Genomic DNA, 55031 nt, shown 5'->3' on the forward strand with positions numbered 1-55031 from the left:
GTACAGCGCGTCGGCGGAGTCCGCGGCGGTGAGGCGGTCGACGAACCGGCGTTCACCGGTGCCCTCGCCGGCCCCCTCGGGGAGCCGCGCCGGGAGGACGAGTCGGCCGTCGGGCGCGAGCGGATTCCGGTCGCCCAAGGCGACGTACGTCGCCGCCCGCGAGGCCTGGTAGAGGTTGGTCGCCTTCGACGGTGGGACGCCGGCGACGACGGCGTCGTAGTCGCCGTCGACGGAGACGGACAGCGCCTCGCGGGCCTGGCCGGCCAGTTCGCGCACGACGGCGCGGGGCCGGCCGGCGGCGACGCCGAGGACGCCCGCGGGGCCGTGGGTCACGTCGAGCGCGAACGTCGGGCCGGCGAGGTCGCCCGCGCGGTCGAGGAACGACCGGAACGGGTTCCCGTCGAGCCGGCCGAGCCGGACGCCCGGCTCCGAGAGGAGTTCGGGACCGTGGGTGTGCCGGATAAGCGGCTCGTCGCCGGCACCGACGACGACCGTCTTCGCGCCGCCGGAGAAGCCGGCGTACTGGTGTGGCTCGACGGTGCCGGTGGCGAGGACGGCGTCGGCGGCCGCGACCGTCTCGTGGACGCGGACGGGGACGCCGTCGACGCGGCCGACCTCGACGGTCGCGTCCGGGTCGTGGTTGACGGCCAACGGGGCGAACTCACCGAACGCCGCCGACAGCTCCTCGTCGGTCATCGGGCGGTGGAGCCCCAGCCCGACGACGACGGTGACGGCCGAGCGCTCGACCGGCAGCCGGTCGAGCAACGCCGCGAGCAACGTCTCGTCGGGTGTCGCCCGCGTGCCGTCCGTGACGACGATCGCCACCTCGTCGTCTGAGTCGACGACTCGCTCGACGGGCGGGCCGTGCGGGTCCGCCAGCGCGCGCTCGCTCGCCTCGCGGACGTCGACCGGGTCGCCGCCCGGCGGCTCCGCGACCGTCGTGGTCCAGTTCGTCGGCCGGAGTCGGAGCCGCCCGTCGCCCAACGGCACCGTTGTCTCTGTCACTCCCCGACGTTCGGCCGGTTCCGTGTAAAATCCCGGTGAGACATCCCGGCATTCTATTTACAGAGGCACGGTTGTCGAATCGTGTAGTTACCGGAAATGAAAACTGTCCCCGGTCATTTTTTGTGCGAGTAGTCGAACGCTCCGACGACAGATGTCCGAGAGCACGGCACCGGGCGCAGTCGGTCGGGAGGTCGATGAGTCACCACGCCCGCGTTCGGAGCACGCCGATTCGTTGTACAGTGTCGAAGGGGCCGTCGAACGAACGGAGACGGAGCGACTCCCGGAGGTGGTCGCCGCGCTGTCCGGCGGGAGCCACGGGCTCGGGGGTGGCGACGACCGTGCGCTCGCGTCGGCGGTCGTCTCCCCGTACGCGACGACAGAGCCGGCGTACGACGACGCCTGGGAGCGGGTTCGAGAGTCCGGTGGCTCTGTCGTCGACTACCTAGAGCTCCACGCGGCCGTCCTGGAGGGTGTCGTCGCCGAGACGCTGTCGGCGGCGGACGTGGACGAGGAGACGGCGACGGAGCTGGAGTCACAGCTCCGCGCGAGCGTTCGGACGACCCGCGAGAGCCTCAAGCGGCCGCTCGTCGCCCAGGGCCGGACGGACGGCGCCGCCGAAGAGGCGACCGACCTCCAGGAGACGGACGGCGAGACCCCGGGCGCGGACGAGGCCGCCGACGGGGAGCCGGCAGACGAGACCGACGCCGAGCCGGAAGGAGAAGCGGAGGAAGACGACTTCGACTTCGACTTCGAGGCACTGGGTGACTCTATCGAGGATCTCCAGATGTCGGCCACGGACATGTCCGACCGGATCGGCACCGTGAACGACATCCTCGCGGATCAGTCGGACGCCATCGGCACGGTACGCGGCGAGGTCGACTCGTTGTCCGCGACGACGGAGGAGATCGCCTCCTCCACGAGTCGGGTGAACCAACAGGCCGACAGGGCAGAGCAGTTGGCAGTCGAGGGGGTGGAGGCGGCCGAAGACACCGTCGACCGCATCGAGACGGTCGGGGAGAAACACGAGTCCGTCGTCGACGACGTGGACGAACTGGAGAACCAGGTGGACGAGATCGACGGTGTCGTCGACGTGATCAACGACATCGCCGACCAGACGAACATCATCGCGCTCAACGCCTCCATCGAGGCGGCCCGCGCGGGCGAGGCCGGCGACGGGTTCGCGGTCGTCGCAGACGAGGTGAAGGAACTCGCGGAGTCGACGAAGGCCCGGACGACGGACATCGAGGAGACGGTCACCTCGATCAAGTCCGACACGGAGACGACGGTGGAGAACCTCCAACAGGCCAGCGAGGAGATCCGCGACGCCACCGAACGGGTCGACGAGATGATCGACACGCTCGAAGAGATCGCACAGGCGACTCAGGAGGCGTCCGACGGCGTCGAGGAGGTGTCTCGCGCCACGGACGAACAGGCCGCCTCCGCCGAGGAGGTCGCCTCGATGGTCGCCGACTCCGCCGACAACATCGCGGAGATCTCCGACGAGATGGACACGATCAGCGCATCCAACGAGATGTTCGAGATGGTGATCGACGACGCGCTCGACACCGTCCGCGAGGCACAGGACGCGACCGCCGACGCCGACTGACGCCGCTCAGTCGCTCGCTCGTTCTCCCGTCTCTGTCGGCTCCAACAACGACGGGTCGTCGTTCGCGGGGCTGTTGACCGCAGTCGACACGGGGTAGGCGTGCATCCCCGTGTCGTCGTACGGCTCGAACAACGTCGACTCGTCGGCGCCGGACAGCCAGTCGGCCTCTCGCTCGGGGGGCAGGATCACGGCCATCCGGTGGTGGAGGTCTGCGACGAGGTCGTTCGGCTCCGTCGTCACGACGGCGAAGGTCTCGATCGGGTCGTCGTCCACGTCGGTCCCGTCTGCGCCGAAGTCGGCCAGTCCCGCCTGTCGCGTCGGCGGCTGCCACCGTTCGTAGATCCCCGCCATGGCGAACGGGCGGTCGTCCTCGAAGGCGACGCGGTGGGGCTGCTTGCCGGCTCCCGTCTCCGTCCACTCGTAGAAGCCGGTCGCGGGGACGAGACAGCGTCGGGACTCGTAGGCGTCGGCGAACGACCGTTTCTCGGCGACCGTCTCCGCCCGGGCGTTGATGAGGTCGAACGACTCGTCGGCCCACGACGGGGTGAACCCCCACTCCATTCGGCGACACTCCCCGCCGTCCGTGACGACCGGGAGCTCCTGACCGGGAGCGCAGTTGTACCGGGGCTCGAACTCGCCGAAGTCGACGCCGAATCGGTCCGTCAGTCTCGCCGGCTCCGTGTGGAGTGAGTACCGTCCGCACATCGGTGTCGTCTCCTCTCGGGGCCAGCGAGGCAAGTAGGTGTGGGTCTCGTGGGCCGGGTCCTCGCCGCGTCGCCGGCCGGACGTGGACCCACAACCCTCACGGCGGCCACGGACGGACGGAGAGATATGCCCGCGGAACTGGCGGAGAAGACGGACCGGTACGGGGAGATGCTCGCAGACGCGCTGGCGGCCGCAGAGATCGCGGTGCCGGCGGACACGCCCGCCCACGACGCCGCCCGGGAGGTGCGGGAGATGGCCGTCGCGTACCTGGACGACGGGGAACACTTCCGGGCGGCGGACGACCCGGTGAACGCGCTGGCGTCGTTCTCGTACGGCTACGGCTGGCTGGACTGTGGCGTTCGGCTGGGACTGTTCGACGTGCCGGAGGAGACGGAGCTGTTCACGGTCTGAGCGGCACGCGACTCGGGGCCGACGAGTGTCGTGGCCGTCACCGCCGACCGCGGACGTGGTCGCTCGTGTCCACCTCGATGTCCAGCTTCTCCGTGCCGCGGATCCACGAGAGGTAGCCCGACAGCCGGTCGGCGTCGCGGAGCGCGTCGATCGTGTCGAAGTCCGCTCGGAGTTCCTCGTTGGTGAACGTGGCGTGGATCTGGTCGTGACAGGGGCGACACAGTGTCACGGTGGGACTCGTCTCCCGTTCCTCCGGCCGGAGGTGGTGTTCCTGGATCGCCTGGGAGTCGCGCCGGACGGCGTTCGGGAACACGCGCCGACAGAGCGCACAGGTGACCGACATCGACGGGACAGAGGGGTCGCAGACGGTTGAACGGTACGGCGGGCTACAGGTCCAACGAGAGGAGGGCGTTGGCGGCGAGGACGACCAGACACGCGAGCAACACGACGACGACGCTGCCGAAGGCGACGACCCAGCCGGCCCGCTCCGCGAGCGTGCCGACGACGACGCTCCCGGGGGCCGCGGCGAACATGTAGACGGTGCGGACGAGCCCGAAGCCGTAGCCGCGTTCCTCCGCCGACAGCTGGTCCATGAACCGAGCCTGGACGGGGCCGGGCCAGGAGATACCCACTCCGAGAACCCCGGCGCCGACGAACAACGCCGGACGGCCGGGGGCCAACAGGAGGACGGACAGCCCGGCCGCGGTCAGGGTGACGCTGGCGGCGATGGCGAAGTCACGCGAGATCCGGTCGGACAGCCGGCCGGCGACGGGCTGTGCCAGCGAGGAGAGCCCGAACACGCCGCCGAACACGAGACCGGCGGCGGTGGGGTCGATCCCGGTGCGGTGTTGGACGAGAAACGTCGGGAACAACGAGGAGAACGCCTGGAACGTGAAGCTGACCGCGATCGCGACGACAGTCGTGTAGGCGACGCTCGGTCGGGTCACGAGCGTCCGCAGTTGCTCGAGGTCGACGGCGGCACGCAGCGACCGGTCGGGGTTGGCCGGCGGGACCCGTGGGAGCAGGGCGACGGAGGCGGCGAGCACGGGCAGCGTGACGAGCGTGCCGGCGGCGACGGCGACCCGCCAGCCGAACGTCTCGCCGAGGAACCCCCCGACGGCGGGGTAGACGACACCCGCGAGCGCCCCGCCGGCCGTCAGCGCCCCCAAGGCTCCGCCGGCGTCGTCGAACAACCGAGACAGGAGTGAGGAGGCGGGCGAGAAGAACAGCCCGGCGCCGGCGCCGAGCACGACGGTGAACAGTGCGTACACGGGCAGCGAGGGGGCCAGCGCGACGAGGGTCGTCCCGAGGGCGGCGCCGCCGAGACCGACGAACAGGAGCCGACGCTCGCCGAACCGGTCCGCGAGCACGCCGCTGGGGAACTGGAACAGAGCGTACGTCGCCCACATCAGCGTGAGCGCGAGCCCGACGGTGGACTCGCTCGCGTCCAGGTCGGCGATGACGAACGGGACGACCGGACTCAGGAGGAACCGTGCGCCCAACTGTGTGAAGTTCCCGCCGGAGACGACAGCGAGGACTGTGCGACGCGACTCGACGCCCGACGACTGGGACACGCTTCCCCGGAGGAGACGGATGGGCCTGAACCGTCCCCCCTGGGCAACACTGACCGCCACCGCAGCCCGAGACCGACGGCTGTGTGCGTCGTGTGAACGTCTCAGAGACGGGTGGGGTCCGTGGCTCGACCACACTGCTGCAGGCGCCGACCCGTGTCACTCCCGGTCGGAGCGGTCTCGTGTCTGTATCACACGACCACACCAGGAAAGAACTCTGGCGCCTCCGGCCGTTCGACCGTTCATCCCCCCAGAAAAAGTTCCGAGACACAGGAACAGAAACCATTATCAATTTCAACCGTTTCGGCTTGAAAATCCGATAGTATTAAATTCTCTCGGCCCTTCAGACCAATTTGGGAAGATGGTATCGAATTTACGAGGCGACGACAGACGCGCAGCCATCGAAGCTATCCTGGGGACAATCCACGGCGACGTGCTGCTGGTTGACCCGTCGATCGAGGCGTTCCGCGCACTCGTCGACTACGGGGTCGAGACGGACGACGAACTGCCGGCGATCAGCGTGCTCGCTCGCGAGGACGTGTTGAAGGACGTGCGCGACGACTTCCTCGTCGCGTCGGACGCGGCCGACCTCGTGGAGTCGGAGACGCTGGAGCTCCGGGTCCTGGAGGGTGTCGTCGAGAACACGTTGTTCGTCGGCGAGTCGGACCTGTACGCGCTCGTGCCGGCCTCCGACTCCGTCGCCGGGCTGACGGCCGACGACGAGGCGTTCATCGCGGACGCCTACGAGACGTTCCGCGACCGGTTCGACGCCGCCGAGGCGTTCGACCTCCGCACGCCGGGGCTCACTCGCGTCCGCCGGACGATGGAAGACTCCATCGGCCCGGACGCCCGGGCCGACTTCGACGCAGTGTTGGGCTCCCTGGAGGCCGCCCGCGGCAACGGTGACGGGCTAGACGAGGTGACCATCTCGTTGCTCGTCGCCGCGAAGAACGAGGCGCTGCTGTACGACATCTCCAAGTGGGGCGAGGACATCGGAATCGCCAGCAAGGCGACGTTCTCCCGCACGAAGACGGAGTTGGAGGACATGGGCATCATCGACACCGAGAAGGTGCCCATCGACGTCGGGCGGCCGCGGCTCCGCCTGAAGTTCGCCGACGGCCCGCTGGCGGAGGCGGACGGCAGCGAACTCGCCAGCGTCGCACAGAAGGTCCTCAACTGACGACGGCCCGAGGTCGCCCCGCCGTGGGAGCGGGTCCGACTTCGTCTGCCGTCGCTGGGAGCGGGACGTACCCACAAACGCCTTAAGAGCCGCCCGTGGAGTGGTGGGTATGGCCGACGGAACACTCCTCCAGTTCGCACTCGACCCACAGCAGTTGGGACTGGAACTCGGAACGGGCGCGGCTATCGGTGGGATCACCGGCTTCGCCGCCAAGAAGATCGCCAAACTGATCGCCGTGCTGGTCGGGTTGGAGGTCGCGTTGTTCAAATTCCTGGAATCGCGTGGGTTCGTCACCGTCAACTGGGAGAAGTTCGGCAGCTTCGCACAGGGGCTGGCGAAGGACGGCGGCGCCACCGGCGCGGAGAGCGTCCCGTTCCTCAACACCATCCTCTCTACGTTGTCCGTCTCCGCCGGCTTCACCGGCGGCTTCATGGTCGGCTTCCGGAAGGGATAGTCGCTACCGCGTGCTGATGTCGTCTTCGTCCTTGACGACCCGTGTCTCGGCTTCCCCGCTGGACACCTCGTTCACGAGGTCGTAGAAGTCGTCTTGGAGCCCGGCGGGGAACCGAACCACGCCCACCCAGGAGCCGTCCGACTGCCACTCCTCTCGTTCCAACTCGCCGAACTCCCGGATCTTCGCCTGGCCGCTGCCGGCGTACTCCGGCGGGAGCTGACACGCCATCGTCACCTCGTCGAACCGGATCGGGATGATCGGCCGCAACACGTCCAGCGCCTCGTCCACCTGGCTCTCGACGGGCTCCATCGGGTCGACGGTGAACCCACCCTCCTCTAACGCTCGCTCGATCCGCTCGGGCGGGTGCGGGGCGTCGTCCATCTGCGGGTTGACCGCGTTCCGGGTGATCGTGTTCACCAACTGCTTGTGCTTCTGTTCTTGCATCTCGCGGCGTTGCTCGGCCGTGATCTGGATCTCCCCGTCTTCGACCACCTGCGGGACGATCTCCAACGGCTCCGTCGTGCCGAACACCTCCTCCAGGTCGGACTCCGCCGGCCGGTCGCCACGAGAGGCGTTCTCGAAGACGTCCTCGGCGGCGATTACGTCCTCCAGCTCTCCGTCGAACTCTCCGCGCTGAATGGCGAGTGCCGCGTCCGGGTCGATCAACACCTCGAACCGTGCGCCGTGTGACTCCAGCCGTGCGGTGACGGCCTCGTCGAGTGAGATCATGTGCTGGCTATTGCGCCCCCGTATATAAAATACTGTTATGAGGTGGCACTCGGTGTCAGTCCGAAACACAAAAGAAAACTAATCATATAGTGATGTTATGAACGAACTGATTAACTTGGTTCGGCCAAGCGAACACCCACTGCTGTATTTTGTTTTCTTGACATCTGTCGTCTTCGGAACAGTCGCTTCCGATATGTTCTACGAAACTCCAGAGAGTGTGATTATCACGAAAGGAGAGTACGAGGCTGAAGTTCCGGGATATCTGGAGGCAATGCTCGTCTACCCGTTCTCGTATGTTTTTATAATCCCGTTCGTTTCACTGAGTGTAGTTCTATTCACTTCTGTCAACGCCGCTAGTGTTAAGGCTATCGTTGGGACTGATCCTGCACCTGTTGTGCTGGATCTCCTGATATATGTGCTGACTCCAATATTCGCTGTTACACTGTACTCAACTAGCAAGACTCTGTCAAACTTCTTTAGATGGATAAGTAGTAACATTCCAGTATCGTTCTACAGGGTAGATGATTCAGAGAGAATCTTGGCCTTCACCGTCACGTCGCTTTTTCTCTTCGCGACTCTCATCGTGTCTCTTGAACCTATTACAAATAAAAATCTGGATGCCAGTGTGTTATCGTACGTAGTGAGCTACATTCTCTCCATTGTGTTCATCTCTCATCTGCTTACACTGATTGCCACTTCCGCCAGCTCCCTATGGAAGAGGATCACCGAAACGGACCAACCTACCGAGTGAACTCAATACTGCTTCACCTTTTCCACAATCTCCACCCCACCAATCTCCGTGTCGTACCCACCGTCCACCCCTTTCTCGGCCGACTTCACCATGTCCAACACCGTCGCCAGCCCCGTCGTCACACCCTGGACGGCCTCCATCTCGCAGCCGGTCTGCCCGGTCGTCGCAACCGTCACTGCGAGCACGATCCGGTCGTCGTGGACCTCGAAGTCCGTCTCCACGTCGCCGATGGGAATCTGGTGACACATGGGGATCGTCTCCCAGGTGTGTTTCACCGCCCGGATCGCGGCGATCCGGGCCGTCGTCAACACGTCGCCTTTCCCCACCTCGTCGGCCCGCACCGCCGCGACGGTCGACTCCCGGAGTCTGATCTCCCCGCGGGCCGTCGCCCGACGGTCGCTGTCCGGCTTGGCCGTCACGTCCACCATCTGCGCGTCCCCGTCGGCGGTGTGGGTGAGCGTGGGGTCGTCGGAGTCCCCTTCGCTCTCGTCACCGTCGTCGCTCACGCGTCCACCTCCTCGTCGCGCAGCGCGGTCGGCAGTTCGTCGATCAGGTCCGTCGCCGCCAGCCCGTCGCCGGACGCCGCGTGAGCGGCGTCGCCGGCCCGGCCGTTCGCCCACGCGGCCAGCGCCGCCGCCCGCGTCGGCGCCAGCACGGCCGCGAGTGCGCCCGTCACCCCTGCGAGCACGTCCCCGGTGCCGCCGACGGTCATCCCGGGGTTCCCCGTCCGGGAGCGTCGTGTCGTCTCCCCGTCCGAGATCACGTCGACCGGCCCCTTCACCAGCAGCGTCGCCGCCGGGGACAGCCCCGCCGCGAACGCCTCGACTGCGGTCGCCCGCGCGTCTGCGTCCCCGTCCGGGTCGCCGCCCATCCGGGCGAACTCACCGCGGTGTGGCGTACAGATCAGCCGCGCGTCCGTCTCCAGGTCCGGGACGACCCGCAGCGCGTCCGCGTCGACGACGGCCGTCCCGTCGTACGCCCCGAGGAACGACTCGACGGCCGCGAGCGTCTCCTCGTCGGCACCCAGCCCCGGCCCGACGACGACCGTGTCGCTCCCGGCCGCCAGCTCGTGGAGTCGGTCGACGTGCTCCGGCCGGAGTCGGTCGCCCGACAGCGACCGGACGATCAGCGACTCGTCGAACCCCTGGACCGCTCCAGCGACGGCGGACGGCACCGCGACCCGGACGAGATCCCCGCCCGCCCGGATCGCCGCCCGCGCCGCGAGCGTCGGCGCGCCGGCGTACGGCCCGCCGCCGACGACGAGCACCTCCCCGTTGTCGCCTTTGTGGCTGTCCGAGGCTCGCGTTAGCGGCCGGAGGTCGCCCGGGCCGACGACCCGTTCTGCCGCCGGCGGGATGCCGATGTCCGCGACTGTCAGGTCGAACGCGCCGCGGTCCGCGAGTTCCGTCAGTCCGGGCTTCGCGTCGTGGAACGTCACCACGCTGTCGGCGTCGACGAACGCCGACCGAGTCGCCGTCGGATCACCGGCCACGACGGCCTCGGCGTCCGCGTCGCCGCCGGCGACACAGCCCGTGTCCGCGTCCACGCCCGAGGGCACGTCGACGGCAACGACCGGCGCGTCCGCCTCGGAGACCACCCGCGCGACCGTCGCCGCCGGCTCCCGGAGCGCGCCGGTCACGCCCGTCCCGAGCATCGCGTCCACGATCAGGTCCGGGTCCCCGAGTTCGAACCCACTGCTGTCTCGACAGGTCGTCGTCTCGACGCCGGTGGCTTCCAGGGCGGCCCAGTTGTCGCGGGCGATCTCCGTCCGGATCGTCGCCGGCCGTCCCAGAAGCTCGACGCTCACGTCGTACGCCGAGAGGAACCGCGCGGCGACGAGGGCGTCGCCGCCGTTGTTCCCCCGGCCACAGAGTAGTCGCACGCTCGCGCCCGGCTCGCACCGCTCGCGGACGGCCCGCGCGACGGCGTTGCCGCTGGACTCCATCAGCTTCGCTCGTGGGACGCCGAGCGCGGCCGCGTTCCGGTCGACCTCCGCCATCCTGGCTGCGGTGAGCATCGGGGCGACGTTCGGCCGCGGCGGGGTAAGGGGTTGCGGGAGTGACACACACCACGCCGCGTTCACAAGGCTTGAACCCGCCCGCCGACTCCTGTCTCACAGTGACCCGCCGTCTCTTCACCGCGCTGTGTGGGCTGGTGTTCCTCGTCAACTTCGGCCGCGTGGCGTTCGCCCCGCTCGTGCCGGAGTTCCAGCGCAGCCTCGGGCTGTCGCCGGCGGCGGTCGGCTCCGTCACCACGCTCGTGTGGGTCGGGACGGCGCTGCCGCGCATCCCCGTCGGCTACCTCCTCACGAGGGTGCGCCGCGAACGGGTCGTCCTCGCCACCGGGGTGTCGCTGACGCTCGCGGCGGCGTTCACCGCCCGGGCGGAGAGCCTCGTGGCGCTCCAGGCCGGCTCGCTCGCGGTGGGGCTGTCCACCGGCGGTTACTTCGTCGCCGCGATCCCGCTGATCGGGGCGTTGTACCCCGACCAGACGGGCCGGATGGTCGGGATCCACGGCACCGCCAGCCAGATCGCGCCGGTGGTCGCGCCGGCGGCGGTCGTGTTCGCGGTCGCACAGCTGGGCGACTGGCGGCTCGTGTTCTGGGCGCTCGCGGCGACCGCGACGGGGCTCACGGTCGCCCTGCTGTGGGTGTTCCGGGAGCAGTCGGAGCCAGTCGGCGGCGCGCCGGAGCGCGACTTCCGGACGGCGCTCGGCCGGTGGCGGGTGATCGCCGCCGGGCTGGCGTTCGTCGTCGCCGCGGGCTTCGTCTGGCAGGGGACGTTCAACTTCTACGTCAGCTACCTCACGGCGAAGGGGCTGAGCCAGGAGGCCGCGAACGGAGTACTGACGCTCACGTTCGCCGCCGGCGTGCCGGCGTTCTGGCTGGGCGGACGGCTCGCCGACCGACTGCCGAACGTGCCGTACCTCGTCGGCATCAACGCCGTGTTCGTCGCGTCGTTGCTGACGCTGACAGCCGTCGACTCCCTGCTCGTGATCGCGGCTGTCTCGGTCGTGCTCGGGCTGGCGGCCCACTCGTTGTTCCCCGCGGTCGACACGTACATGCTGTCGGCGCTGCCGCCGGCCGGCCGGGCGAGCGCGTACGCCGTGTTCAGCGGCGTCGCACTCCTGTTGGAGTCCGGCGGCAGCGGCGCCGTCGGCGCGCTCGTGGACGCCGGCGTCGCCTTCGAGACGGCCTACCGGGCGCTGGGCGGCGGCGTGGCCGTCGTCACCGTCTTCGTCGCCGTGCTGTACGCCGGCGGTCGGGTGCCGCTCCCGGGCTGGTGGTCGGACGCCGAGGCTGCCGCCGACGGCGGACACCGGGAGTGACCCGTCGTCACGAGCAGTCACCGCCGGGAGTGACCCGTCGTCGGAACCCTTTCGGCGACTCACCCGGAACGGTAACGAGATGGACACGGAACGAACGCGGGGGCTCGGCGCCGTCCGGCTGGCCGTCCTGACGGACGGCACTGTCGGCCCGGCCGTCCGTCGGGCGGCGAGCCGTGTCGCCGACGCCGACCCCGTTCCGCTCGCGTCGCTGGCCGACGGCGCGGCGTTGGCCGACTACGACGCCGTCTGGTGGCACCGGGAGGAGCCGTTGGCGACGGAGACGTGGTCGCTCCTGTCGCCGGCCGACGGGGAGCCGGACCCGAGCGCTCCGGACGACCCGGAGACGGCGGCCGCCTTCGAGGCCGTCTCCGACCGACTCCGCGGGTTCGTCGCCGACGGCGGCGGCCTCTTGTTGTCGGCACACGCCCTGACGGCGGTGCCGGCGCTGGGGTTCGACCCGGTCGGCCCGGACGCCGTCGGCACGGACGAACCGGAGCGACCGACCGGCTACCGCCCGACTGCCGTCGCGCACGACCACCCACTGTTCGACGGGCTGGGCGACCGGGTGACGGTCGCCGGCGCGGGCGTCCCGGCGCCGTTCGCCCGCTACGAGGCGGTGTTGCCCGAGCGGGGGGCAGTGTTGGCCTCTGCCCACTACGGCGACGAGGACGACTACCGCGGCAAGGTGGCCGTCGAGTGGCGACTGGGTGACGGCGCCGTCCTCGGCCTCGGGGGCTCCCTGTCGCCCGGGGCCGGCGACGGCCACGACCGCACCCGCCGACGACTCCTCGCCAACGCCGTCACGGCGCTCGCCCGCGACGACGCGCTGCCGCCAGCCGACCGCGCAGGAGACGACGTCGAGAGCGTCGACGGCGCGGACGGCGACGACACGACGACGACCGACACCGAGACCGTCCGCCCGCCCGGTCGCCCGGTGACACCCGCGGGGTTCCAGCGGCTCCGCGACCGGCTGGCCGACGACCACCACCGCCCCGCCTACCACTTCGCCCCGCCGGCGAACTGGCTCAACGACCCGAACGGGCTGATCCGGTGGAACGGGACGTACCACCTGTTCTACCAGTACAACCCCGCCGGACCGTTCCACGACACGATCCACTGGGGCCACGCCGTCAGCGACGACCTGCTCCGCTGGGAAGACCGGCCGGTCGCGCTGTCGCCGGACCCGGACGGCCCGGACCGGGACGGCTGTTGGTCCGGTTGTGCCGTCTCCGACGGCGGGACGGCGACGCTGTTGTACACCGGTGGCCGGGGACGCGAACAGCTCCCGTGTCTCGCCGTCGCCGCCGACGACGGACTGGACGGCTGGCGGAAGGACCCGGACAACCCGATCATCGACTCGGCGCCGGAGACGCTGGCGGTCACCCGCTCGCCCGACTGGGAGGCGGAGTTCCGCGACCACTGTGTCTGGCGGGCGGACGGGCGGTGGTACCAACTGATCGGCTCCGGCGTCGCCGACGGTCGCGGCGCAGCCCTGCTGTACGAGAGCGACGACCTCCGGGAGTGGGAGTACGTCGGCCCGTTGCTGGTGGGCGAGGGACCACGCGGCGCCCCGGTGTGGGAGTGTCCGGAGCTGTTGCGGTTCGGCGACGGCGGCTCGTTGTTGCACGTCTCCGACGAGGACCGCGTCGCCTTCTTCTTCGGACGGGCGGACCTGGAGACGCCCGCCTTCCGGGTGCGGGAGCGTGGCCTGCTGGACCACGGCGACTTCTACGCGCCACAGTCGCTGTGGGACGACGAGCACGACCGTTACCTCACCTGGGGGTGGATCCCGGAGACCCGCGACGAGCCCGCACAGTGGGACGCGGGCTGGTCCGGGCTGCTGTCGCTCCCGCGAGTGGTGACGCCTGCCGTCGATCACGTCCGACAGGAGCCGGCCGCGGAGGTGGAGCGGCTCCGGGCCGAGCGGCTGGCGGGCGTCGAGACGACGCTGACGGACGGCGACTACGAGCGACTCTGCCGGGGGGCTGCGGTGGAGGTGGCGGCGACGGTCGAACTGGACGGCGCCAACGAGGCCGGGCTCGTCGTCGCGGAGTCGGTCGCGGGCGCCGAACGGACGCCCGTCCGGTACACCGGCGACGAGGTCGTCGTCGACCGGACGGCGTCCGGCGACGACGGGGCGACGGAGTCGCTGTCGATGCCCGTCGACGACGGCCCGTTGGAGCTCCGGGCGTTCCTCGACGGCTCCGTGTTGGAGCTGTTCGCCGACCAACGGCGGTGTCTCACGGCGCGGCTCTACCCCAGCGCCGACAGCGACCGGCTGTCCGTGTTCGCCCGCGGCGGCGCGGCGACGGTGACGGCCGACGCCTGGCGGCTGACCGACGTGTGGCGGGAGTGACGACAGCCTACAACGCCGTCGATTCTCCCGCCAGCACCCGGTAGCTGTCCAACGTGCCCGCCATCGACGGGGCCGACTCGTCGTCGTGACGCTGCGTCCCGTAGTCCATCCACCGGCCGCCGGTGTAGCTGAACATCCGGAAGCCGACCGTCGTCTCGACGACCACGTCGATCACCGCGTCGTCCGGGTCGTCCGCGCCGACGGCCGCCGACCGAACGCCCGTCCCGTGGTCCATCACCCAGACGGCGACCGGGTCGTCGTCGGGCGAGAGCAGTTCTGTCGGGTCCAGCGCCTCTCGACGGTCGCTCGCGTCGGGTGCGTCGTCGCTCGCGTCGCTCGACTCGGGCGCGTCGCCCAGGAGCGCCGCCGCCTCCGTCTCCGACAACGGTCGGTCCGGCCACTCGGACGCGGGTTCTGGTTCGTCCACGCCGGAGCCACGGCCGCGAGGGGAATGTGGCTTGTGCCCCACCCCGTCACAACACCTCGGAGTGGCCAGAGAGCACGCGGTACGCCGACAGCGAGTCGCCGGCGACGACCTCGTGGACGGCCGCCGTCGTCCGCCAGCCGGAGTCGAGCCACCGACCGCCGGTGTAGGTGTACGCTCTGATCTCCGCGTCCGTCTCCAGCACCACGTCTACGACGGCCTCGTGGGGCGTGTCGTCCGGGACCAGCCGAACCCGGACACTGTCCTCGTAGTCCAACACCCAGACGCCTCTGGCGTCGGCCCGCTCGTACACCGCCTCCGCCTCCGCCGGCGTCACCGGCCGGTCCGGCCAGGCGCGTGCCGGCTGTGTCTCCGCCACGGGGGGCTTCTGTCCCGGACGAGTATCATTGCTCTCTATCCGAGAGAGTAAAACCGACACTGTGGTCGTCGATCACGCCGAGCTGGCGTCGACTCACGCAGCGACGGCGTCGGCCGTCACGCGGCGTCGTCGACCCACTCGGTCACGACGGCCGCGAGGTGCTCGTGGCCCGCCTCGTTCGGGTGGACCCCGTCCGTCGTGCGGTCGTGCCACGCCTCGACCGGCCGGGCGACGGCGCGGTGGTCGGCGACCGTCGCGTGGATCGCGTCGTCGTACAGCAACGACCGCCCCGGCTGGGCGTCGTCGAAGCCGACGCCGCCAGTGACGGACAGCAGTGGGACGACCCCGAGAAAGCCGTGCCAGCCGACTGCGTCGTGGTTCGCGAGCGTCCGGTCCAGCTCCGCGGCGGCGTGCCGAAACTCCCCTTCCGACACTCGGGGCGCGCCGTCCGACAGCTGTGCGTCGTTGTGTCCGGCGTGAACGACGACACACAGCCGCGGCTCGGCCGTGTCGACGGCCGCGACCGTCTCGGCCAGGTGCTCCTCGACCGTCTCCGCGTGCTCGGCAAGCGTCGTCGCGGTCGACCCGAACCGGTGCACCGAGGTGCCCGACAGCGCGTCACACTCGGAGAGCCGGCTCGGCCACCCCGTCGCGTCCGTGTAGCTGCCCGCCGCGACACTGTCACCGAGAACGGCCAGCGCGTCGAAGGAACTGCTCACGGTCTCCCGAGGCGGGCGAGCGGCTTGGCGCTTGCGTCGTGTGTCGGCTCAGACGACCTGGACGGGCACGTCCGTCCCGTCCGGTCGCCGGGGGAGTCGCCAGTCCACGTCGACGGCCCGATCCGGGAACGACGGGGTCGACACCACCTCGAACGTGCGGTCGGCGGCCGCGGGTGTGGTCGCCGCCGCCGCCAGCAGCCGAGCCACGTCCGCCCGCGACACCGTCCCCCACAGCTTCGCCCCGGGGTCGGCGACGGTGACATCGTCCGTCCGCGGACTGCCCGTGAGCACGCCCGGTCGGAGAATCGTGTGACGCACGTCCGCGTCCCGGAGCGCAGCCTCCGCGTCCGCCTTCGCGGCTTGGACCGGGCCGATGGCGGCCTCGAACACGGCCGCCAACGGACTCGCCGGCTCGTCGCCGACACCCAGCGCCGACTCCAGGACGACGGTGTCGACGTCGGTCGCCTCTGCGGCCGCGACGAGCGTCCGGTTCCCCTCCCCGTCGACGTACGGCCCGCCGGCGTGGACCTGCGTCGCGGCGGTGCCGACCGTGGAGAAGACGGCGTCGACGCCCGCCAGCGCCATCTCCAACCCGTCCGGGTCGAGTAGGTCGTCGACGAACACCTCGTCTGCGCCGAGCGCGTGCAACGACTCCCCGTTCGCCGAGTCGCGGGTGAGCGTGACCAGCGTCTCCACCCGGGGGGCGAGCAGTTCCGTCAGGGCGCGTCCGGTCGCCCCGGTCGCCCCGGCGACGAACGCGGTGTCGAGCCGTGTCGTCTGGTCTGTCACGGCCCCGTCTCGGGGGCCCGCGCCCGTGAAGGGTCCGGTCCGTCACGGGGGCTCGGGCACCGACGGTCACAAGCCCACCGCGCCCCTCGACGGAGTATGGTGCGACGGTCCGGGCGCTTCCGCGTCTACCGCGTCGTGGAGTCGGTGCCACACTACAACCTCCAACGGGTCGACGAGCCCCGGCTGTACACCGTCTACAGCTCCGGCTACGACCCGGACCGGCAGGCGGCCGTCGACGACCTCCGGACGGGAACGCTCGTGGACGCGACGCTGACGGGCGACCCGGACGACGAGACGGAGCCGTGGCGGCTGGCGGCCGTCGAGCACGACGAGGCGGCCAGCGTCGAGACGGCGTTCGCCGTCGACGTCGACCCACCGGCGGTCGCCGTCGACGCCTGGGGGTCCGAGCCCGGGGCGACTGAGCCGATCTGTCGGACGCTGACGGAGGACGGGGAGCCGGTCGGCGCCTGTTGTGTCCAGCCCCGCGAGCCGTTGCCCAACGACGCGTTCGTCCCGAACGTGCTGACGGGGCTGCTCCCGTTGGAGTCGGAGCTGACGGCCGTCCCCGGCGTCGACGAACCGGCCGCGGAGGCGGTGTTTCTCGACCCGGACCCGCCGTCGGCGACGAGCTACGACGCCCCGTTCGGGGTGCTGTTGTTGTTCACCGCGGCCGCGACGGAACTGCCCGACCGGTTCCGGGAACGGTACGACCTCCCGCGCGGGAGCGACACTCGGCCGGCGTTCGACCCGTACGCGCCCTGACCCGCGTTTCGACCGACTTATTCCCGCGACGACACACCCCAACGGCATGAGCATCACGACGACGGTCGCGTACGCGCTCCACACGGTGTTCGCAGGGGTGTGGACCGGCGCGGTCGTGTTCACGACGTGGAAGCTCCTGCCGTTGGCGGCCGACAGCGACCTCTCGCCGGCCGTGCTCCGAGGAGCCGCCGGCGGGCTGTCGGTGTTCTCGCGGACGAGCGCGGTGGTGTTGCCGGCGACGGGGTTGTGGATGATCTGGACGCAGTACGGCGGGCTCTCCGGGCTGACCGTCCCGCCGCGGGGCCACGCCGTCCTGACGATGGTCGTCCTCTGGCTCCTGATGACCGGGATGACGGAGGCGGGCGCGGCGCGCATCCGCGAGGCGGCGGACGCGGGGAAGGTGCGGACCGCGGCCCGCGAGTCCGGGCGGTTCCTGAAGGCCGCGAGCGCAGCCGGCGTCGTCACCCTCCTCCTCGGCGGCTACCTCGCGGCGCCGCCGCTGTAACTCGTCGCCACGTTCACCACGGGGGGGCGCGAACGCCCGGCCGTGATCGACGGCGACCAGACGGTAGACGAGAGTCTGGTGCGGTTCGTGCGGGCGACCGGACCGGACCACACGGACGTGCAAGCCGAGATGGCGGCCCACGCCGAGGCGGAGTCGTTCCCGAACGTCGGCCGCGGAGCGGGGGCCGTGTTGCAGTTACTGGCCCGGCTCGCGGACGCCGAGACCGTCTTCGAGTTCGGCTCCGGCTTCGGCTACTCCGCCTCCTGGTTCCTCCGGGGCGGCGCGGGCCGGGTCGTCCTGACGGAGTTCGACGAGGACGAACTCGCGCTCGGTCGGGAGTTCCTGACGGACGCCGGCCTGGCCGAGCGGTGTGTGTTCGAGTCGGGCGACGCGATGGAGACGGTGGAACGCTACGGCGGGCCGTTCGACGTCGTGCTCGTCGACCACCAGAAGTCGCGGTACCCCGAGGCGTTCGAGGCGGTGCGGCGGAAGCTGTCGCCCGGCGGCGTGATCGTCGCCGACAACGTCACCCGCGGCCCGGCGTCGTTCTCGGCCGTGCTCGACCACCTGGAGTCGGGCGAGCCGCTACCGGCCGACGACGACCAGACGGCCGGGACCGCCGAGTACCTCGACCGCGTGCGGACGGCCGACGAGTTCGACACGGCCGTGCTCCCGGTCGGCTCCGGGCTGTCCGTCTCCGTGAAACGGCGGTGACGGCGGTCGATTTCGACACACACTTTCCAGGGGTTCCCGGAGTCACGGTGTGACAGACGAGGAGACGCGATCTGACGAGGGGTCGCCGGGTCGGAGCCAGTTTTGGGCGCTGTACCTCGCTCGCTTCTCCGCGGGCTACGGGCTCGTCACGCTCCTGACGCTCCTGCCGAAGTTCGCAAACACGCTGGACGCCGGCGGCGAGACGATCGGACTGTTCTACACCGGGTTCACCGTCGCCCAGACGCTGGCGGTCGTGCCCCTGGCGTGGGCCGGCGACCGCGGCGACAAGCGGACGATCCTGTTGGGCTGTCTCGGGCTCGGCGTCGCCACGTACGCGCTGTTCGGGTTCGTCGGCTCGGCCGCGGGGCTGATCGCCGTCCGAGCGCTCCAGGGCGTCGTCGCAACCGGAATGGGGCTCATGACGTTGTCGCTCGTCGGCGAGCTTGCGACCGCCGACACGCGAGCGAATCGGATCGGGCGAGCGAACGCGGCGCGGTTCCTGGCGTCCATCGGCGGCGGGCTGTCGGCCGGCTGGCTGTACGACACCTTCGACGGGTTCGAGGCCGTGTTCGGGGTGACGACCGCCCTGTTCGTCGTGACGCTCGTCGCGGTCGCGGCGGTGTTGTCCCGAGACGAGACGACGATTCCGGGGTTCCCGTTCCGCGACCTGGCGGTCAACCGCCGGATCGTCACCCTGACGAGCTTCCGGGCGCAGTACGCCGTCGCGGTGACGCTCGTCCGGTCGTGGGTGCCGTTGTTCGCGGGCGTCGTCGCCGCCAAGGGTGGACTGGGCTACCCCGCCTTCGCCGTCTCCGTGATCGTCGTCTCGGAGAAGTTCACGAACATGCTGTGTCAGCCGCTGACCGGCCGGCTGTCGGACCGCAACGGCCGGTCGTTGTTCGTGTTCGCCGGCGGCGGCGCCTACGGACTGGTCGCGCTCGCGGTGCCGTTCACGCCGGCGCTGGGCCAGGTCCTGGGAGCACCCGCGAGCCTGCCGGGCGTCGGCGAGGTGTCGGCCGCGTTCCTCCCGCTCGTCGGGCTGAACGCGACGCTCGGCGTCGCAGACAGCTTCCGCGAGCCGGCGAGCATGGCGTTGTTCGCCGACGAGGGGTCCGACGGCGACGGCGTCGCCTCCAGTTTCGGGATCAGAGAACTCGTCTGGCGCCCGGGGTCCGTGCTCGCGCCGGTCGCTGGCGGGTGGCTGATGGGCAACGTCGGGATGGACGTGGTCTTCTTCCTCGGCGGGGCGGCAGCGGTCGCGGGTGCGGTGACGTTCGCCGTCGTCCTCCGGCGGTTCCACGGCGCCGGCGCCCTCCGGGAGTGGTAGCTACCACTCAGTCCGGAACACCTGGGTCTGGATCGTCCGACGGTCGTCCGTGTGGTGCTCGAACTGCCGGGCGACCGGGAACGCGACGGCGTACGCGTCCGTCACGGTCGCACCGGCGTCGGCGGCGAACGACTCCACGAACCCGCGGCTGCCGTCGTTGTGGACGGTGTAGGAGACGACCGGAACCCGTTCGGCCAGGGCGGCGACGGCCGAGAGGAACCGCCGGTCGGCGTGTTCGTTGGTCGTCTGCGCGCCGAACGGAGGGTTCGACACGACGGTGACGGGGCCGCGGGGGCGGACTGGGGGCCGAGTCGCGTCCCCGCGGACCCACGCGACGGGGACGGGTGGCTCGACACGACGCTCGTTGTGCCGAGCAGTCACGAGCGGCGCGGGGTCGCGCTCGACGGCGACGACCCGGGCGGGTTCGTAGAGAGCGGCCGCGAGCGCGAGACTGCCCGTGCCGGCGCCCAAGTCGACGACGGTCGCGTCCGCGAGATCACCCCGGACGGCCGCGACGTGGAGGAGGTGGGCGGCGACGTCGGCTGGTGTCGGGTACTGTTCGAGGGCCGGATCGGGGTCGCGGAACCCCTCGACGGCCGCGAGTCGGTGCTCGACGGCCCGCTTGTGCACGTCAGAGGCTCACGGGACCGTCGAGGGTGAGCGTTACGCCTTCGCGTTCCGCGCGTTCCGCCAGCGCCGCCAGCGCCCGCCGGGCGGCGGACTCGTCGGCGACCGTCGTCACCTCGACCGCGAGCCGGCCGGCACCCAGGAACGACGCTGCCCGGACGAACTCTCGGAGCCGGTCCGTCTCCCGCTGGGCCGGCAGCGTGCCGGTCTCCTCGAAGCTCGCCTCCGCCCGCAGCGTCGCCGGCTGGGAGCCCGAGGCCGCGAGTTCCGTCTTCAGCTCCCGGAGGTACTCCGGGGCCGTCGACTCCAGCGTCGCTGCCGTCAGCTCCACCGACTCCACGTCTGCCGGCCGACTCGCCGCCACCGCCCGGTCCACGTCGGACCGCACCGCGCCCGTGCTCGTACTCATGCTACCCACACATACAAACTGGTAATACAAAAACCTTCTTCAATGCATAGCAGTAATCTCTGTTGCCCCGGACCCATCGTTGCCTAGCGGAGGACACGAAACCACGAGGTGGTACGACGGACCGGGAGAACCCGCAGAAAACGGGCAGTAACGCCACAATTAAACCGAAAATCGGTTCGTTATCGTATCTAATACTAACGGAGCGTGGCCGGGGGAGACGACGGGGAATCGCAAGACGACGGCCGTCTCTCTCGGGTGACCCCGCCGAATGGCCGACAGGCTTATATATGGGCGTGTCCAGAAACCTTAATAATGGAAGGCCCGAGCCGACAGCGGACGCGAGAGGCCGAGACGGAAGAAGAGGAGTCCGACGAGGCCGTCGAGTGCCCGGAGTGTGGGTCGGACGACGTGGTCATGGACGCAGACCAAGGGGAGCTAGTCTGTGACGACTGCGGGCTGGTGTTGGACGAACGGCAGATCGACCGCGGGCCGGAGTGGCGGGCGTTCAACCACTCCGAGCGGCAGTCGAAGTCTCGGGTCGGAGCGCCGGTGACGGAGACGATGCACGACAAGGGGCTGACGACCACCATCGACTGGAAGGACAAAGACGCCTACGGGCGGTCGCTCTCCTCCGAGAAACGCTCCCAGATGCACCGTCTCCGGAAGTGGCAGGAACGCATTCGGACGAAGGACGCCGGCGAACGCAACCTCCAGTTCGCACTGTCGGAGGTCGACCGGATGGCCTCCGCGCTCGGCGTCCCCCGGTCCGTCCGCGAGGTCGCCTCGGTGATCTACCGTCGAGCGCTCAAGGAGGACCTCATCCGCGGTCGCTCCATCGAGGGTGTCGCCACCGCGGCGCTGTACGCCGCCTGCCGACAGGAGGGTATCCCCCGCTCGCTCGACGAGGTGGCGGAGGTATCACGCGTCGAACAGAAGGAGATCGGCCGAACGTACCGGTACATCTCCCAGGAACTGGGCTTGGAGCTGAAGCCGGTCGACCCCAAGCAGTTCGTCCCACGGTTCGCCTCCGCGCTCGGACTCTCCGAGGAGACACAGGCGAAGGCAACGGAGATCATCGACGTGTCCGCAGAGCAGGGCCTGCTGTCCGGGAAGTCACCCACCGGCTTCGCGGCCGCGGCCATCTACGCCGCGTCGCTGCTGTGCAACGAGAAGAAGACCCAACGCGAGGTCGCCGAGGTAGCCCAGGTGACGGAAGTCACCATCCGAAACCGGTACCAGGAGCAGATCGAGGCGATGGGGTTCCGTTAGCGCCTGACGAACACGGTCACTTTTCTGGAGTGGAGCCCCAGTCGGAGCTCCCGTCGCTCGTAGTCGCCCGACAGCCGATTGCGGACGGCGCCGGCGTACCGCGGTGTCGTCACCACGACCGGGACGGTCCCGGCGTCGCGTGGCACGTACGAGACGTTGAACGCGGAGCCCGTCTCGGCGTCTGCCCGTTCGAAGTACCACTGGAGCGGGAGTCGGTTCCCCCACCGTATCCGGTCGAACCCGGTGATCGGCGGCCGGTCGTACTCCTCGCGGGTGTCGAACCGTGGGGCGACGTACAACACGTCCAGCCCGGTGTCGTTCTCCGTCGCCCGCTCGACGGCCGGCAGCAGTTCCCCGGGGTCGTCTGCCGGCTGGGCGTACTGTGCGAACGGCGAGCCGCGCTCCGGCGCGGCGTAGGCCCCGGCGACGGGCGCCCCGCCGGCCGCGACGGCCGCGAGCACGACCGCCGTCGCCAGCGCCACCCGGGCGGGTGTGTCCCCGCTCGTCCGCCGACGCAGGAGGCTCCAGCCCCGCGCGACGCCGACGGCCGCCGGCAGCGCGGCCAACGGCAGCAGGTGGACGATCACCCAGGGGTGTGGCTCGGGGGCGGCGATCGCCAGGACGAACACACCCCACAGCGTCGCGTAGCCGCCGAACGCGACGAGCGACCGGCTGTCCGCGCGGTAGCGCTCCGAGAAGAACCCGACGAGTCCGGCCACGAGCGTCGCCGGAGCGACGCGCACGGCCGTCTCCACGAGCGGGAACGCGTACTCCAGCAGCCCGTGGCGCCCGGCGGTGCGGGGTTGGAGTCGGTAGACGACACGGTAGCTCCAGAACTCCCGGAGCGCGCCCTCAAAGGCGGCGTCCGCGACCGCGAACACCCGGGTCGGGTCGTACAGCCCGGGCGCCAACCCGGGTGTCCGCGGCGCGAACAGAAAGAACCACACGCCCAAGAAGACGAACGTGGCGCGCGCCAGCGGGGTGGCGTGGGGCGCCAGCCGTTCGTGCGGCGCCGGTCGGTCGTCGCCGCCGAGCAACGCCGCTCGGGCACGCCCCGGCACGCCACGGATCCGCGCCTCGTCGACGGTGAACAGGGCGGCGACGAGCCAGACGATCGGGTAGGCGAACGCGAACCCGGAGGCGCCCACGGCAGCCGCCAGCGCTCCCGCGGCGACGTACAGACCACGGCGGTCGCCGTGGTGGCGGTACCGGGTCACGCCGCCGAGCACGGCCAGTCCGAAGACGGCCGCCGGCACGTCACCTCGGAGGAACCGGGAGTAGTAGAGTCCCAGCGGCTGGACGGCGAGTAGCCCGGCCAGCGCGACCGTCTCGCGGTCGTCGAACGGGCCACGGAACGACAGCGCCACCAGCGGAGCGAGTCCGCCGACGAGCGCCACCGGCGCCCGGGCGACGGCGTCGGAGACGCCCGCCAGCTCGAACGCCCACCGGGCGGCGACGTAGACGAACGGGCCGCCCGCGACGGGTCGGTAGTCGTACGCTCCGGTCTCGAAGAATCGCAGCGCCCAGTAGCCGACCCGCCCCTCCGACCAGTGGAACGGGCGACCACCGAGCGCGACGAACCGCGCGACGAGCGCCAGGAGTGTCACCCCGAAGACGGCGACGACGACGCGGTCGCGTCGCTGTGACATACCCTGGCGTGTCGTGGCCGCGAGTATGTGTCTTCCGGGTTCGTCACGGGCGAGGACGGGCCGACGGTCGGCTTCCGAACCCTCTTGAAGTCGGCTCCCGAGAGGCACGACGTGACAGCGTTCACACTCCCATCACCCGGACTGGGAACGTCCGGCAACGACGAGTTCGAGCGGTGTGCCGAGACGGTTGCGACGGCGCTCGACGCCGGCTACCGCCACGTCGACACGGCACAGATGTACGACAACGAGGCGGCCGTCGGTGCCGGGATCGAGCGTGCGGACGTTCCGCGCGAGGAGGTGGTCGTCGCCACGAAGATCCACCCGGACAACCTCTCGTACGAGGCGACGAGACGCACCGCGCGGGAGTCGTTGGACCGACTCGGGCTCGACCGCGTCGACCTCCTGTACGTCCACTGGCCCATCTCCGCGTACGACCCCGCGGAGACGCTCCCGGCGTTCCAGGAGCTGGTAGACGAGGGGGTGACGGACCACGTCGCCGTCTCCAACTTCGATCGGGAGCTGTTCGAGACTGCCGCCGACCGGCTGGACGCCCCGATCGTCGCCAATCAGGTGGAGTGTCACCCGTTGCTCCCACAGGACGACCTCCGGGCGCTGGCCCGCGACCACGGTCACCACCTCGTCGCCTACTCCCCGTTGGCGGGCGGAGAGATCCTGGACGATCCGTTGCTGTCGGAGATTGCGACCGAACACGACACGACGACCGCCGCCGTCTGTCTCGCCTGGGCGGCGTCGAAAGACAGCGTCGTACCGATCCCGAAGGGGGAGGGTGACCACGTCCGTGCCAACTACGAAGCCCGAAGCCTGGAGCTGTCCGACGACGCGCTCGCCCGGATCGACGGCTACGACGAACGGCTGCGGGTGGTCGATCCGGCGCCGGCGCCGTGGAACGAGTAGACGCGACTGTTGGAGGCCGTTCTCTACCAGAACAATATTACTCAACTACAACTATCGCGTTACGTGGGGGTCCTCTCGGCGGTCGAGTCTCGGTGTCGGTCGTGGTGATACGCCACTGGACGGCGTCCTCGCTCGGCGAACTGTCGGTGCTGCCGACGCTGTCAGCGGGACAGCGTCGCTGAGAGTCGACACGAACGAGATCAGCCCTTCGACGGTCCGCTCCGTGGAACTGTCTTCGTACACCCGCTCGACACCCGCGCCGGCGACGGACACGGCGCGGACGCCGTCTCACCGCATTTCAAGACACGACCCGCCGTAGCGTCGCGCGTGACGGACGACGCAGACGCGGACCCAGAGACGGACGCACCAGACGGAGACACCCCCGAGCCGACGCTGAACCCGGACGCCCAACGGCGATTCCCGGTGCCGGAGTTCGAGTCGCTGCCGGCGGACCTGCAGGAACGGATCGCCGAGGAGACCGAAGACGCGGGGTTCACCCCGAACGTGTTCGCGGCGTTGGCGTACCGTCCGGCGCAGTTCCGGGCGTTCGTCGCCTACCACGACGCGCTCGTGGAGGAGACGGCGTTGGACCGCGAAGAGGTGGAGATGATCGTGGTGACGGTGTCGGGACGCAACCACTGTTACTACTGTAACGTCGCACACGGCGCACTGCTCCGGATCTACGCGCGTGACCCACACCTCGCCGACCAACTCGTCGCCAACTACCGACAGGCGGACGTGAGCGACGAGCGACTCCTGATGCTGGACGTGGCGGTGACGCTGACGGAGAACCCGGACGAGGTGACGGCGGCGGATCTGGACCGGTTGGCGGAGGCGGGGTACAGCCGGTCGGAGATCTGGGACGTCGGGGCGATCACGGCGTTCTTCAATCTCTCCAACCGAATGGCGATCTTCGCCGACTGGCGCCCCAACGCGGAGTTCCACGAGATGGGGCGGTAGCGCGGGCGTCGGACGACTGTCGGACTCTCCGGAAAGTATTTGCGTCGGACGGGGTGAGGTACCCACGATGGATAGTGAGATCGTCGACGTGGTGACCGACTGGGAGTCGGAGTCGTACACGGGGGGGTACGACGGGCTCCGGGATCTCGCCGACGGGGAGTTCACGGGCGCGGTCACGGAGGGTTCGGCCTGGCTGTTCTTCCTCAACGGCCGGGTCGTCGGCGCGTTCGACGGCGGCGTGGACGCCTTCGAGGCGGCCGACGGAACGGCCTTCGGCGCCCCAGACCCCTCGTTACCGTTGTTGTTCACGATGCTGGCGACCGGTGGGGAGACGAAGGCGCAGTACTACACGGAAGACACCTCGTTGTCGTCGGCGGACGACACGCTGTCGGCGGGTAGCTTCACGGGCTACGTCGAGCTGTCGGAGAACGTGTTCTCGGGCGACTACTACGTCGTCTACTACGGTGGGCGGAAGCTCCCGTGTGCGTTCGTCGGCCAGGGCCGCGACCTGCTGACCGGCGACGAGGCGTTCTCCCGGGCCGCAGACGAGACTGGGATCTACGAGGTGATGGACGTCGACGTCGAGGTCACCGAGCTGCCGGAGCCGCCAGAGCCGGACGAGCCGGCGGAGCCGGAGTCCGACCCCGACCCGGACGCCGGTTCGTCGGGCACGGCGGAACCGGCGGAGCCGTCGACGGCGACGACGGCGACGACGGAGACGGCCGAGCCGACGGCGACCGAGACGACCGAGACGACTGACGACACGCCCGACGGGACGGCCGCGGCGACGGCCCAGCCGCCAGAGGGCGACGACGGGACGACGGAGTCTCCGACGGACGGCGGCGCCACGGCGGCGCCGTCGGCACCCGCTCCCGAGGCCGGCGCGGGAACGGCCGATCCCGCCGGCGGGGCTGGAGCGACGGCGTCGGAGTCGGGAACGACGGCGTCGGAGTCGACACCGAGCGGGCCGGAGCCGGCGACCGACCCGACGACGACGGACCCGACGACCCGGACGGCCGCCGAACGGGAGTGGCAGGAGACGCGGACGATCCCGTCGTTGGATCCGACGGAGTCGTCGACGGACGGCGAGCCCAGCGGCGACACCACCGAGACGGAGTCGCGCTCGGAGTCGACGTCCGGCGGCGGCACGGACGCCCGGACGAGCGGCCGAACGGTCGGCGCTCCGGCCGACGGCGGGACGCGGGGACAGAGCGCCGACGCCGGGACACAGACCGACAGTCGAGCCCGAGGCGGCGAGCAGAGCCGTGGCCGCAGCCAGGCGGGCGGCGGCAGTCGGTCGGACGAGCAGACGGCGGCGCTGCGCGAGCGGGTCGCCGAACTGGAGTCCGAGCGAGACGACGCCCGCGACAGGCTCCAGGAGCGGGAGTCGGAGCTGGAGGAGACGGAGGCGACCGTCTCGCAGCTCCGCGAGGACAACGAGCGGCTGGAGTCGCGTGTCGCGGAGCTGGAGTCGGAGCTGGAGGAGACGCGCGAGCGGCTCCGGGAGTTCGAGGCCCAGCGCCCGGACGGCGACACGGAGGTGACGCCGTCGGCGGCGCTGTCCGGGACGAACCTGTTCGTCCGGTACGACTCCAAGAGCGATCCGACGCTGGAGACGGCCCACGCCGAGACCGCCACCCGGGCGCAGGTGGAGGAGAACCTCCGCGTGGAGGTGCACACGGACTTCGAGTCCGAGGACGCCGTCGTCGACGGGGAGACGTACGACGAGTTCCTGGCCGGGACGGTGGAGTACAACTTCGTCGGCTGGGTGATCCGGGAGCTGCTGTACGAGCTCCAGGAGACGGGCGCAGAGGGGAAGCTGCGTGACCTGTACGACGCCATCCCGAAGGTGGACCGGGCGGAGCTCCACGGCGTGGTGGAGCTCGTCGGCGACGACCAGAAGGTGGAGGGTGAGCGCCCGTTCGACGTGATCCTCCGCGACCGGATGGGTGACCCGTTGGTGGTCGCGAACGTCACGGACGCCCGCGAGGCGACGGCCGAGCCGGAGGTGACGGAGCTGATCTCCGACGCCCGCGAGGTGGCGGAGTCCCGCGACTCACTGGGGTGTGCCGCCTACGTCTCGGCGTCGTTCTTCGAGCCGCGGGCGTTGGAGGCGGTCACCTCCGAGACCGGTGGCGGGCTGCTCTCCCGGAACAAGCGCGCCAGCTACGTGAAGCTCGCGCGGAAACAGGGGTTCCACCTCGGGCTCGTCGAGTCGCGCGAGGAGGGGTTCCACTTCACGGTGCCGGAGCTGTAGCCGGCTACGCGAACCGTTCTTCCCAACAGACGGAGAGAATCGACTTCCCGATAGCGACGCCGCCGTCGACGGGGTCGAGTGTCGTCTCGCCCGCCCGTTCGCGGTACTCGATGGGTTCTTCGACCACGTCGTAGCCGCGGGCGACCGGCCGGAGCAGCAGTTCCGCCGACAGCCCGGTGTTCTCCGTCCAGGTGATGTCGTGGAGCATCTCCCGGCGGTAGGCGCGCATCCCCGTCGTCACGTCGTGGACCCGTTCGCCCAGGAGGAGCGAGGAGACGAGCGCGAACCCGACGTTACCCAGGCGGTTGAACGACGGCATCGCGTCGGCGCCGTGGTACAGCCGGTCGCCGGAGACGACGTCGTACCCCTCGTTGATCCGGTCCAGAAACGTCGGCAGTGCCTCCATCGGGTAGGTGTCGTCACAGTCCGTCGTGACGACGACCGGGCGGTCGGGCGCGAGCACGGCCTCCCGAACGGCCTCACCGTAGCCGCGCGGGGGCTGCTCGATCACGGTCGCCCCCTTCTCGCGGGCGATCTCCGGCGTGCGGTCCGACGAGGAGTCCACGAGGACGACCTCCGCACGGTCGTCCGTCACGTCGGCGACGTCGTCTAACACCGTCCCGACGGCCGCCTCCTCGTTGTACGTTCCCATCACGACCGCCACGTCGTCGAACGTGTACGGTGCCCCGCCTGTCGACTCGTCCATACCGGTCGCTGTCGACGGCCGCACTTTAGACTTTAGGTTCGCCTAAAACAGATCAGCCCAGTCCACGACCGTCGGGCTCGTCTTCCAGGTGCTTCGCCTGGTCGACGAGGTGTTCGACGAGTCCACGGGCAGACTCCTCTACGGCGGCGAGATCGTCGTCGGCGCTCCCCTTCACACGGACGTTGATCTGGTAGAGCCCCAACTCCACCTCCGGGGCAGTGTCGGGCGACTCGGCGTCGTTCGGCGGAGCCTCGTCGTCTTCGGGTGCGTCCGTCTCCGTCTCCATCTCCTCGTCGGACTCCTGACTCATACTGCGAGCGGTGTCTCCCCGCCGGCAAAAGCGTTCGTCTTCGCAGGCTCCACTCGGGCGTCGGCGTCAGAGGCGGTCGCCGCCCGAGTCCGCGAGCGAACTGACGCCGTCGTCCAACGGCGTCCGGGCGTGGAGGCGGCGGCAGGTCTCGTCGGCGAGTCGGCGGAGATTCTCCGTGTCGTCGCGGTTGTACGACACGAGCCGTTCGAGCGCCGACTCGTCGCCGGCCTCGTACTGGTGCCACAGCCGGACGGCGTCACTGCCGCCGATGTCCGGACCGTCGCGGTCGATGCCGAGCTCTCGCTCAATCGGCTTGAGCCCACCCGTCAGGTCGAGCCGACGACAGGGGTACATCAGGTCGAGGTGTGGTGTGTCCACGTCGATGTCGAGGGCAGTCTCCAGGAACGGCACGTCGAACCGCTCGCCGTTGAACGTACACAGGAGATCTGCCGCGGCGAACTCCTCGCGGACGGCCGACGGCGTGAGGTCTCGCCCTTGGACGAGCGTCGTCGTCTCCCCGCCACGGTGGAAGGAGACGGTCGTCACCCGGTCGCGGTGCTGTGAGAGCCCGGTGGTCTCGATGTCGAAGAAACAGACGTTCTCCCGGAACGTCTCGTACAGCCGCCAGTGTTCCCCACGGGGGAACGCCCGGTCGAAGTAGTCGGCGTCGCGGTCGTCCAGTCGTTCGAGCGCCTCGTCGACGAACGACTCGATCCGGCCGGCCGTCGTCGCCCCGACGCCGCGCGGCCGTTGGCCGTCGTACGCGGACCAGCCGGTCACCCCCGACTCCCACAGCCGCCGTTCCGTCGTCTCGCCCACGCCCCGTACCGGAATGAAACTATTGTCGACACGCATCGTACTGTGCCTCGTTCGCGTTCGTCGTGCTTGTGTGTTGTCTCATCGATGTGTGTCCCTCGATGCTGACTGACAGGAGCGTTGGGCCACCTTCGAGAGTCACTAGACGTGTCGTACCTCACCGACTCAGCTCTCGTGAGACGGGAGAATCATTCCCTCTGGGGTCGGAAGCTGGCCGAACGCCTCCTTCTCGAACGTCGACGACCGCCAAGCGAGAACGTTCTCCTTCCGTTGCACGTACTCGACGGTCGAACCCAGAGTGTCGGCGACATCCTGATATGAGTTATCCTCAGCACACAAAAGACAGAGAACTGTGAAGTCCTGCCGATCGAGATTCGCCTGATCAAGATCGGCTTCGATTCGGTGAAGGAGGAACGACTCGCAGGAGCGGAGAAACTCCATCGTCGTTTCGTACAGCTCGTGTTGATCGTCTGTCGCTCTCGCGTCGTCGTTCGGTAACTGTTCGAAGCGCACCCCGTGAGTCACGTTTCGATACCCGGCACTCCCGATACTGATGTTCCACCGTAACTGTTCAACGGTGACAACATCTGAATCACTGATAACTTCGAACGATTCTCTGTGGTGTTGCTTCCAGTGCTGCGTAGTGGTTTCAATGGCTGCGTCGCATCGACTGCTCAGGTACTCCGCCGGTCCGTTCTCTGCGATGAGCCTCGCTGCTGCCTTCCCGGTGATGTTTAAAGCTCCAGTGACCGCTTGATCGATCTCCTTCAGCCTCTCGCCGACCCACTCGCCCTCGTCCCGTCGTGCTAGCCCCGTACGGCGCCGGGGATTGTGGACGAGATCGTTTCGCAGCTGTTTTGTCTCGTTGAGATCATCTTTGAGATCTTCAGATATTATTCCACTGCTCTCCAGTATGCTCATCCTCTGTCCCTGCGTGAGATCGTTCACGCGCATTTCGTTCTCCGACAGCCGGTGTTCTTCCCTGTATATCTCCCTGAAAAGAGCTTCTGCGGTCAACTCTTCGATCAGCGCAGTCGCCAGCAACAGATGAGCGACAAACTCTCGTTCAAGTCTCGGTGTCATCTGTCCATCCATCTCGGCGAGGTGGTCGGCAACACTGTCACGAGACCTGATGTACTGGGTCAGGGTGTCGTCAGATCGCCCGAGCGACCGGTTCACACTCTCGACAAACCCGAGCAGGAGAATTAACCTGGGAGCGGTGTCGTGGTCATCTGCGATTCTGACAACCGTTGACCGTTGTGGCTCTGTCAGGTGTCGACTGAGGTACGCCTCCTCATTGTACTCTTGTGGGAGGTTCTCGGGAATTGCCTCAACGATATTCTTGAATCTCTCATCTCTCTGTATCTCTTGAACTGTGTTCTCAACCTGGGTAGGGTCTTCGTCGACTAATGGCTCAATCCGGTACTGACGGCCGTCCACCTCTACCGTCGTCTCAAGATCGTCACTCACCGTGAGATTCGACTGTTGCCCAATGTCGACGTGGTAGCGAGTTAAACAGAACTCACGTCTGTAGTCGTCCAAGTACGAAGCGGACTCGCATCTCGGGCACGGCATTGCAAGAGGGCTGGATCAGTTTAGTCGTAGTACTCCCGTCGGACTGCATCGATATCACGGTCCTGGTACTCTGCGACGAACCGAATGTAGTCCTCCTCAGACTCGAATCGCCTGACTTGTGCCATGGAGTACGCCTCGTACTGGTGTAGTCTGCTCTGAGGTGTATAATTTGGGGTTGTGAATACGTCAACGGCGCCGAACGGATGTCGATGATTGTAGAGAACTCTGCTGACAGGCCGACGAGAACAGCCTGGTCCGAAATCCACAAACGACCCGGCCGCGAACGGCGGTCGTGAACCCACTCGACCGCTACGCCGACCTCGTGGACGACGAGGCGGCGCTGCGGGCCGCCTGCGACCGCCCCCTGCCGCAGGTCGTCCGGGTCAACACGCTCGCGGCCGACGCCGACCGCGTCGCCGACGCCTTCGACGAGACCGGCGTCGCCTACGAGCGTGTCGACTGGCACGACGGACTGTTCCGGCTGCCGGACGGCTCACCCGGCACGACCTGGCCGTACTTCCACGGCTGGGTCCACGGCCAGGAGGAGGTGTCCGTCCTGCCCGGCCTCGCCATCGACCCCGAGCCGGGCGAGACCGTCTGGGACGCCTGTGCGGCGCCCGGGAGCAAGACCTCCCACGTCGCGGCGCTGATGGACGACCGCGGCACGCTCGTCGCCAACGACTCCAACCTCGGCCGGCTGTCGGCGCTCCGGCACAACGCCGAGCGACTGGGGCTGACGAACCTGGCCGTCACCAACCGGGACGCCCGCAACTACTCGCTGCGTCCGTTCGCGTTCGACGAGTTCGACCGCGCGCTCGTCGACGCCCCGTGTTCCTGTGAGGGGACGATCCGGAAGAACCCGGACGCCCACGAGACGTGGAGCCTGGATCACGTCCACGAGATCGCCTCCGTCCAGAAGGGAATCTTACGCCGGGCCGTCCAGGCCACCCGCGAGGGCGGCACCGTCGTGTACGCCACCTGCACGTTCGCGCCCGAGGAGAACGAGGCCGTTCTGGACCACGTCCTCCAGGAGGAAGACTGCCGGATCGTCGACTGGGAGCCACCCCTGGAGACCCGGCCGGGTGTGACTGCCTGGCAGGACGAGACGTTCGACCCGGCAGTCGAACGCGCCAACCGGGTGTACCCACACCTGAACGACACGGGTGGGTTCTTCCTCGCCCGGCTGGAGGTGGGGGCGTGACGGACAACGACGGCCAGGTGTTCGACCGACTGCCGGCGACGGCCGACGACCGCGAGGCTTCCGGTCGGCCGACCCGGGCGGCGGTGTTGGAGTGGTGGGACGACCGGTTCGCCGTCCCGCCGTCGACGTTCGACGGCCACACGTTCTGGGAGAAGGGCAACGGGAAGATCTGGGCGTTCGCGGGCGACGCCCCCGACGGGATCGACGTGGAGGCGGTCGGGATCACGTTCCTCCACGCCCGCCAGGAGCACTGGAAGCCGACGACGGACGCCGCCCAGCGGTTCGGCCGGGCGGCGACACGCAACGTGATCGACCTGTCGGACCCGGAGGCGGCGGCGTTCGCCGCCGGCCACGACCAGGACCTCCCCCGGTGGGACGGGGACTGGGGCTACCTGATCGCGACGCGACGGACCGCGGGCGAACGCGAGCCCGTCGGCGTCGGCCTGTACCTCTACGGCGAACTCCGGTCGCGGATCCCGAAGGGGCGCCAGGAGGCGATGGAGTAGCCACACCCGTCACCGATTTACCCTGGCAGACCCAATCGGGGGTATGGCCGAGGACACCGGTGACTGGCAGTTCGAGGTCGACGAGGTCGGGGAGGAGTCCGCGACGGCCGGTGGCGCGGCCGAGTCGATCGAACCGGAGACCGTCGACCTGGAGAACGCCGCGTTCGTCGCCGCGGGCGTCGTCGGGACCGTGCTCGTGTTCCTGATCGCCCTGTGAGTATGCTGTTACAGAACTTCGTCGGCCCGAACACGATCCCGTTGCTGCTGACACTCGCGGGCCTGATCCTGTCGATCATGGAGGCGCTGGCACCGGGGGCCAACTTCATCGTCGTCGGCGTGGCGCTGTTGGCCGCCGGGCTCGTCGGGCTGCTCGTGCCCGTGTTGGCGACGCCGTTCGTCCTCGGGCTGATGGTGGTCGCGTTCGGCGCCGCCGCGCTGTACGTCTACCGTGACCTGGGCATCTACGACAGTGACGGCACCTCACAGACGAGTGACTCGACGGACCTCAAGGGGACGATGGCCCGCGTGACGGAGCGTGTCACGCCGACCGAGGGGGAGGTGAAGCTAGACGACGGCGGGTTCAACCCCTACTACTCCGCCCGGTCGATCGACGGCGAGATCGCCGAGGGGACCCGGGTGATGGTGGTCGACCCCGGCGGCGGCAACGTCGTCACCGTCGAGTCCGTCGACGCGGACGCCGACGAGATCGACCGGGAGTTGGCCCGCGAGCGCGACCGACGGGCTGCTCGGGAGCGGACGGACGTGGATTCGGAGCGAGAACGAGAGCGAGAAGGCGACCCGGAGTAGCCGCGCGACGGACGGTCGTGACAGACCACAAGCTACGAGTTGTCGCGGGGGCTCCGTCCGTGCGTGTACGACCACCACGTCCACTCGACGTACTCCGACGGCTCGTTCCTCCGCTGGATGGTAGAGGCGGCTGCCGACGCGGGGCTGGACGGCGTCGGAATCGCCGACCACTGTGTCGTCACCCCGACGGACGAGGCCCGCGAGTACCGCCGCGAGATGGGGTTCAACTTAGACGTGGTCCACCAGCGCCGCCGCGAGGCGATCCGCGACGTAGACGAGCGCCGCGAGATCGACGTGTTCGACGCCGTCGAGGTGGACTACGACCCGGAGTACGAGGCGGAGATCGGCTCGTTCCTGGCCACCGCCGACTTCGACTACGCCGTCGGGAGCGTCCACGACCTGGACGGCGTGAACGTCCACAGCCGCGACCACTTCGCCGAGTACGACGAGGCGACCCGCGCGAGGCTGGTGGACCGTTACTTCGACAAGCTGGTGGCGCTCGCAGAGTCGGAGCTGTTCGAGATCGCCGCCCACCCGGACCTGATCGAGCGCAACCCTCAGCTCCGGGGGTTCGCCGACCGCGAGCAGTACGAACGTGTCGCGGCGGCGTTCGCCGACTCCCGGACGGTGCCGGAGCTGAACGCCGGTCGCGTCGACCGGGAGTACGGCGAACTCCACCCCAAGCCGGCGTTCGTGGACGCGCTCGTCGACGCGGGCGTGGACTTCGCCGTCGGGACGGACAGCCACGAGCCCGACAGGATCGACCCCCGGGCGACGGCGCTGACAGACACCCTCTCGGAGCGAGGCCTGGAGCCCGTCTCCGTCGCCGAGCGGGCGACCGACCGGGTGTGAGCCCCGGAGAGTTATGAGTCGGGGCCCCGAGTGGTCGGGTATGTCAGCCGCTCGTCGCCTGGGGGTCGCGGCGGTCGTCGTCGTCCTGACCGTCACGCTGTTCGCGGGCAACGTCGTGGTCGTCGGCCACCAGACGGTGTTGGATCCGGACTACGTCACGGAGACGCTCGCCGAAGAGGACGGCTACGAGGCGATCCAGACGGAGTTGGCCGGCCAGGGGACGCTCCCCATCGGCGAGACCGGGCCGTTGCCCGGCTCCGGGACGGAGATCGTCGGTCGTATCCTCACACCCGAGTACGTACAGTCACAGACGGAGGCGAACCTCGGACGGTTCTACGCCTACCTCCACGGCAACGAACGACAGCTCCGGCTCGTCGTCGACACCGGGCCGTTGAAGAACCGGACGGCGGTCGTCGTGAGCGAGACAGTGGAGAACACCTCCGCCCGCGAGCTGGCGTCGTTCGCCGGCTTCGAGTCTCGAGAGATCGGCGGCGTCACCGTCGACGAGACCGTCCTGTCGATGGGCGAAGACGAGGCGGCGTTCCGGACGGCACGGAGTCGGGTGCGTGAACGAGTGCGCGAACGGGTCGCCGACGGGGAGCAGTCGCCCGAGGCGGACCGACGGGTGAACGAGACGCTGCGACAGCTCCGGCCGGCCGTCCGGGAGCGGGCGACGGACGTCGACACGTCGTTCGGCGACGAGGTGGACCGGGAAGCCGCCGGGCTGGTCGCCGTCTACGTGGACGGACTGCTCGCGCCGTCTGCGGACTACGAGGAGTTCCGAGCGAACCTGACGGCACAGAAGGCGGAGCTGGGCGAGACGCTCGGTGTCGCCGTCCGCGACCGGCTCGACCGGACCGTGCCCGACCAGCTCGCGCCGACGGACTTCCTCCCGGCGGAGCTGGTACGGCCGTTGATCCGGCTGCGGGCGGCGATCGTGTTCCTGGACGTGCTCGGGTGGCTGTTGCCGTTGCTGTCCGTCGCGGTCGCCGCACAGCTGTGGCTGCTGTCGGACGACCCCGGGACCCCGGTGTTGTGGACCGGAGTTGCGGGCGTGCTCGCCGGGCTGCCCGGGCTGGCCGTCGGAAGCGTCGCGTCCGGCGCCGTGACCGACAGACTGCGGACGGCCGCTCCGGAGACGGGTGAGGCGGTCGTCGGCGTGGCGCTCGCGCTCGTCGAGGGAGTGTTCGGCACCCTCTCGGCGCAGTCGCTCGCGCTCGTCGTCGGCGGCGGGGTGTTGGCCGTCGCCGGTGGGCTCGTCCGTGGCGGCGTCGTCGATCCGCCGGAGCTGTCGGGCGGCGACTCCGACGACTCGGCGGGACTGTCGGGCGGCGACTCCGACGACGAGTCGGGTGTGGACACGACGGACACACCCGAGGGTGACGAGCGGTCGTAGCGGCACGGAGAAAACGGCGAGTGGTGTCGCGGCGGTCTACAGGTCGCGCGGTTGGACGGTCTTCCGGTCGTTCTCCTCGGCACGTCGGCTGGCGTCGTCCAGCAGCTCGGCGACACGCCCGTCCAGGGCGTCGTAGAAGTCGGACGCCACGTTCTCGTCTTCCAGGTACTCCTTGACCGCAGATTTGACGATCAGGTCTGACATCGACAGGACGTTCCGCCGTCCGCCTCTTAGAGGTACCGAAATCCAGCGGCCTGGCGGCCTCTGTGGCCGGTTGTTGCTCACTCGAACAGGCGAGCGAGCGCACGGCCGCCCGCCAGTAGCTCTCGCCCGGCCGCGGCGACGCCGCCGCCGACGCGAACCTCGACGGGATCGACGCCGAGTTCGCGGGCCAGCGGGCCGGCGACGGCGTCGGCGCCCGCCACCGCGACCGTGGCGCCTCTGACGCGGACCTCGACGGTGAGGTCGGTCACCGCCAGCAGGGTCGACAGGCGGTCGGTTGCCCGTTCGCCGTCGCGGGCGATCCGGATCGCCGTCCGGAGGTTCGGCACCTCGACGAACAGGCGGTCGCCGGTCGACCGCAGCGGGATGTCCGTGCCGTCGACGGAGAGGGTGAGGTCCGTCTCGACCGACAGCGGTGCGGCGCCGGCGTAGTCAGTCACTCTCTCGTGTGGTGATGGTGATCGTTCCGTCGAGTTCCCAGTGGGCGTGTTCGGCGTCCTCGCCGGTGCCGCTGGGAACTGCGACCTCCATGTCGTCCATCTCGTACTCGATTTCGGCGTTGCGTCCGGTGAGTCGGTCGTACAGACCGATTGCCAGATCCGGCCAGGTCGTCGTCTCGTCGATACGCTCGTCGGGGGCTTCTGCCTCGCTCATGCGGGTGGAGTAGACGCGCGCCAGTGGTATATATGTGTGGGCAGAGTCGGCGACGGGAGTGTGGCGGGAACGGAGTGAGGCCGTGGCAGTCACTACCGAGCGACTCGCTCTCCGTGGTGAACGAGAGCGTCCTCCCTTCGGGGTCGTCCTCCACCGACGGCACTAGCTTCGACACGACGACTCGTGGCTCACTCGACTGAACCCGTGATCGCTCGCCGGCGCCCCGTGACCCTCGCTCGTAGTTCCACCCCTCGCCACTCGTCTCCGTCTCGTCACTACCACTGTCTCACACACGTTGTCGACCGCGCTCATCAGTGAACTACCCACCACACAGATGGACTCGCCGGGAGCCACACTCGCTGCCTCGACAAAACACGCTCACACAGATGGACTCGCCGGGAGTCACACTCGCTACCTCGGCAAAACACGCTCACACAGATGGACTCGCCGGGAGTCACACTCGCTACCTCGGCAAAACACGCTCACACAGATGGACTCGCCGGGAGTCACGCGAGCGACCGCAGGGAGCGAGCGTGACTACGGCGAGTCCAGTGACTGAGCGAACGAAGTGAGCGAAGGAACTGGACTCGCCGGGATTTGAACCCGGGGCCTTCCCCGTGCCAGGGGGATGATCTACCACTGATCTACGAGCCCGCGCAACCTAACGTACTGCCGAATCGGACAAAAGCCCTTCGAAAGGGCGACGCCGTGGGGCGACGGGACACGCCGAGAGAGGGAAGGCCACGGAGCGCTTGGGAGTGGTATGTCGATACTCGACGACGCGGACCGCCAGAAGCGAGACACGCGCCCGGACGGGGCGTTCTACGACCAGCCGCGACTGGTGACCCACGCGGACGACGGCTTCCTGGGACGGCTGACCGAGCTGTACGACGGGGTCCTCGCGGCCGGCGACGACGTGTTCGACGCCATGGGGTCGTGGGTGAGCCACTACCCCGAGACGGAGTTGGGTCGAGTGGTGGGCCACGGGCTGAACGAGGCGGAGCTGCGGGAGAACGACCGCTACGACGAGTGGTTCGTCCAGAACCTGAACGCGGACCAGACGCTGCCGGTGGCAGACGACACGGTCGACGCGGTGACGTGCGCGCTGTCGGTGCAGTACCTCCAGTACCCCGCGGCGGTGTTCCGAGAGTTCGCACGGGTGGTGCGCCCGGGTGGTGTCGTGATCGTGAGCTTCACCAACCGGATGTTCCCGACGAAGGCGGTGCGGGCGTGGCGCGAGCGGACGGGCGACGAACGGCTGGCGCTCGTGGAGCGGTACGTCGAGACGGCGGGGTTGGCAGTCGAGACGACACTCCGGGAACGGCCGGCGTCGGACCCGTTGTACGCAGTCGTCGGCAGGGCACCCACGGAGTGAGCCCGGGGAGTGACGCTACCGAGCGGTGCGGCGGGGTCGTCCCCCCGGCAGAGACCGAAAGCGGTTAAGCCGGGGGGACGGACTCACGAGTGGGAACAGCACGGCCGCAAATCTGACTCGTCTCGCGAGAGACTCGGGATTGCGGAGGTGCGTCGCGCGCCGGCGGCGACAGCCGTCGGCGTCGTCAGACACACTCTCGCGGTCGCTGCGTTCCAACCAGACAGATGGCACGAATGCACACCCGTCGCCGTGGTTCGTCCGGCTCGGACAACCCGGCGGCAGACGACCCACCGGAGTGGAGTGACGTAGACGAAGACGCCGTCGAGGAGCGCGTGGTCGAGCTGGCCGAGCAGGGCCACGACCCCAGCCAGATCGGGCTGAAGCTCCGCGACGAGGGCGTCAAGGGGACGCCGATTCCGGACGTGAAGCTGGCGACCGGGAAGAAGGTGACCGAGATCCTGGAGGAACACGACGCGGAAGCGGAGATGCCGGAGGACCTCCGGAACCTGATGGAACGGGCCGTCCGGCTGCGCGAACACGTCGACGACAACCCACAGGACGTCCAGAACAAGCGAGCGCTCCAGAACACGGAGTCGAAGATCCGCCGGCTCGTCGACTACTACCGTGGCGACGAGCTGGAAGAGTCGTTCACCTACAGCTACGACGTCGCCGTCGAGCTGCTGGAAGACTACGAGTAACGCCCGATGTCGAGCAGTCCCGCCCGGTCGGCGTCCGACCCCGCCGCAGTAGCCGCGGCGCTGTCGGACGACGGACTCCTCCGGGTGTTCGTCCGACCGACGGGCGACGCGGTCGCGGCCGCGGGACTGCTCGCGCGTGCGGCGGAGGCGCGTGGCACGGGCTTCCAGGTGCGACCCACCCGCGCGGAGACGGCGCCGTCCGGCGACGGGACGGCGGTCGCGGTCGGCTGGCCGGCAGCGGAGACGGCGGCGTTGTCGCCCGACGGCCGGCCAGTGTCCGTCGCGGCCGCGGAGGCGGTCCGCGAGGCCGGCGGGGAGCCGGACCCGACCCTGGCGCTGGCGGGCGCCGTCGCGGCCGGTGTCCACCCGGACGCAGCCGGGACGACGGCGAGCCAACAGTCGGACGGCACCGGCGCGTTGGTCGAGGCGGCCGGTCGCCGTGACGCGGTCACCCGACGACCGGGCGTGGCGACGCCGACGGCCGACCTCGTCGACGGGCTCGCTCACTCGACGCTGCTATGGCTGCCGACCTCCGGCGACGAGGCGGCCACCCGGGAGCTGCTCGCCGACCTCGGCGCGACGGAGCCGGGGACGGGCGTCGACACGGAGACGAACCGGCGGCTAGCCTCCGTCGTCGCCTTAGACGCGACGGAGGGGGCCCCGGAGACGGCGGTCGCCGCGGTCGAACGGACGCTGCGGCCGGTCGTCACGGACGGCCCGTTCGAGACGGTCGGCGGGTTCGCGGACGTGTTGCGCGCGACTGCCCGGACGGATCCGGGACTGGCGGTCGCGCTCGCGGTCTCGCCCGAGAGCGTCCGGGGGGCCGCGCTCGACGCCTGGCGGGCCCACGGACGGACGGTCCACGCGCTCGCGGCCGGCGCCGAGACGGCACGCTACGACGGCGTCTCCGTGTTCCGGGTTGACGGCGCGGACGCGACGGCCGACCCGCCGGCCGCGGCGGCGCTGCCGACGCTGTGTCGGCTCGCGGCCGCCTACCGTGCCCGGGAGGCGACGACACTCGTCGTGACGGACGGCGCCGCGAGCGTGGCGTCGACGGCTCACGACGCGACGGAACTGCTCGCGCCCGTCGCCGCCGACCCCGTCGGCCACCCCGGGCTGGCGACGGCGACGGACACGGACGCGCCACAGACGGTCGTCGAGACCGTCAGGGGGGCAGTGTGAGCGACGACGAGTCGGCCGCCCGGCCGACGGCGACGGTCCGGACGACGTACGCGGACGCCGCGACGGCGCGGACGGTCGCGGACGCGGTGCGGCCGGACAACACCGCCGACGTGGACACTCACGTCGACGGCGCGACCGTCCGGACGGTGGTGCGGCGGGCGACGCCGGGTGGACTGGCGTCGACCGTCGACGACTACGTCGTCGGGGTCGACGTGGCGGCGACGGTCGTGGACGCGGCGGACGGCGAGACGAACAGTGCGGCAGACGACACGCAGACACGACAACACGACACATGAGCGAACGATCGGTCTCACGACAGCGCCAGGGGAAGCGGTGGTACACCGTCCTGGCACCGGAACAGTTCGACCGCGCAGAGCTCGGCGAGACGCTCGCCGAAGAGCCCGAAGACGTGATCGGGCGGACGGTCGAGACGACCTTGGGCGAGATCACGGACGACCAAGGCCAGAACAACACGAAGCTGACGTTCAAGATCACGGACGTGGGCAGCGACTCGGCGTACACGGAGTTCGTCGAACACGAACTCACCCGTGACTACCTCCGCTCGCTCGTCCGGCGGGGCGCCTCGAAGATCGAGGCGGTCGTCACGGTCCGGACGACGGACGACTACCGCGTGCGGGTCCAGCCCGTCGCGTTCACGACGAAGAAGGCAGACCGCTCTCAGGAGCAGGCGATCCGACAGATCATGGTCGACCTGGTCGAGGAGGCCGCAGACGAGCGGTCGTTCGAGGGGTTGATCGACTCCGTCGTCGAGGGACGGCTCTCGTCGGCCATCTACGGCGAGGGGAAGGAAGTGTACCCGCTGCGACGCGCAGAGGTACAGAAGCTGACGATGGAGGCGCGGCCCGCGGAGATCGCCGCCGAAGAGGAGACCTCCGCAGACGTGGGCGACGACGAGTAACCCCCCGCGCGACACTTCTCGCTGCTCTGTTACAGACGCGACCGGCGACGGCGCCGTTCACTCCCGCACGACGACCGTGCCGAGCATCCCGGCAGTCTCGTGGGGGATACAGAAGTACGGGTAGCGGCCGGGCACCTGGAAGGTGTGTTCGTACGTCTCGCCGTTGACGATGACACCCCGGTTGTCGTCCCAGGCCTCGCGGGCGGCGGGCTCGGAGCCGAACTCGCCGGTGGCGAAGTAGTCGGCCGCGTCGGGAATCGACTCCTCGTAGGCCGTGACGGAGTGTGCACGGGTGGAGGTGTTGCGCCAGGCGACCGTCTCGCCGACGGAGACGGTGATCTCGGCGGGCCGGAACGCCTGTGCAGTCATCCCCACCTGGTAGTCGGCGTCGTCGTCCGGGCCGAGTCCGAGACAGCCGGCAGACAGGCTGGCGGCTCCGCCGACGGCCGCCAGGAGACGGCGTCGCTGCATACCAGAGAGAGGAGTTCGACCGGTAAATGGGGCGCGGTCTCCCCCGGCGAGCGGGAGAGTCGCCAGATGGAAAGGGGTTTACCGCCGGTGACCGACCGGACGGGTATGTCCCGCCCCCGGTTCCTGAGCCGGCTGGGCCTCGCCGACGCCGTCACGGTGACGAACGCCGTCGTGGGGCTGCTGGCGGCCGTCGCTGCCACCGTGGACACGGCGGTCGCGGCGCGGCTCGTCCTGTTGGCGGCCGTCGCCGACGGCTTGGACGGCGTGCTCGCCCGAAAGTTCGGGGGAACGGCCGTCGGTCCACACCTGGACTCGCTGGCGGACGTGGCCTCCTTCGGCGTCGCGCCGGCGTTGTTGGTCGTCGCGGTCGCGCTGCCGGCGTCGCCGGCCGCGTCACCGGGCGCCGCGGCGCCCGTCCTGGTCGTCGCGGCCGCCTACGTCGCGTTCGCGGTCGTCAGACTCGCCGTCTACACCGTCGAAGACGAGTCGGCGGCCACGACACACGGCGTCCAGACGACGCTGTCGGCGACGGTCGTCGCGGCGACGGTGTTGGCGGGCGTCGCCGGCCCGACGGTCCTGCTCGCGGCCGCGGCGGTGTTGGCGCCGGCGATGGTGACGCCCATCGCCTACCCGGACCTCCACGCGCAGGACGCGCTCGTGATGGGCGTGGTCCAGGCGGTCGCGGTGCTGGCGGGCGGTCGGGTCGGCGAGACGTTCGCGTTCGCGTTGTTGTTTCTGGCGGTAGGCTACGCCGTGCTCGGCCCGGCGTTCTACTGGCGGGAGACGGACGACGGCCCGGTCGCGGCAGACGAGACGGACGTACAGTGAGCGACACGTGGAGACGGCGACAGCCGGCAGGAGACTTATGTCGGGCCCCGACAACCGCCCGACGGAATGGATCGTCCGCCCTCGCCGTCTCCCCGAGGAGTCGTCGCCGTCGCCCTCCTCCTCGTGGTCGCCGTGCCCGCTGTCGCGCCCGCCGTCGCCGCGCCGCCGCCAGATCCGATCTGTAGCGCGTGCGCCGGGTTCGAGACGGCCGCCGCAGACGCCGGGGTCCCCGTCGACCTCCGACACGCGACGGCGACGGTGGCGCTCGCGCGGAACGGCACCGCGGCGTGGACGGTCAGACTCCGGGTCGACGACCGCTCGGCCCGGACGTTCGCCGCCGACCGGGAACTCCGTCGGAGCGTCGCTGCCGACGCCGTCACCGGTCGCGGACTCCCGTCCGTTCGAGCGCCCGTCCCGGGGTTGTCGACGAGCGTCTCGAACCAGACGGTCGTCGTCCGGTTCCGCGACCCGGACGCCGGCCGGCGGGAGGCGGGGCTGCTCGTGGCGACGTTCCTCCGGCCGACCGACGGAGTCGTCGTCGACGCCACCGACCGCGTGCGGATCCGCGGACCGTCGGAGACGACGCTGTTGGCCGGCGGCGAGGCGGTCGACGCGGCCGTCGACGGCCGGCGCGTCACGCTCTCGGACCCCGGCCCGGCCGTCTCCCGGACGCTGCTCGTCTTCGGGCCACCGGACACACCCCCGGGCGTGGCGGCGGCTGCGACGACCGCGACGCTGTCGCCCGCGTGGCTCCGTGCCGTCGTCCGAGTCGGTCCGCTGCCGGCCGCAGTCGGGGCCGTGCTCGCGGCCGGGTTCGCCGTCGCCGTCTTCCGGGTCGGCGACCGAGACCGGACGGCGACGACAGTCGGCCGTCGACTCCTGATCGCCGTCGCCGTCGGGAGCGTGCCGCTGACGGTCGGGGTCGCCGGCGGTGGACTCCCGACGGAGCTGCTCGCCGCCGTCGGGCCGTACCTGGTGGTCGGACTGACCGCGTGGCGACGGCCGACCCGCCTCCGGTCGCGCGACGGGCTCGCGGCCGTGACGGTCGCCGGTGCCGCAGCGGCGTTCCTGATCGCCGTCGCCTGCCACGGGAGTGACCCGGGCCGTGCGCTGCGGGCGACCGGCCGCGTCGCCCCGGTGATCCTGGCGGCCGTCGCGGGCACCGCCCGGCGACGACTCACCACGCTCGCCGTCTGGGTCGTCGGCGCCGTCGTCGTGGTCGCGTCCTCCGTCGGGCCGGACGGCGGGAGCGGGCTGCTCGCGGTCGTCCTGACGGTCGTCGTCGCCGCCGGACTCGTCGCCGCCGTCCCGCTCGCCGTCGTCGCTGGCGCGGCTACTCCCCGGCGACACGACGCGCGGTCCTGACGTAGCGCCCGGCCAACGACCGGAACTGACCGAGGTAGGTTCCGTCGCGGAACTCCCCGTCCACCTCGGCGAGGCGGCCGTCGAACGCCCGGCTGTCGATCCTGATCCCCTCCGTGGTGTACTCCGTCAGCGACTCCATCCCAGTCTCCGGGCTGGGCTCGTCGAACGCCACGTCGAACTGACCCACCGGGAGCGGCCAGGAGCCGTCGACGGAGGCGTCCCACCGAGCGTACGCCACGGCGACTGCGGCGGTCGAGAGCGCCAGCCGGGCGTCCGCGACCGTGTCCAACGGCCCGGACAACGGGGTCAGCCGGTCGCCGGCGTCGACAGCGTCCGGCAGCACCTCGTCGTACGCCGACAGCACGCTCACCACGAGGTCCGCCCGTTGTGGGTTGGGAAACGCCGGGAGTCGGTCGTCGTCGACGGCGGAGGGGTCGGTCGTCTCGTAGCGCTGGTACAGGAACGCCCCCAACTCCAGGAGGTGGTCGCCGTACGGGATCATCACCGCACGGGTCTCCGTCTTCGTCTCCTGACGTTTCATCCGAGTGAGCGTGTCACGACACTCCGCGATCTCGTCGGCGAGTCGGTCGACCGTGTCGTACACCCGGCGACCGAGGGTGTACTTCCGAGCGACGTACTCGGCCAACAGATCCGCCGCCGTGTCGTACGGCTCCGGAAACGTCCCCATCGCCCCCAGCGAGCGGTTGAGATCGGCCAACACGTCGTCGTCCATCACCGTACTGTGTTGGAACCGCTCCCCGTGAGTGGCGAGGTTGATCCGGTCTGCGGCCGGCTCGAACAGGTCGTCCAGGTAGCCGAACGCCAGCCCGAAGTCGTCCGCGAGCTCGACTCCCATCACACGGGCGGTCGCCGGATCCGTCTCGTCGGTCACCGCGGCCGTCGGGGAGCTGTCGAGAAACCAACTGCCGGCGGCCGGGTCCGACTGGTCGTTCATTCGCTGTCGCCCGCTAACCGCCGCCCGGTCAAATGCCTCACGGTGCACCACTGGCCGAGGACCACCGGACGACGGCCGTCTCACCCGACCGAGACTCCGGATCTGTGTCGACACTGACAGATCGACGACCGGTCACGCCCCCGACATCTCACCGAGCACCTCCCGGTAGCGGTCGACGATCTGCCGGAACTGGTCGAGGTACGCGCCGTCGTGGAACCGGTCTGCGCTCTCCGCGAGCTTCTCGTCGAACGCCCGCAGGTCGTTGACGATTCCCTCCGTGCGGTACTCCGTCAGCGACTCCATCCCGGTCTCCGGGCTCGGTTCGCCGAACTCCACGCGGTACTGGCCGACGTCCAACGGCCAGCAGGCGTCGACGGCGGCGTCCCACCGGGCGTAGAACACGGCCGCCCCGGCCCGCGCCAGCGTCTCCCGAGCGTCGGCGACGCCGTCGACGGGGCCGGGCGGCGCCGCGAGCAGGGTCTCCGTGGCTCCGGCCCGTGGGAGTGCCTGGTCGTACGCCGTCAATACCCTCCGGACGGCCTCCGCCCGTCGCGGGTTCGGGAACGCCGGTAGTTCTCCCGCCGCCAGCACGGTCGGCTCGAACGTCTCGTAGCGTTGGAACAGAAACGCGCCGAGCGTCGTCAGCTGTTCGCCCAGCGTGATCAACACCCCTCGGACCGCCTCCGCCGACTCCTGTTCGTCCAGCCGACTGAGCGACGACTGGCACAGCCGGAGCCGGCCGTCCAGCTCCCGGATGCGTTCGAACTCCCGGCGGCCGAGCGTGTACTTCCGGGCGACGTACTCGGTCAACAGGTCCGCCGGCGTGTCGTACGGCTCCGGAAACGTCTCCATCGTCGCCAGGCCGTCGTCGAGTTCGTCCAACTCCGCCGGGTCGATCAGCCCGGTGTGACGCAGGCTGCCGCCGTGTGTCGACAGTCGGAGCCGACTCGCCGTCGGGCCGAACTGATCGTCCAGCCAGCCGTAGGTGAGCGCGAAGTCACCCCCGAGCTCGACCCCACTCACGCGGTCCGTCGCCGGGTCCGTCGTCTCCGGGAGCTCGGCCGTCGGATCCGCTTGGAGGAAGTCCGGCGGCGTCGCCCCACGCTCCCGGTCTGACGCCATGTACTGCGGTTACGACGCCCCGGGTTTCGGTTTTCCGGTCGCGGCGACGGTCACCCCTCGATCGGCGGCCGTGCGACCGTCACCTCGCGGGCGACCGTCTCCGTGTCCTCGCGCAGGAGAGTGACGGCGACCCGGCGGGGCATCTCCCCGTTCGGCAGCCGCCAGGCACCCGTCACCACCCCGGTCTCGCCCGGTGGGATCGTTCCGGTGCTCGACTCCCCGGCGACGGTCGTCCCGTCGTACAGGGTCACGGTCCCGAGCCGGAGTTCGTGTGGTGTGTCCGTGGAGTTGTCCACCTGGACCCGGAGGAGGTACGTCCGGTCGGTCGCTCCGCGGACGACCGACCGAGCGACGGTCGCGGAGACGGCGGCCGCCGGGAGGAGCCCGTCGCCCTCTCCGACGGCGTCCCGGCCGGCCGTCGGGGTCGGAGTCCGCGTCGCCCCCGCGGCACCGCCGTCGTCACCGCCGAACAACGCGTCCACCGCCAGCCCGCCGAACGTGATCACCTCGATCACGACCGGGACGCCGAACGCCAGAGCCGCCACCCACTTCAGCAGCCGGCGGCGGTCCGTCTCCTCGCCGTACGCCCCCGTCGGCTCGTCTGCGTCGTCGTCTGTCGTCATCGGTGTCGTGTGTCGCGGGGTGACCCCGCAGCGTGTCGGGATCGGTCGGTCACACCGGGAACGGGACGCTACCCGGGCTCAACAGCCCGTCGGACAGCATCGAGTACAACGGCAGCCCGTAGGCGATGGCGACGAGGATGACCGCGATCCCGACCCACAGCTTCAGGTTGTCCAGCACGCGGGGGGAGTCTTCCGCGGTCGACATCGGCGTCGGTAGCTCTCCGTTGACGCGCAGCGACGCGTTCGGCGGGCTGGCGAACCAGGTCCAGGCCATCACCGCCAGGAACATCGCGGCCGCGACGAACAGGAGCGTGCCGCCGACGGCGATCTGGATCTGCATCTCACCGACGCCGCCGACGACGGCGTCGTAGCTGAACTGCTGGTACTCCGGCTCGGCCGTCCGGCGCGGGACGCCCGCCAGCCCGGCGCGGTGCATCGCGTTGCTCATCAGCACCATCCCGACGAACCAGACGTACGGCTGGACGGCCGCGACCCCGCGGAGCTTCAGCCGCTTGCCCGTGATCTGCGGGACGAGCCAGTACGACACCGCCATCAGCGTCAGCGCGAACGCCGTCCCGACGGTGAGGTGGAAGTGGCCCGGCACCCACAGCGTGTTGTGGATCAGGTAGTTGATGTTCATCCCGGCGTTGATCATGCCGGAGAAGCCGCCGGCGGCGAAGGCGACCCCCGACAGCGCGATCCCGGAGAACGCCGGCCGGTGCCACGGCAGCGCCTTCAGCCAGCCGAAGTACCCCTCCCCGCCGCGCTGGCGGGCCCCGTGTTCCATGCTGGCGACCACCGTGAACAGCGTCAGCAACGACGGCAACAGCAACAGCATCGTGTTCGTCATCGCTACGGCCTTGAACCCGGAGGCGATCCCGGGGTCGGTGTACTGGTGGTGGAAGCCGACCGGGGTCGACAGGATCAGGAACAACACGAACACGACACGCGCCAGCGGGTCGGAGAACAGCCGACCGCCGGCGAGCTTCGGCAACACCGTGTACCAGATCACGTACGCCGGCAACAGCCAGAAGTACACCACCGGGTGGCCGAAGTACCAGAACAGCGTCCGGGTGAGCAAGGGGTCGACCTTCGGGATCAGCCCCAGCGACCACGGGATCAGGAAGAACACGACGCTCACGGCCAGCCCCAGCGTCGAGATGTACCACATCAGCATCGTCGTCGTCACCATGAACGACTGGAGCGGGATGCGGGCGTCCGGGTTGGCCGACCGCCACTCGCGGTACTGGAGGAACCAGTCGACGCCGGCGACCCACGACCCGACGATCAACAGCGCGGCACCGATGTAGAACAACGGGTGTGCCTGGAGCGGGGCGTAGAACGTGTAGAGCACGTCGGCGCTGGCCGGAATCTCGTCGATCAGGCCGGCGAGGATGGTGCCGCCGGCCAGCAGCGTGCCGAACGACATCGTGCCGACCCACGCCCAGGTGAGCCGTGGCCGCGTGGGCGAGACGCCGAGGCTCCTGGTGTTGGCCCAGTGGAACAGCCCGGTGATGCCGAACGTGGTGAACACGAGCGCCATCAGGACGCCGTGGCCGGTCAACAACGTGTAGTAGTCGCTCGACGGCACGATCCGGAGCACGTCCGTGCGGTGGAGCGCCTGCATCAGCCCGAAGACCGCCCCACCGGCGAACGCCAGGAAGGAGACGGCAAACAGGACCCGCACGGCCGCGGCGGCGTCCGGGAACCGGTCGACGAACGCCTGTCGACTGCTCGTGTCCTCGTGGTCTCCGTACGACTCCTCCGTGTCGGTCGGCGTCTCCGCCGGTGTGTCGACGTTGTCCGGGTGTTCAGTCGCCATCCGTCCCTCCCGACGCCGCCCGAGCGTCGCTCGTGTCGGGCTCGACGTCGAACTGTGACTGCGGCACCACCTCCAACGACCCCGCCATCGTGTGGTGGCCCGACCCGCAGTACTCGTGACAGACGATCCCGTAGCTCCCCGCCTCGTCGAAGGTGACGGAGAACTCCGACACCTGTCCGGGGATCACCATCGTGTTGACGTTCGTGCCCGCGAGATTGAACCCGTGTGTCACGTCGGCGGAGGTGACGTGGAACGTCACCTGCTCGCCGGCGGGCACCTCGACCGCCTCGGCCGTGCCGGGCTCGAACAGGAACTGCCGCGCGACGACGTACACGTGGAGTCCGTCGTCCTCGCGGTACACACCCGGCTCGCGGAAGTTGTCCATCCGGTCGAACTCACCGTCGGCGACGGCGGAGGCGTCGATCGTGCCGCCGGAGTCGTCGACCATCGCTACCCCCGGGCCGACGGCGCCGTAGACGATCGTGGCGACGAACGCCCCGATCAACAACAGCGCGGCCCCGAACCAGATCTTCTCGAATCTGTGTACGTGCATCGTGTCACCCCCCGATCGACGGTCCGGTGAGGAACTCGACGAAGTACATGAACACCCACAGCAGCCCGATCAACACGAAGTAACCGGCGACGAGCGCGGCCGTGCCGACCGGGTCGTAGTCGTCGTCGACCTCCCGGGCGTGTTCTTCGGCGGGCGCCTCGGTCGCGGTCCCGCCGGCGGCGGCCTCCTTGGCCGCCGAGATGTCCCTGTACCCCGAGTACGCCTCACCGCCCAACACCGCGACGGCCGCCACCGTCGTGATCCCGCCGGCGAACAGGGCGAACCACCCCCGGAAGTCGCCCGGCATCGGGAGGACACCGCCGCCGGAGGCGGCCGCGCTGTCGCCGCCGTCACTGCCACCGCCGCCGATGTCCCCGACGACGATCGCGCCCTTCATCCCGAGTGCCCTGTGCGGCTGGCAGTAGTACGTGTACACCCCCGGCACCTCGAACGTGTGCGAGAAGGTGTGGCCGGCGTCGGCGACGAGTTCGCTCTCGAAGGTGCCGTCGGTGCCGACCACGTTGTGAGAGCCACCGTTCCCGTTCCACTCCCAGGCCACGGTCGTGCCCGGGGAGACGCGGACGGCGGCGGGTCCGAACCCGTACGGTCCGTCCCCGTTCTGGGCGCCGACGGTGACGCTCACGCCGTCGCTGCCGCGTTCGTCGACGGTGCCGTCGTAGTTGGCGACGTCGTCGAACCACCCCTCGTAGTTCGGCTCGGCGACGCTGCCGCCGGAGCCGTCGCCGGAGCCGACGACGACGGCACCCTTCATCCCGAGCGCCCGGTGTGGCCGACAGTAGTACTCGTACGTGCCCTCGGCCTCGAACGTGTGCGAGAAGGTGTGGCCGGCGTCGGCGACGAGTTCGCTCTCGAAGGCACCGTCCGTGTGGACGACGTTGTGAGAGCCACCGTTCCCGTTCCACTCCCAGGTCACGGTCGTCCCTGGGGAGACGCGAACGGCGGCGGGCCCGAACCCGTACGGTCCGTCCCCGTTCTGGACACCGACCTCGACCGTGACCTCGTCGCGGCCGGTCCGGTCGGTGACTCCGTCGAAGTTGGAGACACCGTCGAACCACCCCCCGAAGTCCCTGCCGGACTGCGCGGCCGCGGGCTCGGCGGCACCCAGGAGTGCCACGGAGGCCGTCGCGCCGCCAGCCAGCACCTGCCGGCGGGTCGGTGTGCGTTCGATGCGTGACATGTGATTCGGCGTTCTCCACACGCGCCGATAAGAGGGTCGAGCGGTTCCCAATCAGTAGGAAGCGGGGCGTTCGAGCGTCCCAGACGACGGGAGCCGCCCGCCGTCGGCGGACGCCGACGGTCGAAGGAGGCAAATGTCGGCTCCCCGTAGCAGGCAGGGATGTCGCTCATCGACCGGATCAAGCGCCTCCTCGGAGTGGCGGACGACGACGACGACGACGCCAGTGGCGCCGTGACGATCGAACGCGAGCCGGAGAGGGAGACGGCACCCCCGGCAACCGAGACGGAGGCGGCGGTGAAGGGGACGGACGCCGGCGCGGCCGCCCCCGCCGACGAGCCGGTCGAGACGGACGAGACGAGCGGGGACGACGCCACGACGGACGACGACACGACCGACACCGCGACGGACGACGACACGACCGACACCGCGACGGACGACGACACGACCGACACCACGACGGACGACGCCGCGGCGGACGACACGGCTGCAGACGGCGACGAAACTGCTGCCGAACCGAGAGACGACGAGGCGGCGGGAGGGGACTCTCCGGAGACAGTCGCAGACGACACCGAGGAGACGGCAGACGACACCGAGGAGACGGCAGACGACACCGAGGAGACGGCAGACGACACCGAGGAGACGGCAGACGACGCCACGGACACCACGAACGACACCGCGGAGCCGGAGGACGTACCGGTCGCGGAGATTCGCGGGATCGGTCCGGCGTACTCCGACCGGTTGGCCGACGCGGGCGTGGAGACGGTCGCGGAGCTGGCGGCCACGGACGCCGAGACGGTCGCGTCGGCGACGGAGCTGTCGGAGAAACGGGTGTCCACGTGGATCCAGCGGGCGGCCGACCACGGGGCGACGTAGCCGCGACCGGAAGTCACATTCGGCCGACACGCCGAACTGTCGTATGCGACTCACGACGGACCGCGAGACGTACCGGCGGCTCGCGGCCGACGGCCCGCCGTCGGCCCGCGTGCCGGTGGTCGGGCGTCTCCAGGTCGCGGACCCGTTCGACGCCTACCGCCGCGCCCGCGGCGACGACTGGAGCGTGTTCTTGGAGACCAGCGGGGTCCAGTCCGGCTGGGGCTACTTCGGAGTGACGCCGACGGATCGACTGACCGTGCGGGCGCCGGCGGCGCCACGGAGCCGCGAGCCCGACGGCCACGGCCAGTACGCGGACCCGTCGCCGACGCTCGCGGCGTTGTCCGGCTTTCTGGACGCCGGGGAGCTCCGACGGGGGGAGTGTCCGGTGCCGTACCCCGGCGGGACGGTCGGCTGGCTGTCGTACGACGTGGCCCGGGAGCTAGAGACGCTGCCGGGGGGGACCCCCGACGACCGAGGACTGCCGCGGCTCCAGGCGGCGCGTTACGACGCGCTGGCGGCCTGGGAGTGTCCCGCCGGCGACGACGAGCCGCTGTACGACGACTCCGTCGACCTGTGGCTGTGTGCGAGCCCGCCGGTCGGCGACGACCCGGACGCGGGCTACGACCGCGCGGTCGCGGCCGTGCGGTCGCTGGCCGACCGAATCCAGACTGGCGACCCGGGGGTCGGAGCGCCGCCGGCGGCGGCCGACCGGGTTCGGTTCGAGAGCGGCGTGGGCCGGGAAGCGTACGCCGACCGGGTGCGGGCGGTGCGGGAGTACGTCCGCGCGGGCGACACGTTCCAGGCGAACGTGAGCCACCGGCTGACGGCGCCGGCCGCGGTCCACCCGGTCGACGCCTTCGCCGCGCTCCGGCGGGTGAACCCGGCGCCGTACTCCGGGCTCGCGGAGTTCGGCGGCGTGGACTTAGTGGGCGCGAGCCCCGAGCTGTTGCTCCGGCGGGAGCCCGTCGACGACGACACGGTGGCCGTCGACGGGGAGTCGTTCTCGGCGACGGCGCGGCTCGTCACCGAGCCGATCGCCGGGACACGGCCCCGTGGGGAGACGACCGACGCCGACGCGGCGCTGGAGACGGACCTCCTGAACGACGAGAAGGAACGCGCCGAGCACGCGATGCTCGTGGACCTGGAGCGAAACGACTTGGGGAAGGTGTCGGTTCCGGGGTCGGTCGCGGTGCCGGAGTACCGTCGGGTGGACCGCTACAGCGAGGTGATGCACCTCGTGTCGTTGGTCGAGGGTGCAGAGCGGCCGGACCGCTCGCTCGCGGACGGGGTCGCGGCGGTGTTCCCCGGCGGGACGATCACGGGCGCGCCCAAGCCGCGGACGATGGACATAATCGACGAACTGGAGACGACGCGTCGCGGGCCGTACACGGGGTCGCTCGGCCTGTTCGGCTTCGACGGCCGGGCGACGCTGAACATCCAGATCCGGACGCTCGTCCGGACTGGCGAGCAGTACGCCCTCCGGGTGGGCGCGGGGATCGTCCACGACTCCGAGCCGGAGCGAGAGTACGACGAGACGCTGGCGAAGGCCCGCGGGCTGGTGTCGGCGTTGGACGACCGGTTGGACGCGGCGGCACTCGACATCGTCGGACCGAACGAGACGGGAACGTCAGCGGGTGACGAGACGGACGAACCGAACGTATCGACAGGCGACGAGATGGACGAACCGAACGTATCGGCAGGCGACGAGACGGACGAACTGGACGCCCCAGCTGGCGACGGGGGTGAGGGGTCGTGACGGAGATTCTCGTCGTGGACAACTACGACTCGTTCGCGTACAACCTCGTCCAGTACCTCGGACAGTTCGCGTCCGTGACGGTCCGGCGCAACGACCGGATCGACACGGCCGGAATCGCGGAACTGGATCCGGACGGGATCGTCGTCTCCCCGGGCCCGGGAACGCCCGCGGACGCCGGGGTGTCGATCCCGGTGTTCGAGGAGCTGTCGTACCCGACACTGGGGGTGTGTCTGGGCCACCAGGCGCTGTGTGCCGCGGCCGGCGGCAACGTCGGGTCGGCGCCGGAGGTGGTCCACGGGAAGCCGTCGGCGATCACACACGACGGTGAAGGGGTGTTCGCGGGGCTCCCGCCGGAGGTCGACGTGGGGCGGTACCACTCGCTCTGTGTCGCACCCCACGACGTACCGTCGTCGCTGTCGGTGACGGCCCGGACGGCGGACGACCGCGGGACGGTGATGGCCGTCAGGAGCCGGACGGAGCCGCACGTCGGGGTGCAGTTCCACCCGGAGAGCGTGCTGACGGACGCCGGCGAACGACTCGTCGAGAACTTCGTCGCCGGCTGTGAGTGACGGTCGGTCGCGTGACGAGCACGACCGCCAGCCAGTTGTCCCTGCCCCGCCTACGGACGGTGTGAGTGACACGACACGCGGGGCGGAGGCGGCGCCGGCGTTCGAGCTTCGAAACGTCGGTCCGGGTCCGGACCCGTTCACCCCGATGGCGGCCGCCGAGACGGAGGCGAGTCTCGTCGTCCTGTTCCAGCGCGACTACTACTGTGGCAACTGCCGCGACCAGGTGGCGGACGTGGCCGACAGAATCGAGGAGTTCCGCGAGCTGGACGCGCTCCCGGTGTCCGTGCTCCCGGAGTCCGTCGACCGGACGCGGGAGTGGCAGGCCAAAGTGGAGCTGCCGTACCCGGTGTTGGCGGACCCCGGCGGCGCCGTCGGCGACGAGTACGACCAACCCAGCCGCTTCGGCGTCCTCGGCAACGTCTTCGACCTCGTCGGCCGGATGCCGTTGGCGGTCGTCGTCCGTCTCGACGAGACGGGCCCGACCGTCACGACGACGTACCCCGGGTCGACGCCGTCTGACCGCCCCGACATCGACGAGTTAGTGGCCGACTGCCGGGCATGCCTGGACGAGGATTGACGTTCTCCCGACGAGTGTAAGAAATCTGATATCGGTCGTCGCCGAGCAGATCGCACGACGGTGCGGTAGTCGCTCGGACGGCGCCGCCGGCCCTTTCGAACGGAAACACGTCCATCTACACACAGTTACACTGCGCGAACCAATGGGAAATGCATTTGAATACGCCCTCGAACGTCTACGTAACGGTGGCGACAGACAGACGGCCAGGCGTCGAAGCCGGCGCCGGGCGTGACGACGAGTGTGGTGACAGTGAGTCGGACGGGGACGCCAGACCGGACGGAGGCAGTGTCGTCCAGAGTCGCTCGCGACTCGTGGTGCCCCGAGCACTGTGGCAGATGCTCAGGCCCGACCAGGCGGCGCTGATTCTGTTCCTCTACGGTGTCGGGCTGGCGGCGGCGGCGGTGACCGCTGGCGAGCCGTTGGCGGCTCACCTCTCCCGGGCCGTCGGCGGACTGGTCGCGCTGGCGGCGACGACGGCGACCGTCCACTACGCCAACGAGTACGCCGACTACGAGACGGACGCGCTGTCGACCGGCAGCGAGTTCTCCGGCGGCAGCGGCGCGCTCCACGAGTACGACCTCCCGCGGTCGGTTGCCCGGTGGGCGACGACCACCACCGCCGCCGCGACCCTGCCGGCTGGCCTGTTGGCGTACAGCCTGGGCGTTCCGCTCCGGGCGCTCGCGGTGTTGGGGGTCGTGTTGGTGGGGGGCTGGGAGTACTCGCTGCCCCCGTTGGAGTTGGCCTGGCGCGGCCTCGGTGCGCTCACGAACGCACTCTTGGGGGCGCTCCTGTTGCCCGTGTACGCCGTCGCCGTCGTGACGACCCCGACGCTCGACCACGTCGCCCTCTTCGTTCCGTTCACCGTGGTGACGACGCTGAGCCTCCTCACGACACAGTGGCCCGACCGCGACGGCGACGCCGCCGTCGGCAAGCGGACGCTCGCCACCCGGCTGTCGCCCGCTCGGCTCCGTCGGTTGTTCTTCGCCGTCGCGGCCGCGTACCCCGTCAGCGTCGCCACGGTCCACCTGACCGTCGGCCTCCCGACGCCCGTGCTCGTCGCCCACCTCCTGCCGCTCCCGGCCATCGCCTGGGGTACGCGGACGTTCACCCGCCAGGAGTCGCCGCTGCCGGGCGTCACCGCCATGGTGTCGACGGCGGTCGCCGTCGGGGCCGCCTGGGGTCTCGAACTGCTCGCGCACGGCTGAGTGGGCTTTTCCCGGCTGGAGCGTCTCTACTCACCCGTGACCGAGGGACAGACGACGGCGACGGACCCACTGGCCGCCAGCCGGTCGTTCCTGTT

The 55031-nt window shown here is 69.9% G+C and carries 62 protein-coding genes and 1 tRNA gene (2 of these 63 cut by a window edge); 34 read left to right on the forward strand and 29 right to left on the reverse strand.

The features are described from left to right. On the reverse strand, positions 1-1005 hold the 5' portion of the coding sequence (locus RYH79_RS04105) for a lactate racemase domain-containing protein (RefSeq protein WP_370896513.1). It extends 216 nt beyond the left edge of the window; only the first 1005 of its 1221 coding nucleotides appear in the window; its start codon is at positions 1003-1005; its stop codon lies off the left edge, out of view. A gap of 151 nt (positions 1006-1156) precedes the next feature. On the opposite strand from RYH79_RS04105, the gene RYH79_RS04110 reads away from it, so the two are divergent. Then, a complete protein-coding gene (locus tag RYH79_RS04110) occupies positions 1157-2611 on the forward strand; it encodes a methyl-accepting chemotaxis protein (RefSeq protein WP_370896515.1) in 1455 nt (484 codons plus the stop codon). A 6-nt stretch (positions 2612-2617) separates the two neighbouring features. Here the strand turns inward: RYH79_RS04110 and RYH79_RS04115 are convergent, their stop codons facing one another. Next, positions 2618-3316 carry an SOS response-associated peptidase gene (locus RYH79_RS04115; protein WP_370896517.1) on the reverse strand — a complete coding sequence of 233 codons (699 nt, stop codon included), beginning with the start codon at positions 3314-3316 and terminating at the stop codon, positions 2618-2620. 126 nt (positions 3317-3442) lie between these two features. Here RYH79_RS04115 and RYH79_RS04120 point away from each other — a divergent pair, with 126 nt between their 5' ends. Further along, positions 3443-3727 (forward strand): DUF357 domain-containing protein, encoded by a 285-nt coding sequence (locus RYH79_RS04120; protein ID WP_370896519.1) that lies wholly within the window; start codon positions 3443-3445, stop codon positions 3725-3727. A 37-nt stretch (positions 3728-3764) separates the two neighbouring features. Here the strand turns inward: RYH79_RS04120 and RYH79_RS04125 are convergent, their stop codons facing one another. Next, positions 3765-4070 (reverse strand): hypothetical protein, encoded by a 306-nt coding sequence (locus RYH79_RS04125; RefSeq protein WP_370896521.1) that lies wholly within the window; start codon positions 4068-4070, stop codon positions 3765-3767. Positions 4071-4113: 43 nt separating this feature from the next. Continuing rightward, the gene (locus tag RYH79_RS04130; RefSeq protein ID WP_370896523.1) at positions 4114-5301 is read right to left on the reverse strand and encodes an MFS transporter; all 1188 of its coding nucleotides are present in this window, start codon (positions 5299-5301) and stop codon (positions 4114-4116) included. Between the two features lie 358 nt (positions 5302-5659). Between RYH79_RS04130 and tbsP the strand changes: the two genes are divergently transcribed. After that, complete coding sequence (tbsP, locus tag RYH79_RS04135) at positions 5660-6478, forward strand: transcriptional regulator TbsP (protein ID WP_370896525.1); 819 nt, start codon at positions 5660-5662, stop codon at positions 6476-6478. Between the two features lie 109 nt (positions 6479-6587). Next, on the forward strand, positions 6588-6932 hold the full coding sequence (locus RYH79_RS04140) for an FUN14 domain-containing protein (RefSeq protein ID WP_370896527.1): 345 nt from the start codon (positions 6588-6590) through the stop codon (positions 6930-6932). Between the two features lie 3 nt (positions 6933-6935). On the opposite strand, the gene RYH79_RS04145 is transcribed toward RYH79_RS04140, so the two are convergent. Next, complete coding sequence (locus RYH79_RS04145; RefSeq protein WP_370896529.1) at positions 6936-7661, reverse strand: ribosome assembly factor SBDS; 726 nt, start codon at positions 7659-7661, stop codon at positions 6936-6938. A 97-nt stretch (positions 7662-7758) separates the two neighbouring features. On the opposite strand from RYH79_RS04145, the gene RYH79_RS04150 reads away from it, so the two are divergent. Continuing rightward, entirely contained in the window at positions 7759-8412 is a 654-nt protein-coding gene (locus RYH79_RS04150; RefSeq protein WP_370896531.1) for a hypothetical protein, read from the forward strand. A gap of 2 nt (positions 8413-8414) precedes the next feature. Here the strand turns inward: RYH79_RS04150 and moaC are convergent, their stop codons facing one another. Further along, the gene (gene moaC / locus RYH79_RS04155; protein WP_370896533.1) at positions 8415-8918 is read right to left on the reverse strand and encodes a cyclic pyranopterin monophosphate synthase MoaC; all 504 of its coding nucleotides are present in this window, start codon (positions 8916-8918) and stop codon (positions 8415-8417) included. Beyond that, positions 8915-10429, reverse strand: coding sequence for an NAD(P)H-hydrate dehydratase (locus tag RYH79_RS04160; RefSeq protein ID WP_370896535.1), 1515 nt, complete (start codon positions 10427-10429; stop codon positions 8915-8917). The genes moaC and RYH79_RS04160 overlap by 4 nt, the downstream gene beginning before the upstream one ends. A gap of 101 nt (positions 10430-10530) precedes the next feature. Between RYH79_RS04160 and RYH79_RS04165 the strand changes: the two genes are divergently transcribed. After that, complete coding sequence (locus RYH79_RS04165; RefSeq protein ID WP_370896537.1) at positions 10531-11739, forward strand: MFS transporter; 1209 nt, start codon at positions 10531-10533, stop codon at positions 11737-11739. A gap of 79 nt (positions 11740-11818) precedes the next feature. Next, the gene (locus RYH79_RS04170; protein WP_370896539.1) at positions 11819-14095 is read left to right on the forward strand and encodes a GH32 C-terminal domain-containing protein; all 2277 of its coding nucleotides are present in this window, start codon (positions 11819-11821) and stop codon (positions 14093-14095) included. A gap of 7 nt (positions 14096-14102) precedes the next feature. On the opposite strand, the gene RYH79_RS04175 is transcribed toward RYH79_RS04170, so the two are convergent. The 4 genes from RYH79_RS04175 to RYH79_RS04190 form a co-directional block, all read right to left on the reverse strand. After that, positions 14103-14522 carry a hypothetical protein gene (locus tag RYH79_RS04175; protein ID WP_370896541.1) on the reverse strand — a complete coding sequence of 140 codons (420 nt, stop codon included), beginning with the start codon at positions 14520-14522 and terminating at the stop codon, positions 14103-14105. A gap of 46 nt (positions 14523-14568) precedes the next feature. Beyond that, positions 14569-14898 (reverse strand): hypothetical protein, encoded by a 330-nt coding sequence (locus tag RYH79_RS04180; RefSeq protein ID WP_370896543.1) that lies wholly within the window; start codon positions 14896-14898, stop codon positions 14569-14571. 116 nt (positions 14899-15014) lie between these two features. Beyond that, positions 15015-15617 (reverse strand): SGNH/GDSL hydrolase family protein, encoded by a 603-nt coding sequence (locus RYH79_RS04185; protein WP_370896545.1) that lies wholly within the window; start codon positions 15615-15617, stop codon positions 15015-15017. Positions 15618-15665: 48 nt separating this feature from the next. Then, positions 15666-16406 (reverse strand): SDR family oxidoreductase, encoded by a 741-nt coding sequence (locus RYH79_RS04190; protein WP_370896547.1) that lies wholly within the window; start codon positions 16404-16406, stop codon positions 15666-15668. A 96-nt stretch (positions 16407-16502) separates the two neighbouring features. On the opposite strand from RYH79_RS04190, the gene RYH79_RS04195 reads away from it, so the two are divergent. The 4 genes from RYH79_RS04195 to RYH79_RS04210 are packed head-to-tail and all read left to right on the forward strand — an operon-like array spanning position 16503 to position 19714. Then, positions 16503-17168: a DUF6663 family protein gene (locus RYH79_RS04195; RefSeq protein ID WP_370896549.1), complete on the forward strand. Its 666-nt coding sequence runs from the start codon at positions 16503-16505 to the stop codon at positions 17166-17168. A gap of 46 nt (positions 17169-17214) precedes the next feature. After that, a complete protein-coding gene (locus RYH79_RS04200; RefSeq protein ID WP_370896551.1) occupies positions 17215-17673 on the forward strand; it encodes a transporter in 459 nt (152 codons plus the stop codon). A 42-nt stretch (positions 17674-17715) separates the two neighbouring features. After that, positions 17716-18387 carry an O-methyltransferase gene (locus RYH79_RS04205; protein WP_370896553.1) on the forward strand — a complete coding sequence of 224 codons (672 nt, stop codon included), beginning with the start codon at positions 17716-17718 and terminating at the stop codon, positions 18385-18387. A gap of 49 nt (positions 18388-18436) precedes the next feature. Continuing rightward, positions 18437-19714 carry an MFS transporter gene (locus RYH79_RS04210; RefSeq protein ID WP_370896555.1) on the forward strand — a complete coding sequence of 426 codons (1278 nt, stop codon included), beginning with the start codon at positions 18437-18439 and terminating at the stop codon, positions 19712-19714. Here RYH79_RS04210 and RYH79_RS04215 read toward each other — a convergent pair whose 3' ends face one another. Both RYH79_RS04215 and RYH79_RS04220 read right to left on the reverse strand, forming a co-directional pair. Further along, on the reverse strand, positions 19715-20344 hold the full coding sequence (locus RYH79_RS04215; RefSeq protein WP_370896557.1) for an METTL5 family protein: 630 nt from the start codon (positions 20342-20344) through the stop codon (positions 19715-19717). It abuts the gene before it with no gap. Position 20345: 1 nt separating this feature from the next. Next, positions 20346-20750 (reverse strand): DUF7961 family protein, encoded by a 405-nt coding sequence (locus RYH79_RS04220; RefSeq protein WP_370896559.1) that lies wholly within the window; start codon positions 20748-20750, stop codon positions 20346-20348. Positions 20751-21062: 312 nt separating this feature from the next. Between RYH79_RS04220 and RYH79_RS04225 the strand changes: the two genes are divergently transcribed. Continuing rightward, positions 21063-22019, forward strand: a complete 957-nt coding sequence (locus RYH79_RS04225; protein ID WP_370896561.1) for a transcription initiation factor IIB — start codon at positions 21063-21065, stop codon at positions 22017-22019. Here RYH79_RS04225 and RYH79_RS04230 read toward each other — a convergent pair. Further along, on the reverse strand, positions 22016-23668 hold the full coding sequence (locus RYH79_RS04230; protein WP_370896563.1) for a flippase activity-associated protein Agl23: 1653 nt from the start codon (positions 23666-23668) through the stop codon (positions 22016-22018). The two genes, RYH79_RS04225 and RYH79_RS04230, sit on opposite strands and share 4 nt — an antisense overlap. A gap of 111 nt (positions 23669-23779) precedes the next feature. Here RYH79_RS04230 and RYH79_RS04235 point away from each other — a divergent pair, with 111 nt between their 5' ends. The 3 genes from RYH79_RS04235 to RYH79_RS04245 all read left to right on the forward strand — a co-directional run bounded on the left by RYH79_RS04235 (position 23780) and on the right by RYH79_RS04245 (position 27800). Then, positions 23780-24583 carry an aldo/keto reductase gene (locus tag RYH79_RS04235; protein ID WP_370896565.1) on the forward strand — a complete coding sequence of 268 codons (804 nt, stop codon included), beginning with the start codon at positions 23780-23782 and terminating at the stop codon, positions 24581-24583. A 327-nt stretch (positions 24584-24910) separates the two neighbouring features. After that, entirely contained in the window at positions 24911-25543 is a 633-nt protein-coding gene (locus RYH79_RS04240; protein ID WP_370896567.1) for a peroxidase-related enzyme, read from the forward strand. Positions 25544-25610: 67 nt separating this feature from the next. Beyond that, on the forward strand, positions 25611-27800 hold the full coding sequence (locus RYH79_RS04245) for a DUF7527 domain-containing protein (protein ID WP_370896569.1): 2190 nt from the start codon (positions 25611-25613) through the stop codon (positions 27798-27800). A gap of 4 nt (positions 27801-27804) precedes the next feature. On the opposite strand, the gene RYH79_RS04250 is transcribed toward RYH79_RS04245, so the two are convergent. The 4 genes from RYH79_RS04250 to RYH79_RS04265 all read right to left on the reverse strand — a co-directional run bounded on the left by RYH79_RS04250 (position 27805) and on the right by RYH79_RS04265 (position 31102). Continuing rightward, a complete protein-coding gene (locus RYH79_RS04250; RefSeq protein ID WP_370896571.1) occupies positions 27805-28506 on the reverse strand; it encodes a dolichyl-phosphate hexose transferase in 702 nt (233 codons plus the stop codon). 52 nt (positions 28507-28558) lie between these two features. Further along, the gene (locus RYH79_RS04255; protein ID WP_370896573.1) at positions 28559-28816 is read right to left on the reverse strand and encodes a DUF8002 family protein; all 258 of its coding nucleotides are present in this window, start codon (positions 28814-28816) and stop codon (positions 28559-28561) included. Positions 28817-28882: 66 nt separating this feature from the next. Further along, positions 28883-29671 (reverse strand): ribonuclease H-like domain-containing protein, encoded by a 789-nt coding sequence (locus RYH79_RS04260; protein ID WP_370896575.1) that lies wholly within the window; start codon positions 29669-29671, stop codon positions 28883-28885. 126 nt (positions 29672-29797) lie between these two features. Continuing rightward, positions 29798-31102, reverse strand: a complete 1305-nt coding sequence (locus RYH79_RS04265; RefSeq protein ID WP_370896577.1) for a hypothetical protein — start codon at positions 31100-31102, stop codon at positions 29798-29800. 397 nt (positions 31103-31499) lie between these two features. On the opposite strand from RYH79_RS04265, the gene RYH79_RS04270 reads away from it, so the two are divergent. The 6 genes from RYH79_RS04270 to RYH79_RS04295 all read left to right on the forward strand — a co-directional run bounded on the left by RYH79_RS04270 (position 31500) and on the right by RYH79_RS04295 (position 35969). Further along, a complete protein-coding gene (locus RYH79_RS04270; RefSeq protein ID WP_370896579.1) occupies positions 31500-32408 on the forward strand; it encodes an RsmB/NOP family class I SAM-dependent RNA methyltransferase in 909 nt (302 codons plus the stop codon). Further along, positions 32405-32914 (forward strand): DUF7122 family protein, encoded by a 510-nt coding sequence (locus RYH79_RS04275; RefSeq protein ID WP_370896581.1) that lies wholly within the window; start codon positions 32405-32407, stop codon positions 32912-32914. The genes RYH79_RS04270 and RYH79_RS04275 overlap by 4 nt, the downstream gene beginning before the upstream one ends. Before the next feature lie 43 nt (positions 32915-32957). Beyond that, entirely contained in the window at positions 32958-33131 is a 174-nt protein-coding gene (locus tag RYH79_RS04280; protein ID WP_370896583.1) for a DUF7312 domain-containing protein, read from the forward strand. Between the two features lie 2 nt (positions 33132-33133). After that, a complete protein-coding gene (locus tag RYH79_RS04285) occupies positions 33134-33721 on the forward strand; it encodes an NfeD family protein (RefSeq protein WP_370900758.1) in 588 nt (195 codons plus the stop codon). A gap of 63 nt (positions 33722-33784) precedes the next feature. After that, positions 33785-34573 (forward strand): PHP domain-containing protein, encoded by a 789-nt coding sequence (locus RYH79_RS04290; RefSeq protein WP_370896585.1) that lies wholly within the window; start codon positions 33785-33787, stop codon positions 34571-34573. A 40-nt stretch (positions 34574-34613) separates the two neighbouring features. Then, on the forward strand, positions 34614-35969 hold the full coding sequence (locus RYH79_RS04295; RefSeq protein ID WP_370896587.1) for a hypothetical protein: 1356 nt from the start codon (positions 34614-34616) through the stop codon (positions 35967-35969). A 36-nt stretch (positions 35970-36005) separates the two neighbouring features. Here the strand turns inward: RYH79_RS04295 and RYH79_RS04300 are convergent, their stop codons facing one another. From RYH79_RS04300 to RYH79_RS04315, 4 genes are all read right to left on the reverse strand, one after another. Beyond that, a complete protein-coding gene (locus tag RYH79_RS04300) occupies positions 36006-36173 on the reverse strand; it encodes a DUF1931 domain-containing protein (protein WP_370896589.1) in 168 nt (55 codons plus the stop codon). Positions 36174-36250: 77 nt separating this feature from the next. Next, a complete protein-coding gene (locus RYH79_RS04305; protein ID WP_370896591.1) occupies positions 36251-36631 on the reverse strand; it encodes a peptide ABC transporter ATP-binding protein in 381 nt (126 codons plus the stop codon). Then, on the reverse strand, positions 36624-36845 hold the full coding sequence (locus tag RYH79_RS04310; protein WP_370896593.1) for a hypothetical protein: 222 nt from the start codon (positions 36843-36845) through the stop codon (positions 36624-36626). Before RYH79_RS04310 ends, RYH79_RS04305 begins: the two co-directional genes overlap by 8 nt. Positions 36846-37427: 582 nt before the next feature. Beyond that, positions 37428-37499 (reverse strand) — tRNA-Ala (locus tag RYH79_RS04315). Between the two features lie 109 nt (positions 37500-37608). Between RYH79_RS04315 and RYH79_RS04320 the strand changes: the two genes are divergently transcribed. The 5 genes from RYH79_RS04320 to RYH79_RS04340 all read left to right on the forward strand — a co-directional run bounded on the left by RYH79_RS04320 (position 37609) and on the right by RYH79_RS04340 (position 41019). Further along, on the forward strand, positions 37609-38220 hold the full coding sequence (locus tag RYH79_RS04320) for a class I SAM-dependent methyltransferase (RefSeq protein ID WP_370896595.1): 612 nt from the start codon (positions 37609-37611) through the stop codon (positions 38218-38220). Positions 38221-38444: 224 nt separating this feature from the next. Beyond that, entirely contained in the window at positions 38445-38918 is a 474-nt protein-coding gene (locus tag RYH79_RS04325; protein WP_370896597.1) for a 30S ribosomal protein S15, read from the forward strand. A gap of 6 nt (positions 38919-38924) precedes the next feature. Continuing rightward, on the forward strand, positions 38925-40100 hold the full coding sequence (locus RYH79_RS04330) for an exonuclease RecJ (RefSeq protein ID WP_370896599.1): 1176 nt from the start codon (positions 38925-38927) through the stop codon (positions 40098-40100). Further along, positions 40097-40396 (forward strand): KEOPS complex subunit Pcc1, encoded by a 300-nt coding sequence (locus RYH79_RS04335; protein ID WP_370896600.1) that lies wholly within the window; start codon positions 40097-40099, stop codon positions 40394-40396. Before RYH79_RS04330 ends, RYH79_RS04335 begins: the two co-directional genes overlap by 4 nt. Continuing rightward, positions 40393-41019: a 30S ribosomal protein S3ae gene (locus tag RYH79_RS04340; RefSeq protein ID WP_370896602.1), complete on the forward strand. Its 627-nt coding sequence runs from the start codon at positions 40393-40395 to the stop codon at positions 41017-41019. The genes RYH79_RS04335 and RYH79_RS04340 overlap by 4 nt, the downstream gene beginning before the upstream one ends. A 57-nt stretch (positions 41020-41076) precedes the next feature. On the opposite strand, the gene RYH79_RS04345 is transcribed toward RYH79_RS04340, so the two are convergent. Then, positions 41077-41490 (reverse strand): plastocyanin/azurin family copper-binding protein, encoded by a 414-nt coding sequence (locus RYH79_RS04345; RefSeq protein ID WP_370896604.1) that lies wholly within the window; start codon positions 41488-41490, stop codon positions 41077-41079. Between the two features lie 105 nt (positions 41491-41595). Between RYH79_RS04345 and RYH79_RS04350 the strand changes: the two genes are divergently transcribed. Next, positions 41596-42318 (forward strand): protein sorting system archaetidylserine synthase, encoded by a 723-nt coding sequence (locus RYH79_RS04350; RefSeq protein WP_370896606.1) that lies wholly within the window; start codon positions 41596-41598, stop codon positions 42316-42318. Positions 42319-42384: 66 nt separating this feature from the next. After that, entirely contained in the window at positions 42385-43683 is a 1299-nt protein-coding gene (locus RYH79_RS04355) for a hypothetical protein (protein ID WP_370896608.1), read from the forward strand. On the opposite strand, the gene RYH79_RS04360 is transcribed toward RYH79_RS04355, so the two are convergent. The 6 genes from RYH79_RS04360 to RYH79_RS04385 all read right to left on the reverse strand — a co-directional run bounded on the left by RYH79_RS04360 (position 43652) and on the right by RYH79_RS04385 (position 49956). Next, entirely contained in the window at positions 43652-44638 is a 987-nt protein-coding gene (locus RYH79_RS04360; protein ID WP_370896610.1) for a hypothetical protein, read from the reverse strand. The genes RYH79_RS04355 and RYH79_RS04360 overlap by 32 nt on opposite strands. A 132-nt stretch (positions 44639-44770) precedes the next feature. Beyond that, positions 44771-45760 carry a hypothetical protein gene (locus RYH79_RS04365; RefSeq protein ID WP_370896612.1) on the reverse strand — a complete coding sequence of 330 codons (990 nt, stop codon included), beginning with the start codon at positions 45758-45760 and terminating at the stop codon, positions 44771-44773. 50 nt (positions 45761-45810) lie between these two features. Beyond that, the gene (locus RYH79_RS04370; protein WP_370896614.1) at positions 45811-46383 is read right to left on the reverse strand and encodes a hypothetical protein; all 573 of its coding nucleotides are present in this window, start codon (positions 46381-46383) and stop codon (positions 45811-45813) included. A 49-nt stretch (positions 46384-46432) separates the two neighbouring features. Further along, positions 46433-48205: a b(o/a)3-type cytochrome-c oxidase subunit 1 gene (locus RYH79_RS04375; RefSeq protein ID WP_370896616.1), complete on the reverse strand. Its 1773-nt coding sequence runs from the start codon at positions 48203-48205 to the stop codon at positions 46433-46435. After that, positions 48195-48758 (reverse strand): cytochrome c oxidase subunit II, encoded by a 564-nt coding sequence (locus tag RYH79_RS04380; protein ID WP_370896618.1) that lies wholly within the window; start codon positions 48756-48758, stop codon positions 48195-48197. Before RYH79_RS04380 ends, RYH79_RS04375 begins: the two co-directional genes overlap by 11 nt. A gap of 4 nt (positions 48759-48762) precedes the next feature. Next, positions 48763-49956: a halocyanin domain-containing protein gene (locus RYH79_RS04385; RefSeq protein ID WP_370896620.1), complete on the reverse strand. Its 1194-nt coding sequence runs from the start codon at positions 49954-49956 to the stop codon at positions 48763-48765. Between the two features lie 159 nt (positions 49957-50115). Here RYH79_RS04385 and RYH79_RS04390 point away from each other — a divergent pair, with 159 nt between their 5' ends. From RYH79_RS04390 to RYH79_RS04415, 6 genes are all read left to right on the forward strand, one after another. After that, a complete protein-coding gene (locus tag RYH79_RS04390; protein WP_370896622.1) occupies positions 50116-50829 on the forward strand; it encodes a helix-hairpin-helix domain-containing protein in 714 nt (237 codons plus the stop codon). Between the two features lie 43 nt (positions 50830-50872). Then, complete coding sequence (locus RYH79_RS04395; protein WP_370896624.1) at positions 50873-52585, forward strand: anthranilate synthase component I family protein; 1713 nt, start codon at positions 50873-50875, stop codon at positions 52583-52585. Next, positions 52582-53154, forward strand: coding sequence for an anthranilate synthase component II (locus RYH79_RS04400; RefSeq protein WP_370896626.1), 573 nt, complete (start codon positions 52582-52584; stop codon positions 53152-53154). Before RYH79_RS04395 ends, RYH79_RS04400 begins: the two co-directional genes overlap by 4 nt. A 61-nt stretch (positions 53155-53215) precedes the next feature. Beyond that, entirely contained in the window at positions 53216-53731 is a 516-nt protein-coding gene (locus RYH79_RS04405; RefSeq protein WP_370896628.1) for a redoxin domain-containing protein, read from the forward strand. 185 nt (positions 53732-53916) lie between these two features. Beyond that, positions 53917-54936 carry a prenyltransferase gene (locus RYH79_RS04410; protein WP_370896630.1) on the forward strand — a complete coding sequence of 340 codons (1020 nt, stop codon included), beginning with the start codon at positions 53917-53919 and terminating at the stop codon, positions 54934-54936. A gap of 36 nt (positions 54937-54972) precedes the next feature. Beyond that, a protein-coding gene (locus tag RYH79_RS04415; protein WP_370896632.1) for a DUF547 domain-containing protein crosses the window boundary here: on the forward strand, positions 54973-55031 show its beginning. Its footprint extends 652 nt past the window's final position; 59 of the gene's 711 nt are visible here — the first part of the coding sequence; the start codon lies at positions 54973-54975; the stop codon falls past the right edge of the window.

This window comes from Halobaculum sp. MBLA0143, from assembly GCF_041361465.1.
In the GTDB taxonomy this organism is placed as follows: domain Archaea; phylum Halobacteriota; class Halobacteria; order Halobacteriales; family Haloferacaceae; genus JAHENP01.

Coding starts and splice junctions, on each gene's coding strand:
- RYH79_RS04340 (WP_370896602.1), top strand. CDS start 40,393: ATGAGCGAACGATCGGTCTCACGACAGCGCCAGGGGAAGCGGTGGTAC.
- RYH79_RS04145 (WP_370896529.1), bottom strand. CDS start 7,661: ATGATCTCACTCGACGAGGCCGTCACCGCACGGCTGGAGTCACACGGC.
- RYH79_RS04360 (WP_370896610.1), bottom strand. CDS start 44,638: ATGAACGACCAGTCGGACCCGGCCGCCGGCAGTTGGTTTCTCGACAGC.
- RYH79_RS04200 (WP_370896551.1), top strand. CDS start 17,215: ATGAGCATCACGACGACGGTCGCGTACGCGCTCCACACGGTGTTCGCA.
- RYH79_RS04370 (WP_370896614.1), bottom strand. CDS start 46,383: ATGACGACAGACGACGACGCAGACGAGCCGACGGGGGCGTACGGCGAG.
- RYH79_RS04140 (WP_370896527.1), top strand. CDS start 6,588: ATGGCCGACGGAACACTCCTCCAGTTCGCACTCGACCCACAGCAGTTG.
- RYH79_RS04170 (WP_370896539.1), top strand. CDS start 11,819: ATGGACACGGAACGAACGCGGGGGCTCGGCGCCGTCCGGCTGGCCGTC.
- RYH79_RS04195 (WP_370896549.1), top strand. CDS start 16,503: ATGGTGCGACGGTCCGGGCGCTTCCGCGTCTACCGCGTCGTGGAGTCG.
- RYH79_RS04260 (WP_370896575.1), bottom strand. CDS start 29,671: ATGCGTGTCGACAATAGTTTCATTCCGGTACGGGGCGTGGGCGAGACG.
- RYH79_RS04355 (WP_370896608.1), top strand. CDS start 42,385: ATGGATCGTCCGCCCTCGCCGTCTCCCCGAGGAGTCGTCGCCGTCGCC.
- RYH79_RS04320 (WP_370896595.1), top strand. CDS start 37,609: ATGTCGATACTCGACGACGCGGACCGCCAGAAGCGAGACACGCGCCCG.
- RYH79_RS04220 (WP_370896559.1), bottom strand. CDS start 20,750: ATGAGTACGAGCACGGGCGCGGTGCGGTCCGACGTGGACCGGGCGGTG.
- RYH79_RS04120 (WP_370896519.1), top strand. CDS start 3,443: ATGCCCGCGGAACTGGCGGAGAAGACGGACCGGTACGGGGAGATGCTC.
- RYH79_RS04285 (WP_370900758.1), top strand. CDS start 33,134: ATGCTGTTACAGAACTTCGTCGGCCCGAACACGATCCCGTTGCTGCTG.
- RYH79_RS04395 (WP_370896624.1), top strand. CDS start 50,873: ATGCGACTCACGACGGACCGCGAGACGTACCGGCGGCTCGCGGCCGAC.
- RYH79_RS04160 (WP_370896535.1), bottom strand. CDS start 10,429: ATGCTCACCGCAGCCAGGATGGCGGAGGTCGACCGGAACGCGGCCGCG.
- RYH79_RS04115 (WP_370896517.1), bottom strand. CDS start 3,316: ATGTGCGGACGGTACTCACTCCACACGGAGCCGGCGAGACTGACGGAC.
- RYH79_RS04380 (WP_370896618.1), bottom strand. CDS start 48,758: ATGCACGTACACAGATTCGAGAAGATCTGGTTCGGGGCCGCGCTGTTG.
- RYH79_RS04280 (WP_370896583.1), top strand. CDS start 32,958: ATGGCCGAGGACACCGGTGACTGGCAGTTCGAGGTCGACGAGGTCGGG.
- RYH79_RS04300 (WP_370896589.1), bottom strand. CDS start 36,173: ATGTCAGACCTGATCGTCAAATCTGCGGTCAAGGAGTACCTGGAAGAC.
- RYH79_RS04255 (WP_370896573.1), bottom strand. CDS start 28,816: ATGAGTCAGGAGTCCGACGAGGAGATGGAGACGGAGACGGACGCACCC.
- RYH79_RS04330 (WP_370896599.1), top strand. CDS start 38,925: ATGTCGAGCAGTCCCGCCCGGTCGGCGTCCGACCCCGCCGCAGTAGCC.
- RYH79_RS04245 (WP_370896569.1), top strand. CDS start 25,611: ATGGATAGTGAGATCGTCGACGTGGTGACCGACTGGGAGTCGGAGTCG.
- RYH79_RS04310 (WP_370896593.1), bottom strand. CDS start 36,845: ATGAGCGAGGCAGAAGCCCCCGACGAGCGTATCGACGAGACGACGACC.
- RYH79_RS04125 (WP_370896521.1), bottom strand. CDS start 4,070: ATGTCGGTCACCTGTGCGCTCTGTCGGCGCGTGTTCCCGAACGCCGTC.
- RYH79_RS04390 (WP_370896622.1), top strand. CDS start 50,116: ATGTCGCTCATCGACCGGATCAAGCGCCTCCTCGGAGTGGCGGACGAC.
- RYH79_RS04110 (WP_370896515.1), top strand. CDS start 1,157: ATGTCCGAGAGCACGGCACCGGGCGCAGTCGGTCGGGAGGTCGATGAG.
- tbsP (WP_370896525.1), top strand. CDS start 5,660: ATGGTATCGAATTTACGAGGCGACGACAGACGCGCAGCCATCGAAGCT.
- RYH79_RS04350 (WP_370896606.1), top strand. CDS start 41,596: ATGTCCCGCCCCCGGTTCCTGAGCCGGCTGGGCCTCGCCGACGCCGTC.
- RYH79_RS04375 (WP_370896616.1), bottom strand. CDS start 48,205: ATGGCGACTGAACACCCGGACAACGTCGACACACCGGCGGAGACGCCG.
- RYH79_RS04150 (WP_370896531.1), top strand. CDS start 7,759: ATGAACGAACTGATTAACTTGGTTCGGCCAAGCGAACACCCACTGCTG.
- RYH79_RS04365 (WP_370896612.1), bottom strand. CDS start 45,760: ATGGCGTCAGACCGGGAGCGTGGGGCGACGCCGCCGGACTTCCTCCAA.
- RYH79_RS04295 (WP_370896587.1), top strand. CDS start 34,614: ATGTCAGCCGCTCGTCGCCTGGGGGTCGCGGCGGTCGTCGTCGTCCTG.
- RYH79_RS04385 (WP_370896620.1), bottom strand. CDS start 49,956: ATGTCACGCATCGAACGCACACCGACCCGCCGGCAGGTGCTGGCTGGC.
- RYH79_RS04230 (WP_370896563.1), bottom strand. CDS start 23,668: ATGTCACAGCGACGCGACCGCGTCGTCGTCGCCGTCTTCGGGGTGACA.
- RYH79_RS04250 (WP_370896571.1), bottom strand. CDS start 28,506: ATGGACGAGTCGACAGGCGGGGCACCGTACACGTTCGACGACGTGGCG.
- RYH79_RS04345 (WP_370896604.1), bottom strand. CDS start 41,490: ATGCAGCGACGCCGTCTCCTGGCGGCCGTCGGCGGAGCCGCCAGCCTG.
- RYH79_RS04225 (WP_370896561.1), top strand. CDS start 21,063: ATGGAAGGCCCGAGCCGACAGCGGACGCGAGAGGCCGAGACGGAAGAA.
- RYH79_RS04325 (WP_370896597.1), top strand. CDS start 38,445: ATGGCACGAATGCACACCCGTCGCCGTGGTTCGTCCGGCTCGGACAAC.